This is a genomic window from Desulfobulbaceae bacterium DB1 (assembly GCA_001914235.1).
In the GTDB taxonomy this organism is placed as follows: Bacteria; Desulfobacterota; Desulfobulbia; order Desulfobulbales; family SURF-16; genus DB1.
On the sequence record MQUF01000014.1, the window covers coordinates 1 to 57,671 of the forward strand.

General features: G+C 53.0%; 51 protein-coding genes, 2 tRNA genes and 2 pseudogenes (1 of these 55 running past the window's edge). 33 read left to right on the forward strand and 22 right to left on the reverse strand.

Annotated elements, in window-relative coordinates:
- Positions 1–124: 124 nt before the first annotated feature.
- The 5 genes and pseudogenes from BM485_11705 to BM485_11725 form a co-directional block, all read right to left on the reverse strand.
- Positions 125–571 (reverse strand): annotated as a pseudogene (locus BM485_11705) (IS91 family transposase).
- A gap of 97 nt (positions 572–668) precedes the next feature.
- Entirely contained in the window at positions 669–1,334 is a 666-nt protein-coding gene (locus tag BM485_11710) for a 16S rRNA (guanine(527)-N(7))-methyltransferase RsmG (protein OKY74514.1), read from the reverse strand.
- A 5-nt stretch (positions 1,335–1,339) separates the two neighbouring features.
- Complete coding sequence (locus BM485_11715; GenBank protein ID OKY74515.1) at positions 1,340–2,653, reverse strand: histidinol dehydrogenase; 1,314 nt, start codon at positions 2,651–2,653, stop codon at positions 1,340–1,342.
- 76 nt (positions 2,654–2,729) lie between these two features.
- Complete coding sequence (locus tag BM485_11720; protein OKY74516.1) at positions 2,730–4,451, reverse strand: amino acid ABC transporter substrate-binding protein; 1,722 nt, start codon at positions 4,449–4,451, stop codon at positions 2,730–2,732.
- Between the two features lies 1 nt (position 4,452).
- Complete coding sequence (locus tag BM485_11725; GenBank protein OKY74517.1) at positions 4,453–6,090, reverse strand: NAD+ synthase; 1,638 nt, start codon at positions 6,088–6,090, stop codon at positions 4,453–4,455.
- 346 nt (positions 6,091–6,436) lie between these two features.
- On the opposite strand from BM485_11725, the gene BM485_11730 reads away from it, so the two are divergent.
- From BM485_11730 to BM485_11755, 6 genes are all read left to right on the forward strand, one after another.
- Complete coding sequence (locus BM485_11730) at positions 6,437–7,702, forward strand: IS110 family transposase (GenBank protein ID OKY74518.1); 1,266 nt, start codon at positions 6,437–6,439, stop codon at positions 7,700–7,702.
- 247 nt (positions 7,703–7,949) lie between these two features.
- Positions 7,950–9,272 (forward strand): phosphate starvation-inducible protein PhoH, encoded by a 1,323-nt coding sequence (locus BM485_11735; protein OKY74519.1) that lies wholly within the window; start codon positions 7,950–7,952, stop codon positions 9,270–9,272.
- Positions 9,273–9,302: 30 nt separating this feature from the next.
- Entirely contained in the window at positions 9,303–10,367 is a 1,065-nt protein-coding gene (locus tag BM485_11740) for a radical SAM/SPASM domain-containing protein (protein OKY74520.1), read from the forward strand.
- Between the two features lie 165 nt (positions 10,368–10,532).
- Positions 10,533–11,561, forward strand: coding sequence for a uroporphyrinogen decarboxylase (locus BM485_11745; GenBank protein ID OKY74521.1), 1,029 nt, complete (start codon positions 10,533–10,535; stop codon positions 11,559–11,561).
- Positions 11,562–11,579: 18 nt separating this feature from the next.
- Entirely contained in the window at positions 11,580–12,140 is a 561-nt protein-coding gene (locus BM485_11750; GenBank protein ID OKY74522.1) for a hypothetical protein, read from the forward strand.
- Positions 12,137–13,126 carry a ferrochelatase gene (locus tag BM485_11755; GenBank protein OKY74523.1) on the forward strand — a complete coding sequence of 330 codons (990 nt, stop codon included), beginning with the start codon at positions 12,137–12,139 and terminating at the stop codon, positions 13,124–13,126. Before BM485_11750 ends, BM485_11755 begins: the two co-directional genes overlap by 4 nt.
- Before the next feature lie 69 nt (positions 13,127–13,195).
- Here the strand turns inward: BM485_11755 and BM485_11760 are convergent, their stop codons facing one another.
- The 12 genes and pseudogenes from BM485_11760 to BM485_11815 form a co-directional block, all read right to left on the reverse strand.
- Entirely contained in the window at positions 13,196–14,029 is an 834-nt protein-coding gene (locus tag BM485_11760) for a GntR family transcriptional regulator (GenBank protein OKY74524.1), read from the reverse strand.
- Positions 14,008–14,571 carry a GNAT family N-acetyltransferase gene (locus tag BM485_11765; GenBank protein OKY74785.1) on the reverse strand — a complete coding sequence of 188 codons (564 nt, stop codon included), beginning with the start codon at positions 14,569–14,571 and terminating at the stop codon, positions 14,008–14,010. The genes BM485_11760 and BM485_11765 overlap by 22 nt, the downstream gene beginning before the upstream one ends.
- 67 nt (positions 14,572–14,638) lie before the next feature.
- Positions 14,639–15,976, reverse strand: coding sequence for a hypothetical protein (locus tag BM485_11770; GenBank protein OKY74525.1), 1,338 nt, complete (start codon positions 15,974–15,976; stop codon positions 14,639–14,641).
- A gap of 156 nt (positions 15,977–16,132) precedes the next feature.
- Positions 16,133–16,327, reverse strand: a complete 195-nt coding sequence (locus BM485_11775) for a hypothetical protein (GenBank protein OKY74526.1) — start codon at positions 16,325–16,327, stop codon at positions 16,133–16,135.
- Between the two features lie 8 nt (positions 16,328–16,335).
- Positions 16,336–17,832: a DNA methyltransferase gene (locus BM485_11780; protein ID OKY74527.1), complete on the reverse strand. Its 1,497-nt coding sequence runs from the start codon at positions 17,830–17,832 to the stop codon at positions 16,336–16,338.
- A gap of 55 nt (positions 17,833–17,887) precedes the next feature.
- Complete coding sequence (locus tag BM485_11785) at positions 17,888–19,315, reverse strand: ATPase (protein OKY74528.1); 1,428 nt, start codon at positions 19,313–19,315, stop codon at positions 17,888–17,890.
- A 236-nt stretch (positions 19,316–19,551) separates the two neighbouring features.
- Complete coding sequence (locus BM485_11790; GenBank protein OKY74529.1) at positions 19,552–21,012, reverse strand: hypothetical protein; 1,461 nt, start codon at positions 21,010–21,012, stop codon at positions 19,552–19,554.
- A gap of 2 nt (positions 21,013–21,014) precedes the next feature.
- Positions 21,015–21,314, reverse strand: coding sequence for a hypothetical protein (locus BM485_11795; GenBank protein ID OKY74530.1), 300 nt, complete (start codon positions 21,312–21,314; stop codon positions 21,015–21,017).
- 230 nt (positions 21,315–21,544) lie between these two features.
- Positions 21,545–22,219, reverse strand: coding sequence for a cell filamentation protein Fic (locus tag BM485_11800; protein ID OKY74531.1), 675 nt, complete (start codon positions 22,217–22,219; stop codon positions 21,545–21,547).
- Positions 22,220–22,382: 163 nt separating this feature from the next.
- Positions 22,383–22,679: pseudogene (locus tag BM485_11805) on the reverse strand (hypothetical protein).
- Position 22,680: 1 nt separating this feature from the next.
- Positions 22,681–25,479 carry a type III restriction endonuclease subunit R gene (locus BM485_11810; GenBank protein ID OKY74532.1) on the reverse strand — a complete coding sequence of 933 codons (2,799 nt, stop codon included), beginning with the start codon at positions 25,477–25,479 and terminating at the stop codon, positions 22,681–22,683.
- 43 nt (positions 25,480–25,522) lie between these two features.
- Positions 25,523–25,918 (reverse strand): HNH endonuclease, encoded by a 396-nt coding sequence (locus tag BM485_11815; GenBank protein ID OKY74533.1) that lies wholly within the window; start codon positions 25,916–25,918, stop codon positions 25,523–25,525.
- Between the two features lie 188 nt (positions 25,919–26,106).
- Between BM485_11815 and BM485_11820 the strand changes: the two genes are divergently transcribed.
- Positions 26,107–27,252, forward strand: coding sequence for a hypothetical protein (locus BM485_11820; GenBank protein OKY74534.1), 1,146 nt, complete (start codon positions 26,107–26,109; stop codon positions 27,250–27,252).
- Between the two features lie 31 nt (positions 27,253–27,283).
- On the opposite strand, the gene BM485_11825 is transcribed toward BM485_11820, so the two are convergent.
- The 5 genes from BM485_11825 to BM485_11845 are packed head-to-tail and all read right to left on the reverse strand — an operon-like array spanning position 27,284 to position 32,790.
- The gene (locus tag BM485_11825) at positions 27,284–28,396 is read right to left on the reverse strand and encodes a rod shape-determining protein RodA (protein OKY74535.1); all 1,113 of its coding nucleotides are present in this window, start codon (positions 28,394–28,396) and stop codon (positions 27,284–27,286) included.
- A 37-nt stretch (positions 28,397–28,433) separates the two neighbouring features.
- Positions 28,434–30,320 (reverse strand): penicillin-binding protein 2, encoded by a 1,887-nt coding sequence (locus BM485_11830; GenBank protein ID OKY74536.1) that lies wholly within the window; start codon positions 30,318–30,320, stop codon positions 28,434–28,436.
- Between the two features lie 24 nt (positions 30,321–30,344).
- Positions 30,345–30,881 carry a rod shape-determining protein MreD gene (locus BM485_11835; GenBank protein ID OKY74537.1) on the reverse strand — a complete coding sequence of 179 codons (537 nt, stop codon included), beginning with the start codon at positions 30,879–30,881 and terminating at the stop codon, positions 30,345–30,347.
- Positions 30,882–30,884: 3 nt separating this feature from the next.
- Entirely contained in the window at positions 30,885–31,745 is an 861-nt protein-coding gene (locus BM485_11840) for a rod shape-determining protein MreC (GenBank protein ID OKY74538.1), read from the reverse strand.
- Positions 31,746–31,752: 7 nt separating this feature from the next.
- Complete coding sequence (locus BM485_11845) at positions 31,753–32,790, reverse strand: rod shape-determining protein (protein OKY74539.1); 1,038 nt, start codon at positions 32,788–32,790, stop codon at positions 31,753–31,755.
- A 434-nt stretch (positions 32,791–33,224) separates the two neighbouring features.
- Between BM485_11845 and BM485_11850 the strand changes: the two genes are divergently transcribed.
- From BM485_11850 to BM485_11975, 26 genes are all read left to right on the forward strand, one after another.
- Positions 33,225–33,300 (forward strand) — tRNA-Ala (locus tag BM485_11850).
- Positions 33,301–33,513: 213 nt separating this feature from the next.
- Positions 33,514–33,705, forward strand: a complete 192-nt coding sequence (locus BM485_11855; protein OKY74540.1) for a hypothetical protein — start codon at positions 33,514–33,516, stop codon at positions 33,703–33,705.
- Positions 33,702–35,165, forward strand: coding sequence for a UDP-N-acetylmuramate:L-alanyl-gamma-D-glutamyl-meso-diaminopimelate ligase (locus BM485_11860; protein OKY74541.1), 1,464 nt, complete (start codon positions 33,702–33,704; stop codon positions 35,163–35,165). The genes BM485_11855 and BM485_11860 overlap by 4 nt, the downstream gene beginning before the upstream one ends.
- A gap of 379 nt (positions 35,166–35,544) precedes the next feature.
- Positions 35,545–35,943 (forward strand): NADH dehydrogenase, encoded by a 399-nt coding sequence (locus BM485_11865; protein OKY74542.1) that lies wholly within the window; start codon positions 35,545–35,547, stop codon positions 35,941–35,943.
- Positions 35,916–36,449: an NADH-quinone oxidoreductase subunit B gene (locus BM485_11870; GenBank protein OKY74543.1), complete on the forward strand. Its 534-nt coding sequence runs from the start codon at positions 35,916–35,918 to the stop codon at positions 36,447–36,449. Before BM485_11865 ends, BM485_11870 begins: the two co-directional genes overlap by 28 nt.
- Positions 36,450–36,530: 81 nt before the next feature.
- Positions 36,531–37,091, forward strand: a complete 561-nt coding sequence (locus tag BM485_11875; protein ID OKY74544.1) for a hypothetical protein — start codon at positions 36,531–36,533, stop codon at positions 37,089–37,091.
- Positions 37,088–38,206, forward strand: a complete 1,119-nt coding sequence (locus BM485_11880) for an NADH dehydrogenase (GenBank protein OKY74545.1) — start codon at positions 37,088–37,090, stop codon at positions 38,204–38,206. The genes BM485_11875 and BM485_11880 overlap by 4 nt, the downstream gene beginning before the upstream one ends.
- A gap of 12 nt (positions 38,207–38,218) precedes the next feature.
- A complete protein-coding gene (locus tag BM485_11885) occupies positions 38,219–39,202 on the forward strand; it encodes an NADH-quinone oxidoreductase subunit H (protein ID OKY74546.1) in 984 nt (327 codons plus the stop codon).
- Positions 39,203–39,204: 2 nt separating this feature from the next.
- Complete coding sequence (locus tag BM485_11890) at positions 39,205–39,792, forward strand: hypothetical protein (protein ID OKY74547.1); 588 nt, start codon at positions 39,205–39,207, stop codon at positions 39,790–39,792.
- Complete coding sequence (locus BM485_11895; protein ID OKY74548.1) at positions 39,792–40,325, forward strand: hypothetical protein; 534 nt, start codon at positions 39,792–39,794, stop codon at positions 40,323–40,325. The genes BM485_11890 and BM485_11895 overlap by 1 nt, the downstream gene beginning before the upstream one ends.
- Positions 40,325–40,645, forward strand: coding sequence for an NADH-quinone oxidoreductase subunit K (locus BM485_11900; GenBank protein OKY74549.1), 321 nt, complete (start codon positions 40,325–40,327; stop codon positions 40,643–40,645). The genes BM485_11895 and BM485_11900 overlap by 1 nt, the downstream gene beginning before the upstream one ends.
- A gap of 14 nt (positions 40,646–40,659) precedes the next feature.
- Complete coding sequence (locus BM485_11905; GenBank protein OKY74550.1) at positions 40,660–42,159, forward strand: cation:proton antiporter; 1,500 nt, start codon at positions 40,660–40,662, stop codon at positions 42,157–42,159.
- Complete coding sequence (locus tag BM485_11910) at positions 42,156–42,407, forward strand: hypothetical protein (GenBank protein OKY74551.1); 252 nt, start codon at positions 42,156–42,158, stop codon at positions 42,405–42,407. Before BM485_11905 ends, BM485_11910 begins: the two co-directional genes overlap by 4 nt.
- Positions 42,400–44,178 carry a Na(+)/H(+) antiporter subunit D gene (locus tag BM485_11915; protein OKY74552.1) on the forward strand — a complete coding sequence of 593 codons (1,779 nt, stop codon included), beginning with the start codon at positions 42,400–42,402 and terminating at the stop codon, positions 44,176–44,178. The genes BM485_11910 and BM485_11915 overlap by 8 nt, the downstream gene beginning before the upstream one ends.
- 65 nt (positions 44,179–44,243) lie before the next feature.
- On the forward strand, positions 44,244–45,749 hold the full coding sequence (locus BM485_11920) for an NADH-quinone oxidoreductase subunit M (GenBank protein OKY74553.1): 1,506 nt from the start codon (positions 44,244–44,246) through the stop codon (positions 45,747–45,749).
- A gap of 76 nt (positions 45,750–45,825) precedes the next feature.
- On the forward strand, positions 45,826–47,241 hold the full coding sequence (locus BM485_11925) for an NADH-quinone oxidoreductase subunit N (protein OKY74554.1): 1,416 nt from the start codon (positions 45,826–45,828) through the stop codon (positions 47,239–47,241).
- 228 nt (positions 47,242–47,469) lie between these two features.
- A tRNA-Gly gene (locus BM485_11930) sits at positions 47,470–47,545 on the forward strand.
- Positions 47,546–47,999: 454 nt separating this feature from the next.
- Positions 48,000–48,464 (forward strand): hypothetical protein, encoded by a 465-nt coding sequence (locus BM485_11935; GenBank protein ID OKY74555.1) that lies wholly within the window; start codon positions 48,000–48,002, stop codon positions 48,462–48,464.
- A gap of 142 nt (positions 48,465–48,606) precedes the next feature.
- The gene (locus tag BM485_11940; protein ID OKY74556.1) at positions 48,607–49,872 is read left to right on the forward strand and encodes a transcription termination/antitermination protein NusA; all 1,266 of its coding nucleotides are present in this window, start codon (positions 48,607–48,609) and stop codon (positions 49,870–49,872) included.
- A gap of 103 nt (positions 49,873–49,975) precedes the next feature.
- Entirely contained in the window at positions 49,976–50,224 is a 249-nt protein-coding gene (locus BM485_11945) for a hypothetical protein (protein ID OKY74557.1), read from the forward strand.
- 44 nt (positions 50,225–50,268) lie between these two features.
- Entirely contained in the window at positions 50,269–53,142 is a 2,874-nt protein-coding gene (locus BM485_11950) for a translation initiation factor IF-2 (GenBank protein OKY74558.1), read from the forward strand.
- A gap of 20 nt (positions 53,143–53,162) precedes the next feature.
- The gene (locus tag BM485_11955; protein ID OKY74559.1) at positions 53,163–53,573 is read left to right on the forward strand and encodes a ribosome-binding factor A; all 411 of its coding nucleotides are present in this window, start codon (positions 53,163–53,165) and stop codon (positions 53,571–53,573) included.
- The gene (locus BM485_11960) at positions 53,554–54,528 is read left to right on the forward strand and encodes a phosphoesterase (protein OKY74560.1); all 975 of its coding nucleotides are present in this window, start codon (positions 53,554–53,556) and stop codon (positions 54,526–54,528) included. The genes BM485_11955 and BM485_11960 overlap by 20 nt, the downstream gene beginning before the upstream one ends.
- Positions 54,529–54,531: 3 nt before the next feature.
- The gene (locus tag BM485_11965; protein ID OKY74561.1) at positions 54,532–55,254 is read left to right on the forward strand and encodes a tRNA pseudouridine(55) synthase TruB; all 723 of its coding nucleotides are present in this window, start codon (positions 54,532–54,534) and stop codon (positions 55,252–55,254) included.
- 62 nt (positions 55,255–55,316) lie between these two features.
- Positions 55,317–55,580, forward strand: a complete 264-nt coding sequence (locus tag BM485_11970; GenBank protein OKY74562.1) for a 30S ribosomal protein S15 — start codon at positions 55,317–55,319, stop codon at positions 55,578–55,580.
- A gap of 361 nt (positions 55,581–55,941) precedes the next feature.
- A protein-coding gene (locus BM485_11975; GenBank protein ID OKY74563.1) for a polyribonucleotide nucleotidyltransferase crosses the window boundary here: on the forward strand, positions 55,942–57,671 show its 5' portion. 364 nt of this gene lie beyond the right edge of the window; the window shows 1,730 of its 2,094 coding nt (coding positions 1–1,730); its start codon is at positions 55,942–55,944; its stop codon lies off the right edge, out of view.

Below are 57,671 nucleotides of genomic sequence, written 5' to 3' on the forward strand. Positions count from 1 at the left end.
ATCATGCTGCTTTACGCTGATTTCCGGCGTTTTTCGGGCGCAGGAGTCCCGTCCCGGTGCAATCCGGCTTGTGTCCTCGGCAAGTTCACGGCTTTCGTTTACATACCCGATGCCTCCGGCTCGTCTATTGCCGTAACGGAGCGGCCATGGCCGGTGGCCGGGCGATCATTGTCGCGGCGATCACCATGGCGGCCCCGCAGGCCGGGCAGATGATAGCCGGCCGTTGCTTCAGGTTGCGGACAAGGGCGCGCCATGGCGCGACCCGCAGCACCAGCTGCAGGAAGCGGAGCAGCTTTTTGCTGCATGCATGGAGAAAACCATACGACCTTGCCCGTCGAAACCCTCGGGGCAGCACATGGAGCATAAGCAGGTAGAGGAAGTACTCGCCCTTGACGGTTCGGGTCCGGTCTTCTCCGCTTTTGGCATGGCGATACCGGAAGGTGACCATGCCGTCCCGGCAGTGCAGGATGTCTTTTTCCCGGATAACACCCCGGTACAGATAACGGCCAAGATAGATAAGGGCCTTCTCGCCGTTGCCCGCGTCCTTGCAGTCAACCAGGCCAAATTCCGGGGACACCATACTTATTTATTCCTTCCGCGTCCTCTCCATGGCGAGCTGCTGTCCGTACAGGTGAAACGCGGATAGCTTCATGGCGGGTCATGGCTGGTTATGGCTGGTGGAGTCCGTTTTTCCGGAAGACCAGCAGATTGCGGGCGGCGCCGCTGAAGGGCAAGGTCAAGGATTGGTGTTTTTCGAGCACGAAAGGTGAGGCGGGAGAAACGGTTCGCCACTGGGCGATTTCTTCATCCGCCTTTGGCCCTTTCATGCAGATGACGGTGCCGCCCGGTGGGCACCAATCGGTAACCAGATCAAGAAACTCGCTGACGGTGGACAGCGCCCGGCTGGTGATCAGCGGGTATCGGCATTCCCCTTTGTTGGTTTTTTCCAGGCGGTGGTCCAGGATCTCCACCCCGGTCAGGCCGAGCTGCCTGACGATGTGGCGCAGAAACGTCACTCGTTTTTCTCGTGGTTCAACCAGGGTCAGGGCCAGGGGCTCAACGGCGCATTTCAGTGCAAGCCCCGGAAAGCCTGCCCCGGTGCCCACATCAAGCAGGGAGGGGTTTTCGTCCGTGTCCAGGAAGGGCAGCAGGGTGAGGGAGTCGAGGAAATGGCTTTCAATGAGTTCCTTGTCCGGAGCGGCCGCCACCAGGTTCATTTTCCTGTTCCACTTGCACAGTTCCTGAAAGTAGAGAGCAAGCCGGTCCATGGCCTTTTTCTCTAACTTGATACCAAGTTCGCCGCATCCCTCCTGTAAAAAATCTCTGCTGTCCATTCGGCTTATTTTTCCCGCTCGAGCCGCACTGAAACCGAGCGGGCATGGGCGGTGAGCCCTTCCAGGTTAGCCAGGTTCATTATGTGCGGGGCGTCGGCCAGAAAGGCGTTGCGGGAACAGGAGATGATGCTGCTTTTCTTCAGGAAGGTTTCCACGCCCAGCGCCGACGAGATGCGCGCCGTGCCCATGGTGGGCAGCACGTGGTTGGGTCCGGCCACATAGTCGCCGCATGCTTCCGGCGAATAGTCGCCGAGAAAGATGGCGCCGGCATGCTGGATTCTCGGCAGCCAGCCGAAGGAGTCGGTCACCATCAGTTCCAGGTGTTCAATGGCGATTCTGTTGGCCATGACCATGGCCTCATCGAGGGAATTGCAGATCAGAATCGTGCCCCGTTCGGTCAGCGACCTGCGGGCGATATCCTCACGGCTCAGCAGCTTGAGCTGGCGTTCCAGTTCCACCACGGTCCGGGCGGCGATCTCGGCGCTGGTGGTGATGAGAATGGCCAGGGCCTGGGGGTCGTGTTCCGCCTGGGCCAGCATGTCGGCGGCGATAAAGGCCGGTTTGGCGGTGTGATCCGCCACGATCAGCACCTCGCTGGGGCCGGCGATCATGTCGATGCCGACCCGGCCGGCGACCTGGCGTTTGGCTTCCGCCACATACTGATTGCCCGGGCCGACAATAACGTCGACCGCGGGGATGGTCTCGGTGCCGTAGGCCAGGGCACCGATGGCCCAGGCACTGCCCGCCTTGTAAATTTCCCGGATGCCGATTTCCTGCGCCGCCACCAGCAGGGCCGGATTGACCATGCCTTCCGCATTGGGCGGGGTGACCATGACCCGCTGCGTTACCCCGGCTATGGCTGCCGGGATGCCGTTCATCAGCACGGAGGAAACCAGCGGGGTCTTGCCCCCCTGGCCGCCGGGAACATAGAGCCCGGCCGCTTCCACCGGCCGTACCAGGCGTCCGGTGATGGTGCCGTCGTCGCGGGTCATGATCCAGGATTGCTCCATCTCCCGCTGGTGAAAGTCGTGAATCCTTTCCTTGGCCAAACGGATGCTGGCCATGAGCTGATCATCCACATAATGATAGGCATCGGACAGTTCGGCTTCTTGTACCTGCAGCTGATCAACGGTCATGTTCGGCGCGTCGAATCGGCGGGTGTAGTCAAGCAGCGCCTTGTCGCCTCCTTCATGAATTGCCTGCAGGATATCGCTCACCGCCTGGCGGCAGGAGGTATCCGCCAGCTGGAAACGGTAGGCCAGCCGGGCCAGGCGCTCTTTTCCTTCCTTGGAGTTCGTGGTGTGGGGGGTAATGATCATTTTTGTTCCTCAAATAAATGCTTCACATTGAAGAATTCAGGAGTCCGAATCCGGACTCGCGTGATTTCCATACAATCTATTCTTCTTTAAATACCGGGCAGTTGGTTTGCAATGAATAATTTTTATACGCCGGATCGCTGTATTGCTTATGGCACTCGAGGCACACCCCTATACGCAGGATGCGGGCCAGTTCCTCCTTATTGAAGGGTCGCAGGTCGGCTCTGGAGGATTTCTGCAGCGGTGTGCCGTCGATTGCGACAAAGGCGTCGAGCGGTGGCGTCTTGCCCGCTTCGGTGACCAGCCCCTGATCGGTGGGGCTGAAACGCCATTGGCCGTTTTCCTTCCAGACCGTGCCTTCGCCCAGCCCCATCACCTTGGTGGACAGATGGCATTCCGCGCAGCCCCTGCCCTTGACTTGGGTGGTATGGGGGTTGATGGCGGCCATGGTGAGGCTGTTGAACCGGCCGGCCGGGTCTCCCTTTTCATCGATCAGGCTGACGATGTCCTGGCAGCCGGGGGTGACGATGACCACTTCATCATCCCAGACGGCCAGCATGGGCCGTTCGTAACGGAGATAGGAACGGCCCTCGATCCACCAGCCCGGGGTTTGCGTCAGGGTGAGTTTGTCAAGATCGGTTTCACCCTTGTCCTGTTTGACATGGCAGCCGTAGCATTGCGGCACCCAGCCGGAATGGCAGGCCTCGCAGCCCACCCGTTTATGGCCGGCAAAATCGCACACCCCGGCCTTGGGGGGATGGAGGGGGTGTTTCTTGTCCGTGAGCTTGGCGGTCATCAGCCAGCCTTCATCGCCATGGCTGATGTTGGTCAGTTTGTCGCCTTTTTTGGTGAGTCCGACTTCCGTTGGTTCTCCGTTCGTGCCGGTTGGAACATGACAGGTTTTGCAAGTGATTTCAAGCTGGTTTTCGTAGTGGGCATAGCTGGTGCCGTCACCCATGATTTCGTTTCTGGTGTGGCAGTCAATGCAGGCCATGCCCTTCTGGTGATGGATGTCGGCCGGAAGGGAGAGATAGAATCTGTCGCCGGGCAATGTTTTTTCCGACATGCCGCCGTCCGTATAGGGAGTGCCGTAGTTCTCGGATTCATACACACCGGTATAGGAGATGCCGATGCGGCCGCTGCGGTTGTGACAGCGGACACAGTTGGCCACCGGCACCTTTTTGACGATCAGCGGATGCACCTTCTTGGCGGCCTCAGGGCTCAAGTTTTCATCCTTGATAAAATGGCAGGCGGTGCAGCCGCCGCCCTTTTCCCCGAAAAATCCGGGAAGATCATTTTTCTGCTTCCAGAGATGACAGGTGCCGCACAATTTGCGGTAATAATCAAGGGCAAGGGAGGTTTCGCCGCTTTCCAGCAGTTTTTCCACCGAATAATCGCCGTTTTGATCCGGCGCCTCGCCCCAGTAGTAGAGCAGGGTGGCGAGAATGCCGCGATTGGTGGCCATCAGGGAGTTTTTCACCTTTTTCACGTCAGGCGCATGGCAGCCTTCAATGCCGCAGGTTTTTTCCACCACCCGGAGGTCGCCCGGGTTCTTGACAATGCCCTGATGGGCCTTGTCCTTGTCAATGGCCAGGGTATCGCCGAGATGGCAGGGGGAACAGCCCACCACCAGCCGGTCATGGGCCGGATCCAGTTTTTCCGTTTTGTGGCAGCTCAGGCACATCTCCACGTGGCCCGCGCTGGTCTGGTAAAGGCGGTCGGGCCTGTTGGTCAGGTTTTCCCGGACAACCAGGAAAAGGACGCAGAGCAGGATGAAAAGCAGGGCAAGGCGAGGCGACATCTTATTCCTTGAAATTCTGGGCCACCGGATAGCGGCGGCCGAAGCCGAAGGCCTTGGAGGTGATTTTCAGCCCCATGGCGGCCTGATGGCGTTTGTATTCATTGCGCTTGATGCGGCGTACGGTATCCGCAACGATTGAACGGGCAAAGCCCTGGGCGGCGATTTCCTCAATGGAGCGATGCTCCTCCAGATAGGCCTTGAGGATGGGGTCGAGCACCTCGTAGGGGGGCAGGTCGTCCTGGTCTGTCTGGTTCGGCGCCAGTTCCGCGCTGGGTGCGCGGCTGATGGTGCGCGGCGGAATGATTTCCCGCTCGCGATTGACGAAACGGGACAGCTCATACACCAGCTGCTTGGGCACATCGGCAAGCAGCGACAGGGCGCCTGCCATGTCGCCGTACAGGGTGCAGTAGCCCACCGCCATCTCCGATTTGTTGCCGGTGGAAAGCAGCAGGGCGCCGAACTTGTTGGCCATGGCCATCAGCAGGGTGCCCCGGATACGGGCCTGGATGTTCTGTTCGGTCACGTCTTCGGCGCGTCCGGCAAAAAGAGGGGAAAGGCTGCGGCGCAAAGAATCAAACGGATCGGTTATGGGGATGATTTCAAAACGGATGCCGAGGTTCAGCGCCAGCTGTTGTGCATCCTCGATGCTTGCCTCGGAGGTATAGGGCGAGGGCAGCGCCACCCCCATGACGTTTTCGCGGCCCAGGGCCTCGGTTGCAACGGCGCAGGTCAGGGCTGAATCGATGCCGCCGCTTAAGCCGAGCAGCACCCGGCTGAAGCCGCATTTTCTGATGTAATCCCGGCACCCCATGGCCAGGGCCTGAAAGACCAGGGCTGTCTCGTCGGGCAGCGCAGGCTCCGTACCGCTTGTAATCGCCTCACTGTCAATGATGAGCAGCTCTTCCTGAAACGCCGCCGCCTGGCGGCAGAGCCGGCCGTTTTCGTCCAGCACCAGGCTTGCGCCGTCAAAAAGAACCGAATCCTGGCCGCCCACCTGGTTGACATAAAGCAACGGCACGCGGTGTTTGCGGCAGAGCCGGGAAAAAAGGGAAAGCCTCAGCTGCTGCTTGCCCATGGTGAAGGGCGAAGCGGCGATGTTGATCAGCAGATCCATGCCCGCATTTTTAAGATCCGCCACCGGGTTTACCTGATAAAGCGGGTGGGGGAAACCGTCCTCGTCGTTGAAAATGTCCTCGCAGATGGTGAGGCCGAGGCGCAGGCCTTTATAGAAAAAGGGGATGCCGGCCGCGCCTGGTTCAAAATAGCGGGATTCGTCAAAAACATCATAGGTGGGCAGCAGTCTTTTGTGCGCGACGAAAAGAAGGCGGCCGTCCTCGAAAAGCAGGGCGCTGTTGTGCAGCGGTTTTCCGGTTGCCCCGGTGTGGCGGGTGATGGCGCCGCAGATCACCCCGATGCCGTGGGTTTGGCCAATGAGACGCTCAAGTGCCTGATCCTGCCTGGCAAGAAAGGCCTCGTGTTCCAGATAGTCCTGGGGCGGATAGCCGCTGACCGCCAGTTCAGGCAGAACGGCGAGTGCGCAGCCGGCACGCTGGGCCTGCGTGATATACTGGAGGATCCGGGCGGTGTTGGCCTCGAAATCTCCGATAACGGGATTTGCTTGGATCATGGCGATTTTCATGGCTGCTATTTATAGCATAATACGCAGGTGCCTGCCGCATCATTTTTTTACCGCCAAGCCACGTGGCGATGAGTTCGGCGGCAGGCCCGTCCAAGAAGGGTGAGGGCGCGCATGCGCATCGGCGTTTTCAGTTGCCGGATAATTCATGCCTTCCATCACTCCGATGCAGCCCAGCGGCAAGTTTTGCTTGCGGAATCAGGCGGTTTCGTACTAATCTTGATGAACGTATATCCAACCCACTAACCCCCATCCCCGTGGACGGGAACAACGAAGCATGAAACTTTGAGAAAAATAGGCCATAGTTATTCCCTAAATTTTCCATCACGAAAACAAAAGGAGGATAACCATGGCCAGGAAGGGAAAAGATACCAGATTACTATCAGTCATACACCCAATTTGTTGTGGACTTGATGTTCACAAAGGGAAAATTTCAGCCTGCTTGATCACAATGGACCAAACAGGCAAAGAAGCATACGAAATACGCGAGTATGGCACATTCACCGATGAACTTATCGAGTTACGGGAGTGGTTGATAGATAGCCACTGTCCCATTGTTGCCATGGAAAGCACAGGAGTATACTGGCGTCCGGTTCATAATATAATTGAAGGGTACCTGGAAGTCATTCTTGTCAATGCTCGTCATGTAAAAAATGTACCAGGCCGCAAGACCGACATTGAAGATAGCCGCTGGCTTGCTGGTTTACTCAGGGTAGGACTTGTCCGTGGCAGCTTTATTCCCGAGAAGTCAGTTCGCCATTGGCGGGAATTGGGTCGGAGCAGGAAGAAATACAGTCAAAGTCTCGGAGACCACAAAAGACGTGTTCATAAGGTTTTCGAGACGGCCAATATCAAGATCGACAGTGTTGTATCAGATCTTTTTGGAGTAACGGGTCGGAATCTGATAGAGCTTCTCTGTGCCGCGGAATCACCAATCGGCCTTGAGCAAATAGAACAATGCACCAAGGGCAGTTTGAAGTCGAAAGTAAAAGAGTTGTATCGAAGCATACAGGGCTTTTTTGAAGATCACCATCGTTTCTTGCTGATGAGTTTGATGAGGATGATCACAATCATCGAGACGGAAATAGCCATCATCACAGAACGGATGCAGGCAATGATGTCCAGCCATGATGACATAATCAGCCGTCTTGATGTTGTTCCGGGGATAAATGAAGTTTCTGCTCAATATGTCCTCGGTGAACTTGGACCAACCCTGCAAGAGTTTTCCTCCTCAGGGGCACTGGCGTCCTGGTCAGGATTATGCCCGGGGAACAATGAAAGTGCAGGCAAAAGGCGTAGCGGGAAGTCGCCTGTTCGCAAGCATGTTTTCAAGACTGTCATGGTGGAGATAGCCTGGGCGGCGGTAAAAACAAAAGGGACGTATTACCGAGACAAATATTACCGGATTCGAGCCCGATTAGGTCCACGAAAAGCCATTGTGGCAATAGCCCATCGGATACTGAAGGCCATTTACGCAATTATCAAGAATGGTGAGGAATATAAAGAGCTTGGAGAGGATTATCTTTCCAGGAAGAATGCCGAGAACAAGATAACCATATTGAAAAGAAAGGCAAAAGAATTGGGTTATGAACTGGTGCCCATTGCGGCATCATAAGGGTAATAAGACCTGCGAAGAAATAAATTACGTCAGCAGAGGTCGATTGTTAACTGAAGCCATTGAGCGCGGCACTAACATGACCGACAGCCATCTGTACAACGAATTGTCAGTCCGTATTACGGAACTACGAATATAAAAATTATCTGCCAGAGGCTGATTCTGACACAATTAAAAAAAAAAGGACTTTGTTGCCCCCCAAACTGAGAGTTTCATATAAATACTTAGACCAGACGAGAACCGTTCAATGCGAAAATATTTTGTCCTTGATACCAACGTGTTGCTGCACAACGCCGACTCAATCAGCTCTTTCACCGACAATTATGTCGTGTTGCCCATGTCGGTTATCGAGGAACTCGACAAGTTCAAATCCCGCAGCGACGAACTTGGCCGCAATGCCCGCAAGGTCATCAGGGAACTGGACCATCTTCGCGTCCGCGGCAAACTGGCCGAAGGCGTGGAAATGGAAAACGGCGGCATTTTGAAGATATACCCCGAGGGCGCGGAAATTTCCTGCTGCCCCGGACTGGACATGAAGGTGCCGGACAACCGAATCCTGGCGGTGGCCTATACCATCTTCAAGAAAGGGGGAAAGGTCATTTTTGTTTCCAAGGATATCAATGCCCGCTTGAAGGCGGATGCATTGGGTCTTGAGGTCATGGACTTTGAAAAGCAGAAGGTCAATTTTGACGAGCTTTTTTCCGGTTACCGCGAGCTGCAGGTGCCCGCTGATATTATCAATGTCTTTTATGACAAGCGCGAGGTGGAAACCGAGGGGCTTGATCTCGTGGCCAATGAGTTCATTCTGCTGCAGGACGAGGCGGATCCCAAGCATACCGCCTTGGCCAGGGCAATCAATGCAACCAGGCTGGTTCGGCTGAATCCTCAATATGACACTGCCTGGCAGATTCGTTCCCGCAGCAAGGAACAGCGCATGTGTCTGGAACTTTTGCTCGATCCGAGTGTCCAGATTGTAACGCTTGTCGGCCAGGCGGGAACCGGCAAGACCCTGCTGGCCCTGGCTGCCGCACTTGAAGAGGTGCTGATCAACAAGCGTTATGAAAAGATCCTCGTTTCCCGGCCGATCATTCCCCTGGGCAAGGATCTGGGTTACATGCCGGGGGATAAGGACGAGAAGCTTGCCCACTGGATGCAGCCTATTTTTGACAATCTCACTTTTCTCATGGGTGTGGGGCAGGGGCCGAAAAACAAGGAAAATGACGACTCTTCCCGGCAGAAGATGGAAAAACTGCTGAAAGATCATGTGGTGGAACTGGAGGCGCTGACCTATATCCGCGGCCGCTCCATTTCCGGCCAGTTCGTCATTGTCGATGAGGCCCAGAATCTGACTCCCCATGAGGTCAAGACCATTGTCAGCCGGGCGGGTGAGGGGACGAAGATGGTGCTGACCGGCGATCCGTACCAGATCGACAACCCGTATCTTGATTCCAGCAGTAACGGCTTGACCTACACGGTGGAGCGGTTGAAAGAACTGCCGATTCACGGCCATATCACCCTGCGCAAAAGTGAGCGAAGTCAGCTGGCCGGGGTGGCGGCCGATTATCTGTAAGCCGTTACATAAAAAACAAAGGACGGAAATATGAAATTTGAACCAAAGTGGATTGCCTGGGAAATCACCCGACGCTGTAATTTGAAATGTGTCCATTGCCGGTCGTCGTCACAGCTCGAGGTGATGGGCCATCCGGATTTTTCTTTTGAAGAGGCCACCCGGTTGCTTGACGATATCGCTTCCTATGCCAATCCGGTGATGGTGCTTTCCGGAGGGGAACCGCTGTTGCGCCGCGATGTCTTTGAAATCGCCGAATACGGCACCGGCAAAGGCCTGCGCATGTGTCTCGCCACCAACGGCACCCTGGTGACCGAGGAGATCTGCGGTAAAATCAAGAAGGCCGGCATCAAGATGGTTTCCCTCAGCCTCGATGGTGCCAGTCCCGAGGTGCATGACAATTTCCGCAACCAGGAAGGGGCCTTTGCCGGAACGCTCAATGCCGCCGCCCTTTTTAAAAAACATGATATCTCCTTTCTCATCAACTCGTCCTTCACCAAGCGCAATCAGCAGGAGATTCCGAAGATCTACAAGCTGGCCAAGGAACTGGGCGCCACCGCCTGGTACATGTTCATGATCGTGCCCACCGGCCGGGGCGAGGATATCATGGAAGAGCTGGTTTCCATGGAGGATTATGAAAACGTCCTTGAGTGGCATTATGACATGGAAAGGGAGGAAGACGATATCCTCGTGCGTCCCACCTGTGCGCCCAGTTACTATCGCATCGTCCTGCAGAAGAAAAAGGAAACCGGCGATGATTTCCAGCGGCGCAGCCTGAAGTTTTCCACCGGCGGCTCCAAGGGCTGTCTGGCCGGACAGCTCATCTGTCTGATCGACGTGGACGGCAATGTGCTGCCTTGCAGTTATTTCCCCAAAAGCGCCGGCAATATCCGGGAGCAGACCTTCAAGGACATCTGGGAAAACTCGAAACTGTTTCATGACATGCGCGATTTCAAGTCATACAAGGGCCGTTGCGGTGCCTGCGAGTACGTCAATGTCTGCGGCGGCTGCCGTGCCAGGGCCTACGCCATGCACGGCGATTATATGGCGGAAGAGCCTTTCTGCTCGTATGTCCCGGCGAAACTGAAAAAAAATTGATAGTGAATCAACCATCCACCAAACAATGACGGACTCGTAAAAAACGAGAAATTTACCACGGAGCACACAGAGATAACTCCATGTAATAAAAAAATATTTCTCTGTGATCTCTGTGGTAAAAAAAATGATTTTTTACGAAACCGTCAACAATGTAAGGAAGAACGAATGAACACGAATTTTCTCAAGGCATGCAGAGGAGAAGAGGTCAGCCACACCCCCATCTGGATTATGCGGCAGGCGGGTCGTTATCTGCCCGATTATCACAAGGTGCGGGGCAAGGTGAGCTTTCTTGAGCTGTGCAAAACACCTGAACTGGCCGCCGAGGTCACCCTGCAGCCGGTTGATATCCTGGGCGTGGACGCAGCAATCCTCTTTTCCGATATTCTCGTCACCCTGGATGCCATGGGCATGCCGCTTGAGTTCAGGGAAAAGCAGGGGCCGGTGCTGCCCAAACCCATCCGCAGTAAAAAAGACGTGGATAAACTCATTGTCCCTGATCCGGATGAAAAACTGGGCTATGTCATGGACACCATCCGGATTCTGCGCAAGGAACTGGCCCAGAAGGTGCCGCTGATCGGTTTTTGCGGCGCGCCGTTTACCCTGGCGACCTATATGGTGGAGGGCGGTTCGTCGAAAAGCTTTTTTTATACGAAAAAAATGATGTATTCAGCGCCGGAACTGTATAAGGCCATGGTGGATAAAGTGACGGAATCCATTATCACCTATCTGCAGGCCCAGGTGAAGGCCGGGGCCCAGGCCCTGCAGGTGTTTGATTCCTGGGCCGGGGCCCTGGCGCCCTGCGATTTCGAGGAATTCGCCCTGCCCTATGTGCAGCGGATCATCACCGCCCTCAAGCCTGCCGGGGTGCCGATCATCTATTTTGCCAACAACGGCGCCACGCTGCTTGCCATGAGCAAAACCAGCGGCGCGGACGTCATTGGTCTTGACTGGCGGGTGGATATCGCCGATGCGGTCAAGGTTTTCGGCCCGGATATCGCGGTGCAGGGCAACCTGGATCCCTGCGCCCTGCTGCTGCCCGAGGACAAGCTGGAAAAACGGATTGCCCGTATCCTGGAAGGTGGCAAAGGGGCCAAGGGTCATATCTTCAATCTCGGCCACGGCATCCTTCCCGAGACGCCGCCGGAAAAGGCCAAGTTCGTCGTTGATGCCGTTCACCGGCTGTCGGCGCGATGAAAAGGAAGTCGCGACACCATGATTCCCAAGATTGAAACCTGTCTGCGGATGATGGATGAGTATGGAATGCTCGAAAATATCAAGGAGCATTCCAAGGTCGTTACCCGGGTGGCGGAGCTGATCGCAACCGGGTTTGTCAAACGGGGCGAGCCCATCAATATCGATCTGGTGGTGACCGCCTCGTTGCTGCATGATATCGCGAAAACCCAGTGTCTGGACAGCCGATGTGATCATGCCCGGGTGGGCGGCGAAATCTGCCGCAGTCACGGCTTTGACCTGATAGCCGATATTGTTGCCGAGCATGTTCTGATCAACAGCAACGGCAGCAGCCCGATTACCGAAAAAGAGATCGTTTATTATGCCGACAAGCGGGTTAATCATGACCAGGTTGTCAGTCTCCATGACCGGCTTGATTACATTCTTGAGCGCTATGGTCGGAATGATGCTCGCCGGCATGAGTCGATCATAAAGAATTTCCACAAGTGCAGGCAGTTGGAAAAAAGGATTTTCGCCTATCTGGACTTTTTGCCGGATGAGGTTCCTGTCCTTCTGCGCGCACAGAGCGGATGGGTCGTATGAAAAAAGAAAATACGGCGGCTGAAACCGTCGGCGTTATTCTGCTCAATCTGGGCGGGCCGGAGCGGCTTGCCGATGTCCGGCCTTTTCTTTATAACCTTTTTTCCGACCGCAAGATTATCCGCCTCGGTCCCTGGTTCATGCAGAAGCCCATTGCCTGGATGATAGCCAGGCGCCGGGCGCCGAAAAGCAGCAAGGCCTATGAACTGATCGGCGGCGGTTCCCCCCTGGCCGCCTTAACTCGACAGCAGGGGGCCGCCCTGGAAAAAGAACTCGGTGCTCACGGCCGTTTCAAGGTGGTCATGGCCATGCGCTACTGGCAGCCCTTTGCCAAGGAAGTTTTAGGCGACCTGGCCGCCAGGGGCATCACCCGCATTGTCGCCCTGACCCTCTATCCCCACTATTCCAAGGCCACCACCGGCTCGTCCCTTGAAGACCTGTATCTGGCGGCATCGGCCTTGCGAACGCCCTTTGACCTTGCGGAAATTGCCGAATGGCCCGACCAGCCCGACTATATCCGCAGCCTGGCCGGCACCATCACCGCGGGCCTGAAAAAATTTCAGGGGGTCGATGTCCAGCTTGTCTACAGCGCCCACAGCCTGCCGGTTTCCTTCATCGAAGAGGGGGATCCCTACCTTGATCATTTATGCAAAACCATCAGCGCGGTGGAAGCCTTGACCGGAGTAAGGGGCAAGCTCTGTTTTCAAAGCCGGAGCGGGCCGGTTGAATGGCTCGGCCCGTCAACGCCGGACACCCTGCATGAACTTGCCGCCCAGGGTTGCAAAAGGGTGTTGATGGTTCCCATCAGTTTTGTTTCCGACCATGTGGAAACCCTCTATGAAATCGATATCCAGTATCGTGAACTGGCGGAAGAAATGGGCATCGAGCTGCAGCGCACCGAGTCGCTTAATGTCATGCCGGGCTTCATCGCCGGTCTGACAAACCTGGTGCTGGGGGCGGTCCGGGAAAAGAAGTGGCTGTCTGACTAAAAAAAGACTCCGGCAGGCGCGTGTCCCGCGCTTGCCGCTTGATTTGCGCTCAGCGCGCATCTTTTCCCCTCACCCGGCAAGGCGGATATCATTGGTGTCGATGATGATGAGCCTTTTTTTGTACAGGGCGCCGATCGCCTTTTTGAAGTTTTTTTTGCTCACCCCGAACAGGGCATAGATATCTTCCGGCGGACTTTTATCGCTGACGGCGATTCTGCCGCCATGGGCCTGCAATGTCGCGAGGACGGCCTGGGCAATGTCGTCGACAGCCCGGCCGCCCGTTTTTTGCAGGCTCAGGTCGATTTTGAGGTCTTCCCGTATTTTTTTGATAAAGCCTTTCACCCGCCGACCGACGGCAAGCCGCTGAAACACCTCGTTTTTATAGATCATCCCTCCATGGCACTGGTTGACAATCGCCTTGTATCCCAGATCGGTTTGCTCGGCGATGAGCAGGTCCACCTCCTGCCCCTCGGTATACTCCGGGGGCTGCAGATCGAGGAATTTGTCAATTTTGGCGGAGGCAATGATACGATTGGTTTTTTCATCCAAAAAGAGATGGACAATACAGGATTTGCCTTCCTGCATCCTCTGCCGTTGTTCACTTTTCGGCACAAACAGATCTTTTTCCAGCCCCCAATCAAGAAAGGCGCCCGAGGAGGTGATTGTCTTCACCCGTAATGGGGCAAACTCTCCGACCGTTGCATGCGGTTTGCGGGTGGTTGCCCGCAGGTGATCCTCCTGGTCGGTATAAACAAAGACCTCAATCTCATCGCCGGCTTGGCATTTTTCCGGGACCTCCCGTGTCGGCAGGAGAATATCTCCTGATTCCCCGCCGTCAAGGAGCGCGCCGTCGTTCCGGGTTCTTTTTATCGTCAGTTTATTTATCTTGCCGATCCGTGCCATTTTTTCCCCTGTTGTTTTTTTCGTGGTGAGCGTGACCTTCTTCCCTTGTCGCGCCGATCCTGCGTCCAGCCGGCAAACTCCGGTTCGTACCCCACGGTGAACGGGCTGGTCGTGTTGTTGCGGAGGCTGAGGAAATGGGCATTATTTTTGTCAAAGGGACAAACCGGCATGGCGCATGGTTCAAATCCGAACCTCTGGTAAAAGCCGGGGTCACCCAGGACAAAGATGGTGCTTTCCCTGATCTCATCCTGCCGCAAGGCAAAGCGGAGCAATTCCGAGCCGACCCCCTGCTTTTGAAACTCGGGCTTGACCGCCAGCGGCGCCAGATGCAACCCGCAAACCGCGGAGCCGTTATAGGCCCGCGAAAAAGTAATCGAGGCGATGACTGTATTGGTATGAATGCACACCCACTCATGCAGCGCCTTGTTGTTTTTGTGGAGATTTTCAACGAGCTGTGCTTCATGAATGCTGTCGGGGAAGGCCTGCCGCAGCAGGGCCGTGACCTTGGCATGATTTTCAGTCGTGAGTTTGCGTATTTTCATTTTTTTTCTTTTCCTTATTTCGCCAAGCTGCCCCTGAAATTCACCGTCATGCGGCAGGCGCGGAAGATCAAGCTGAGCAGCGGATCCGTTCGACGAGGCGTTTGAGGCGACCATGGGCGGCATGAAGCTCGGCAAGGTCGACAAAGGCCTTGGTCTTTTCGGCTTTGGCCGGATCAAAACCGCCGTGCAGGGGATGACGGCCGAGCAGCGCGGTGACAAAGGCGCGTTCCAGGCGATCACCCGGTTCATCCGACTGCTCCATCTCGGGCAGCTCATACCAGGCACGAAAGGCGGGCTCTTGCATGGCCTGCCGCGCCTCCTGCCGGAGGTCAAGGGTTGCGGCAAAGCCGTGGCGGAAGAGATCGGTTATGCACCAGATATCGAGCAGGGCGGCCGCTTTGACCGCGGCATCCGCGCCCTCGGGCGGGAGGTTTTCCTGCTGTGTTGACAGTGATTCCAGGCCCAGGGAAATGGTGTCCCGCACCCGTTCGGCAATATCCATGATCTGTTTGATATCATGTGTTTTTTCACCATAGGCGATGATCGCGCTGTTGATGGCCCAGACGATTTCCTGTTCCAGGCGGGAAAGGAAATCCTTGTCCACAATCAGGGCCAGGGCCTGCTGTAACAGGGTGGTTTCGATCAAAGGGGAGGCATAGACGGAGGGAACCCGGGTGATGGCATTGTCCAGCGCTTCCTTGGTTCGGGGCAACGGCTGGTGCGTGGGTGGCCGGGAAAAGAGGACGGATGCCTCGTCCGGTGCGACAAAGCCGATATCCTCCATGCGGCAGTTGCGGAAGCGCAAGGCCTCTTCCTCGATCTGCGTTTCCAGATCCACCCGAATCTGGCTGAGGAGTTCGTGGGCCGCGGTTGAATCGTGCTGGTACAGGGCATCCAGCAAGGTAAACGGATGGGTTTTCAGCGATATTTCCGATTTTAATTCCAACAGATAGAAGCCGTCCGGAGTCATGGCGCGGGTCGTCTCGTTTTCCTCGTCCTCCGGCGGAACCTGATCGGTATCAGGATCATACACCGTGACGGTCTTGGTCAGGAAGAGCAGCTGTAAGACGTAGTTCAGGGAGAAAAAAGCCGTGGCCAGCTTTCCGGGTCCGGCCAGCGCAAAGGCGGACAGCCATTCATCCAGGCTGTCAACGGCAAAGTCGTAACGGTTCCAGCAGTCGAGATCGATACATGCCTCCAATTGTTCCTGGTTGAGCTGGAGGAGGATGGGCAGGGCCTGATCCAGGCCGATCTCCCGGACAATATAGTAGGCTTCCAGGGGTTCGAGGCCGGCGACCTCGGCGGGCAGGTCGCTTGCGGCCAGAAGCCGCTCGCCCCTGCGGGCCAGGGCGCGGGTCAGATCAGCGCGAAACGGGGTTAATTCGACGATTTTGTTGTCTGTCATATTCTCTGTCAGTTGGAGGTGATCGAAGTTTCTTGCCGCAAAGGGCAATTTTTAAAGCAATTCTTTACTTGTTCCGCAACCGGAGTCAAGGGCGCCAGCATATACTTGATCCTCTCTATATAATGCAATAATGCACACCTGTCCCTTCTATGTTTTTCAACCTTCAATCTTTTTGACGCGACCGACTGCGCCGCTTTCCAGTCGAACCTTAATGCCGTGGGGGTGGGTTGGGGATTTTGTCAGGATATCTTTGACGATTCCTTCCGTTAGTTTCCCGGATCGCTGATCCTGTTTCAAGACGATGAAAACGCGAAAGCCTGCTTTTATATCGTTTCTGTTCATGCCGTTCATGATTGACTTTATCCCTCGGTCTCTTGGTGAACCAGATCTTCAGCGATTTCCCGGAACTGCTCCAAGGCGGCTTCGAGGTCTTCGATGATCTCGGCGGCAATGATGCCGGGATCGGGCAGATTATCGGAATCCTCCAGGGATTCGTCCTTGAGCCAGAAGATGTCGAGGCTTGCCTTGTCGCGGTTGATGATTTCATCGTAATCATATGACCGCCAGCGGCCGGCTTGATTGTCTCCTGACCAGGTGGGGTTGCGGTCCCGGCGGTTGGCAGGGTTGTAGTTTTCGACAAACTCGTCCAGATCGCTTCGTTTCAAGGGGTTGGTCTTAAGGGTGAAGTGGATGTTGGTGCGGAGATCATAGATCCAGAGTTTTCTGGTCCACGGGGTTTCCGAGGCCGGTTTCTTATCAAAGAAGAGGACGTTGGCCTTGACCCCTTGAGCGTAGAACAGGCCGGTGGGCAAACGCAGCAGGGTGTGGACGTCACAATCGTGCAGGAGTTTGCGGCGCACGGTTTCCCCGGCCCCGCCTTCGAAGAGGACATTATCCGGCACCACGATGCCGCAGCGGCCATGCTGTTTGAGCAGGGTTTTGACATGCTGGACGAAGTTGAGCTGTTTGTTGGAGGTGGTGGCCCAGAAATCCTCACGCTCAACAATATCCACCTCCTTGGAGGCCTTGCCGTCTTCGCCGACAATGGTGGTGCTGCTCTTTTTGCCGAAGGGGGGATTGGTCAGGACGATCTCAAAGCGGTCGCCGGGATCGGCGGCCAGGGAATCGGCCACGGTGAGCGGCAGTTTGCCGCCGTTATTGCCGATGCCGTGCAGCATCAGGTTCATGGCGCAGAGCCGGGCGGTATTCTGAACCAGCTCCCAGCCGGAAAAGGTCGTGTCCTTAAGCGCCCGCTTCTCCTCCTTGGTCATATTGGGGTTATGGGCGATGATGTATTCATGGGCGGCCAGCAGAAAGCCGCCGGTGCCGCAGGCCGGGTCGCAAATGGTCTCACCCGGTTTGGGCCGGACCACATCAACCATGGCCTGGATCAGCGGGCGCGGGGTGAAATACTGGCCGGCCCCGGACTTGGTATCCTGGGCGTTTTTTTCCAGCAAGCCCTCGTAGGCATCGCCCTTGACATCGGCGCTCATCATTGACCAGTTTTCCTTGCCGATCAGATCGACCAGCAAACGGCGCAGTTTGGCCGGGTCCTGAAACTTGTTCTGGGATTTATTGAAGATCAGCCCCAGTAAGCCTTTTTCCTTCCCTAATTGATCCAGGGTATGGCGGTAATGATCAAACAGCTCATCGCCGTCTTTCTTGATCAGGCTGGGCCAGTCGTACCCTGCCGGCACCGCACTCGGCTTGTTATACGGGGCGTGGGTCCGCTCATCCGACATCTTGAGAAACAGCAGATAGGTCAACTGCTCGACGTAATCACCATAACTCATCCCATCATCCCGCAGGACGTTACAGTAGTTCCAGAGTTTTTGGACGATATTTGCTGGGGTCATTTCTAAAGCCTTTTTGCGGCACAGATTTACATAGAGATCCCCTCATCCATTGCAGTTACTTGCGCCGGTCGAGGGTGTTTTTTGCCACGGTAAAACAGTGAATACTGCTGGGGGTAAACTCGACTTGCACATCCGCGATATCCTTGATGCCGGAGCGTGAAAGTGTTGTCACCAGGGGGATTCTTTGAAGTTCATGTTTCTTAACAAATCCCAACAGCCCCTTAATCTCCCGATGATCATCAAAAGCCCGGTCGGACCATTTCACCTCAACGGCAAAGCGTGGTCTTTGCTGGGCGTCAAGGCTTACCGAGTCCACTTCACCGCTTCTCCACCGCGCATAATATAACGAGTCCACAAAAGCTGCATTATGCAGCCACTGGCTGAATACGGCGGTTTCAACCAGCTGCCCCATGGCTTCATGATGTTCATCAACGGGTCCGAACAGGGCCGCACGCATGGTTGGGTTGGTAAGATAGACTTTGAAGGTCATCATCCTTCTGAAGTGGGCCGCATCCTGATCAATCCTGCGAATCCTGCGGATGAGAAAGGCTGCCTCAAGGTATTCGAGATACTTGACGAGGGTATTTTTTGCCACATGAGAAGTCTTGGAAAGATCATCAAGACTCAATTCCTGCCCGGTGTTATAGGCAAGTGTATTAAAGAGGCTGTTCAACTCCTGAATATCCGTAATTCCATACAGGATAGGCAAATCACGCAAGAGGACTTTGTCGATAATATCACTTTTAATGTAACGCCTTGGATCTTGCCGGACAGCTTCTGAAAAGACGGCCTCAGGGTAGCCGCCAAAGTTCAGGTAGTCGACAAAAGCCTTATTGAGACCTTGGATGTCCTCGGTCTCATACCGTGGAGTATTCCCGCTGCCAACAACTTCCCGGATCAATATTTTCTCCAGGCCGATGAAGCGCAAGTATTCAGCAAAGGTGAGAGGAGGAAGAACATATTCGGTAAACCTTCCGGCCCCGGATTCCGCACTCTTGGTTTTCAGTGCTGCCGCCGCCGAACCCGTGGCCACAAAACTGATGCCGCGAAAGGTATCGACCAATGACTTCAGGTGGACTTCCCAGCCTTTGAGATATTGGATTTCATCGAAAAACACATATAAGCGGGTGCCGTCCGGACGAGTAAACAACCGTTGGAATCTGGTAACCAAACTCTCCAGGGACAACCCGGTATAGATTGGCGTCTCCATGGAAACATAGAGGATGTCCCGACCTTTTATTCCGCCATTATCAAGCAGATCCTGGATTGCGTGGTAGACCATAATCGTCTTGCCGACCCGGCGCGGCCCAAGCAAAACCACGGCCCGATTCACCCCGGTCTGCCCCACAAGAGACGAGAAATCCGGCAGATAGGCCCGGCGCGGGAACGCTTGATAGTCGGGTTCGATCCCGGCCCCTGCCTGCCACCATGGGTTATCGAGCCGTAAACGATATTCTATTTCTTTTTCAGATACTTGCAGCATACGAACCCTATAAGGGCAAAACAATGAACAAAGAGTTGTCAAATAAGATCAAAACATTAACCTTGCTAGACAATTAGCAAAAAAAACTTTACAAATCAAGACATTACGATTGCATGAAACAAATAGTTTTTACAGATTGCGCTCTTGACCCGCTCATCCGACATCTTGAGAAACAGCAGATAGGTCAACTGTCAGGCCCTTTCCGAGGCCGAGAGGATCTAATAGCTTTGCCTCGTTCATACTTTTTCCTTCTTATCTGTGTTGCGCAGTATAAGCTGGCCGGAAAAGGCCTTGCTCAGAATTGATTGGCGCAGACGTTCAGCCCGTTTGAGGTTGGCCTCGACCTGGGCCTCGATTTCGCGGGTCAGGGAGAGGCGGCGGTCGACTTCGGCGACGATGCGGTGTTGTTCGGCGAGGGGCGGGAGTGGAATCACGATTTGTCTCAATCCTGCTAGTGGAACAGTTTTTTGGGCTGTTCCTGTTGCTATCGCAGTTGCTTGCCTAAATACGTAATTCGAAGCCATCGCAAAAGTGAGATAGTCCATCGGAGAATTTTCATGCGGGCGTAGTATAGCCATGTGGCGCTGAATACTAAAGCGTTTTTCGGTTGTGACCCGAACAGGAATGCCATAGCTCCCCACCAAAGTATATAACAGGTCTCCTTGTTTCGGTTGGCGATTGGGATCAAGAGATTGGTAATAGTCTTCCGCTACATGGCGCGTATTAGAAAAATCAATTTTGCCGCTACGAACATTACCAATTACAATAAATGGAATTCCTTGATCAGTTTGCGGCGGCGGTTGGTGATCGCCGTCAGTAAGGTGTGCAATTAGTTGCTCGACAGTCGCCCACACCCATCCCTCCGGCAATTCAGGCAGGTCGCTGGTGTCGGGCGGGGCAGGTTCCTTGTATTTTCCTTTGCCTTGCCACTGGCTGCGACGGGTTTCGAGGATGCGTTGCAGAAGGTGCTCCCCGGTTTCAAGGTCGCGGCCTTGGCGGCGGGCGGCCGCTCCCGGCGTCCTGCCTTCCGCGGCACTGGCGCGTCCCTGTGCGGCGAGTTCGGCTTCGGTTTCAACCAGGCGTCCTTCGACAGCGGCTTTGAGTACGGCGGCTTTGTAGCGTTTGAGGTTGGCCTTGACGCGCTTGAGATTGGTAACGGCTTCATCAAGCCGGGAGAATTGTTTTTCGATTTCCGCAACGATGCGTTTTTGTTGTTCAGGCGGAGGCAGAGGAATTTCGCACTCTTTCAAATAGGGAGTTGTAACACGCCGTTGACCAACAGCACCGGTCATGTATCGTTCTGCTTCGCCACGAAAATTTTTACTAGAAACGTAGTAATAGATGTATCTGGCGTCGATACCTTCTCGGGGACGTAATACATGAAACTCTGTTGAACCAAAACCGAGATCATTTTTTAGTTTAGGCACGATAGCCATTTTCCCGTTTTCCATACACGGCGTAATTTTAGCAAACAGAACATCTCCTTCTTGGAATGGAGTGAAACCTTTTTTAACTTCTCCGAATAAGCGTTCTCCACTTACATCTATTGATCCATCTGCCGCCCCAACAGCTGGCATCGGGACAAACGAGACATTTAGGGCATCGGAAATACCAGCTTTGTTGATGCGAGGATTCACATCAGCGATGTCTTCTATTGTTGAAACTGTCCAGCCGACAGGAAGTTGTTTGTTATCCACTCTCACGCCGCCAAAGCCTCATTCAACTCTCCAATCATCGCATTCAACTCCTCACCAAAAAGCTGATACACCTTACCCAATCCACCTTCCTGGGCAAAAGGCGCATATCCGAAATCGGTCGCTCCAGGCGTCCATGCCTCCCGCGACACGAATACGTCCTGGATGTCGTCCGTCTCAATACCGAGATTGGCGGTAATATGCTCGCGGATCATATCGGAGACCCATGGAAAACACATACGAAAATCCATATGATGTTTTTGGACAGAGAAAACATCATATGGGATATTTTGTTTCATCTTCATGCTATCTCTTCATCATATGCAAAAAACAACTCACTTTGCGGGCAAATCAAAGAGGGATTTTTCGTCTAATCCGTGATATATTTAAACCATGCAAACGAAAAGCTTGAAAGAAACCAATCCTTATCTGAAAGCCCCGGTAACCCGGGAAAAAGGTTTGTGGTCCAGCGTGTCGTCATCATCGGCGATCGAAGGCGTCCATGTCACCAGAGAGAAGGTCACCGGCACGACGGTTACTTCTCCTCGTAAGCCTGAAGAGTCCGGTCAATCACCGCGCTGAAAAATTCTCCCATGGGTTGATAATCCCTATCCATTCCCTTGCGTACAGCCGCAAAATACTCCTCTTTTCTTTCCCCCTCGAACTCACTGAAATCCAAGGGCGGCAATCCCGCCTGCAGGGCCATAAGCATTGCCAGAAGCCGGGACAGTCTGCCGTTTCCTTCGCGGAACGGGTGGATCAATAATAATTCGGTGTGCACAATTGCCAGGGCCTGGATCTGCTCCTCTCGATCTGCAAAGGTGCAGGGCGTAAATCGGCGCAACTCATTTTTCTCGAAATCCGCCATCAGTTGCGGGATGACTCTGGGCAAGGCAAAAGTAAACCCGCCTTTGCTGATGGTTACCTGCCGATATTTCCCAGCCCACTCATAGACCGGACCAAGCCAGTTGCGATGCATATTGCAGATGTCGCCAGCGGTGAATTGATGATCCTGATCGAAGATCTCGGTCATTTGTTCCGTGACCCGGTAGAGTTCTCTTGTTTCTAACTCTTCAATCTCCTGCTTGTCTTTTATATGGAGAAGATTTTTGAGAACAAGTCCCCCGGATCCTGCCTCATATTGATCCTCAATGAAGCCGTCGGTTTTATATCGTCCGGACTTTTTCATGCTAGGCCGCCAAGGCCTCATTTAACTCTTCAATAATTACATCCGAATCCTCGCCAAAGAATTGATGCTCCCGGCTCAAACCACCTTCCGGGGTGGAAGGTGCATAATCAAAATCGGTCGATCCCATCATCCCTGTCAACCGTGACACGAATACGTTCTGGATGTCGTCCGTCTCAATATCGATTGAATTGACCCGGTAGCCGACGGAGATTATGGCATCCAGATTATAATGGGTTAACGTTCGCCGAACCTGCCTTTTTCCCTCTTTTTGAACTGCCGAGAAATCCTCGGTAGTTGCTTTTTTCTCAAGTTCCTCATCCGCAAAAATATTTTTCAGATGGAGGCTGATATTGTCCGAGGAGGTGTCAAAGAGTTCTGCCATCTGCCTCTGGGTAAGCCAGACGGTGTCGCGGTCGAGCCGCACCTCAACGGTTCTCTCTTCTGCCTCATAGATAATTATTTCAACATGCTCATTTTGCATATCAAGCCGCCAAAGCCTCATTCAATTCTTCAATTATCACATTCAACTCCTCGCCAAAAAGTTGGTGTACCTTTCCCAGCCCGCCTTGCTGGGCAAATGGCGCATAGTCGAAATCGTCGGTTTCAATGCCGAGATTGGCGGCGATATGGTCGCGGATCATGATCAGCCAGTTACGCTGTTCGTCGGTAAATTTCCTGCCGCTTGCCTCCTGCTGGGCGAGCCAGGCCTTGAAGTTGGCCTCAACCTTTTCCGGAAACGGTACCAGCTCATTCTCCTGATGCATGGCAAAGCGGACCAGGGAAACAAGATCAGTCAAAATATGCGGGGCATTGGCCCCCTTGACCCTGGCCTTTTCCAGAGCCGCATAAGCATCCCAGAGATTATCAACCCGGAAATGGTGCGGCGGCTTTTCGATCCGAGCGGCCAGCTCCTTGATATCCGCAAAACGCAAGCGGCTCTTGTAGGGCCTGCTGTAGAGAACCTGCAGGGCGGTGATCTCGTCGCGGTTGTCGGCCAGAAACTGCTCGAAGGATTGGACCATGGACTTGACCTTTTCCAGGGCCTCGACGGAAAACGCGGCGGAGATCACCTGATCTTCACTGATGTTATCAATGATCTGCTCGTTCTTTCGCTTGACCTCGACCAGGAAGTTGCGGAGCGCCGGATTATGCAGCGGCCTGGTGGCCTCGACAATCAGTTTGACCCCGGCCTGTTTGATCTGCTCTTCGCTGGGCTCGGTGCCGCCGTTATCCTGCCTGGCCCTGTCAATCTGATTGTCGGGCTTGATGGCGGTGACCAGACCCGCGGTCAACTGTTCGATGGTCTTACCATTGGAAAGAAGGGTCACCTGGCGGTCATCCGCAGGGGTTATCTGGCGGCCGATGCGGGCCATGCGGGCGGCAAGGGACGAGATCACATCCGGCTCGGTATTGCCAAGCGCGATCGCCTGCAGGAGTTTTTCGAAACTGACCGTGGGCTTTCTCTCCATGGGCCGGGAATCGGTCTTGTCCATCTCGCAGACGCCGACGCAATCGACAATGATGAAATGGTCCTTGACCCTGGCATCCGGGGTGACCGATTGTAAGTCGCTCTGGTTGATGATCCGGACGCCGCGGCCCTTCATCTGCTCGAAGAAGGAGCGGGAGCGGACGGCCCGCATGAACATGACGATTTCCAGCGGCTTGATGTCGGTGCCGGTGGCGATCATGTCAACGGTAACGGCGATGCGGGGATTGAAGCTGTTGCGGAAGGAGGCGATCAGCTGTTCCGGCGTGCCGCCGGAGGTTCTGTAGGTGATCTTCTGGGCGAAATCGTTGCCCTTGCCAAACTCCTCGCGGATGATCTTGACGATATCCTCGGCGTGGCTGTCGTCTTTCGCGAAGATCAGGGTCTTGGGCACATATTCGCGGCCCGGAAAGATCTCGGTCAGCACCTTGTCGCGAAAGGTTTGGACAATGGTGCGGATTTGGTCGACGGCCACCACATCGCGGTCGAGCTTGTTGGGATCGTACTCGAAATCTTCATCGAGCTTTTCCCAGCGGGTGGTGCGGGTCTCGCGGTCGCGTTTGTCGATATAGTAGCCGGACTCAACCTTGGAGCCTGCTTCGGTGATCCTGGTCTTGATTCGGTAGACATCGTAATTGACGTTGACGCCATCGGCCACGGCCCGTTCGTGATCGTATTCCATCACCAGGTTGCGGTTGAAGAAGCCGAAGGTCTGCTTGGACGGGGTAGCGGTGAGGCCGATGAGAAAAGCGTCGAAATACTCCAGCACCTGCCGCCAGAGGTTGTAGATGGAGCGATGGCATTCATCGGTGATGATGAAATCAAAGGTTTCGATGGGGATATCGGGGTTGTATTCCAGGGGTGGGATTTCCTTGAACAGACTGTCCAGCCCGTGAGGCGATTGGTCCTCGGCCTCTTCGGGGAGCTCTTGGCCCCGGAGCATGGAGTAAAGCCGCTGGATGGTGCAAATGCAGACCTTTGCGGTGGTATCGATGGTGTTGGAGGTGAGGCGCTGGACGATGAACTCCTCGCTGAACTTGTAATTGTTGTAGGGTGAGACGTATTGCTGGAACTCTTTTAAGGTCTGCTTGCCCAGGTTGCCGCGATCGACCAGAAAGAGGACGCGCTTGGCCCCGGCGAACTTGATGAGCCGGTAGATAATGGAAATGGCGGTGAAGGTCTTGCCGCTGCCGGTGGCCATCTGGATCAGCGACCGGGGGCAGTCGCGGGCCAGGGATTTTTCGAGATTTTTGACCGCCTGGATCTGGGCGGGCCAGAAACCGTCTTCGATGAGAGGCGGCATGGTGCGGAGGCGGCCCCGCAGGGTGGAATGCCGGCTGAGATATCCGGAAGTTGCTTCGGCGGTTTGGCTGGGGATTTTCTCTGCTTCCTCGAAAAGATACTCCGGCTTATGAAAGGCGAAGACCTGGCGGGAGCGGGGGGCGGGATCAAGGTTATTGGTAAATCTGGTCTCGTCGCCGGTGGATTCGTAACAAAAGGGCAGCGGTTTGGCCCAGGCAGGGAGGCCGTCGGGCAGGCCGTGGGCGTATTTGTCGGACTGGATCTCAACCCCGGTTAGCGTAGTGCCGGTCTTTTTGGCCTCGATGACGCCTGCGGCCTTGGCGTCCACATAGAGAAGATAATCGGCAAAGCCATGTCCGCTTTTCAGGGGAAATTCACGGATAGCCACGCCCTTGGCGGCAAAGATGTTGGTGTCCTTGACATCCTGAACCAGCCAACCGGCCTGGGTAAGCAGTTGATCTATTTTTTCGCGGGCGTGAATTTCGCAGGTCATGAGTTTTCATTTATCTCATATCATGGTTGCAGCAAGATATTTTTCATTTTTTATCTTTTGTTTTTCCCGCAAGCAAGCTCTGCAGATTGGCAAAGGGGTTGTGGGTGACGGATGATGGCCGCTCACCCGGAATGGTCGGACCATCCTGCCACTCGGATTCCAGGAAGCGAGAATGCTCATTGTCGTGGCAATAGAGGCAGAGCAGCTCCCAGTTGCTGCCGTCCGGGGGGTTGTTGTCGTGGTTGTGGTCCTTGTGGTGGACGGTGAGATCCTTGAGCTTTTTGCCGGAAAATTCCCTGCCGCACTTGGCGCATACCCAGGGAAAAATTTTTAATGCCTGTTCCCGGTAGGTTTTCTGCCGGAGTTCCAGGTCGCGCAGGGCGTCGGTTATTGCCCGGCCCTTGGCGTTTGTTGCGGATAACGCCTGTTTGGTCGTCATGTGTCGATCTCCATTGAAACCAGCATGAAAGAAAGAGCCATAAATGTCAATATTGTTGACGTATTGGTCGCCACGGCCGGAAACGAAAAAAAGAGATTTCCTGTTTGAGCTCGATCTGATGAATGGTATGATTCACAGGGAAGCGATTTTTTGTCTGCCCGCACAATTCATCCTCCGGAGTCCAATTGATGAAGCCGCTTATCGACACCCAGGAATTTCTTTCTCTTTCGTCTTTTCTAAATTACCAGCTCGCCGGCGAACCTGTCAACTGGCGGGGTATTCTTAACCTGATGGGGGGGGAGGCCCTGGAGCAGGACGAGATGTCGGAGGGTTTCCTTCTGGAGGCGCTCGAGTATCTCGGCGACGCTTACGGGAAACAGAAACGCCGCCTTGGCCCTCTTGCCATTCTTCATCCGATCCGTGCTTCAACCCTACTGGCCAGGGCCTGTGACCAGCCCAGCACCCTCAATCTGCTCTGCGCCCTTTTTCATGACAAAGAGGAGGATCTCACCTCGGAAAAATACAGCCCGGAAATCTGGAGCCGCCTTGATGCCAAGTTTCATCATCTGCTGGAAAAAATAGATGCCGGGGCGAACTGGTTTCTCAACGAGCGGATCGCCTTTCTGGCCAAGCCGCAAGGGCAGAATTATACCGCATATCTGGGCCGGTTGCTGGAGAAGGCAAAAGAGTCTCCGGAACTGGCCATGGTGAAGCTGGCTGACAGGCTGGACAACACCCTTGATCTGCGGGTTGATCTGCAGGATTCCGCCGACCGCCCCCACTGTTTCCAGGTCATCTTTGATATTCTTTTTGTCAATTCCTACAAGGGGCGGCACCCCGGCAGGCCTCATCCGGCGACCGGCAGGATAAACGGCGCCATGCGGCTCTATCAGCTTTATAAAAACTCGGTTTTTCTTTCCATGCTGCGCAGTGAAAAGGTGCCTCTGTCTGACGGCGCGCGCAAGCTGTTCTACTCGCTGGCCGTTGCCGGCATTCGTGAGGCGCAGACCATTCTGCTGCATATTTTTTCCTATCACGTAAAGGAGCCGAGTGCGCAGCGGTCTATTCTGTTCGAGGCCATGGAGTATTCCCACAGCGGAGGATTCGAGGCGATCAGGGAAGAAGGGCCCAATGAACTGGACGGCCTGTTTCGCAAATATTTTGTTTATGACGATTCGGAAAGCAAAAAAAGGTGCCAGGCTGATCTGTATGAAAACAAAAGGCTGATGGCGCTGGTCGCCGTATCTTTTCTCATTATCTTTGCTAATTTCATCAACAGTGACGACTATGTGATTCAAGGCATCTCCGCCGCCGGCATCATCCCGCAGAAATGAGGGGCCGTTCTTCCGGCATGCCGGTGCGGATTTATCCGGGGAGCTGGTAGCGGCGCATGCGGACACTGATCAGGATGCCGATGCCGGCCATGGTGGTCAACAGCGAGGAGCCTCCATAGCTGAAAAGGGGCAGGGGCATTCCCACCACCGGGAGCATGCCCATGACCATGGCGAGGTTGATGAAGGCCTGCCAGAAGATGAGCGAGACGACGCCGATGCAGAGCAGGGTGCCGAATTTATCCCGGGAGGAGACGGCGCTGTTTAATCCCCAGAGAATCAGGAAAAAGTAGGCGGACAGGAAGATGACCGAGCCGACAAAGCCGAACTCTTCCGCCCAGATGGAAAAGGCGAAGTCGGTGTGGCGTTCGGGCAGAAAGTCGAGATGTCCCTGGGTGCCGGCGAGAAAGCCCTTGCCGAAGGTAAGCCCGCTGCCCACGGCGATTTTTGACTGAAGGATGTGATAGCCGCTGCTGAGCGGATCGGCTTCAGGGTTGAGAAACGTTTCAATGCGCTGTTTCTGGTAGGGCTTCAGGACGAATTTCCAGGCAAAGGGAATCAGGGAGGCGCACACTCCCAGCAGGATGCTCAAGGTCTGCCATTTCAGTTTGACAAAGAGGGTGAGGGAAACAAAAATGAAACCCAGCATCAGCGCCGTGCCGAGGTCCGGCTGCTTGAGAATCAGCAGAAAGGGGACAAGGGTCAGCGTAATGGGTGCGATCAGTTCTCGCAGGGTGAAGCCCTTGTCCGTATCCATGCGCGAGTAATAACTTGCCAGGGTGATGACCAGCATGAGCTTGGCGGGTTCCGACGGCTGCAGGTTGAAGAAACCGAGATCTATCCAGCGCTGGGCGCCCATCTGGGTCTTGCCGAGAACCAAGGCATACAGTAGCACCAGGCAGGTGACGCCGTAAATGGTATAATTCCAGGACATGAGGTGGCGGTAGTCGATACTGATAATGGCCAGAATCAGCCCCATTCCCATGATGAAATAATAGAGCTGTTTCAAATAAACCGGGGTGCCCGTGGGTTTCCCCGGATAAACGGCGCTGTAAAGGTTCATCAGGCACATGCCGGCGATAAGCGTCAGCCAGAGCAGGATGACCCAGTCGAAATGCTGGAGAAGTCTGCGGTCAAAACGTAACATGGTCTCTCGGTCTCTCTCCTTGCGGGAAGGATGACGGTCAATTTTCCAGTTCTGCTGGAGCCTCTTCCTCTGCCGCGATTATTTCCTTGAAATATTCTTCCAGCACTTTTTTGGCAATGGGTCCGGCGGCTGATCCGCCATGGCCCCCATGCTCGACAAGAACCGTGACGGCGATTTCCGGTTTGTCGGCCGGGGCAAAACAGGTAAACCAGGCATGGTCCCGGTACTTTCGGGGCATGGCGTCTTCCGTCATGCTCTTGAATTTTGCCATGCGGACAACCTGGGCGGTGCCGGTCTTGCCGCCGACAAGTATTTTGTCGAGTTTTGCGCTGCCGCCGGTGCCGTGGCGGTCGTTGACCGTTGAGATCATGCCTTGCATGATCAACGCAAGGGATGACTTCGTTCCGAGTACCTCGCCCAGCAATTCCGGTTCCACGTCTTTTAGGGTGGTGCCGTCCGGATTTTTTATCGTTTCAAGCAGCAGGGGCCTGTAGAGCTTGCCGCCATTGACGACCGCCGCGGTCATGCGGCAGATTTGCAAGGGGGTGGCAAGATTGAACCCTTGGCCGATGGCAACGGACAGGGTTTCGCCATCCTGCCAGCGCTCCTTTTTTTTCTCTTTTTTCCAGGCGGACGTGGGGACAAGCCCCGGCTTTTCGTGTTCCAGCACGATTCCCGTGGTCCGGCCGAGGCCGAGGGATTGAGCATAGGCAGCCAGCCGGTCAACGCCGAGTTTCATGCCCACCTGGTAGAAATAGACATCGCAGGACTCGGCGATGGCCCGGTTGAGGCTGACCGCGCCGTGACCGCTATTTTTCCAGCAGCCGTAGCGTCGGTTGTAAACATGAAGTCCTCCGTTGCAGTAAAAAACAGTATCCGGGGTGATAATTTTTTCCGTCAATCCGCCCAGGGCGGTGATAAGTTTGTAGGTCGAACCGGGCGGATACTGGCCCTGAATGGTTTTGTCGATCAGGGGGCGAAGAGGGTCATTAAGGTGTTTTTGCCAGTTTTTGCTGGAAATGCCGCCTATGAATTCGGCCAGCTGCAAGGGTGGGGAACTGGCGAGGGCCAGCAGTTTGCCGGTATGCACCTCCATGACCACCACTGCTCCGCCGAAACCATCGAGGGCCTTTTCCGCGGTTTGCTGCAGATCGATATCGATGGTCAACTGCAGGTCGTTGCCGGGCAGAGGGTCCTGGTGCTGCAGTTCCTGCTGCTCAAAGCCAAGCACGTCAACTTCCAGATACCGATGTCCCTTTTCGCCGTGCAGATCTTTTTCGAAAAGCTTTTCGATACCCATTTTCCCCACCGGATCACCGCCGCGATACTCGGCATATTCCGGGAGTTCCATTTCTTTCTTGCTGATCTGGCCGATGTAGCCGATCATGTGCGAGGCCATGTTGGCGTAGAGATAGTCACGACTCGGGACTGCGTCGATGCGCACGCCGGGCAGGTCAAAATGATGATTTTCGATGTACACCAAGGTTTTCCAGTCAATATCCTCTTTGATCAGGATGGGCATGTACCGGGGCTGGTCCGCAGCTTCGCGGACGCGGTCAAGCAGTGCGGAAATATCTTCATTTAAGATCTGGGCAAGCTGCTTGATCACCTCGTCGGGATTCGGCGCATCTTCCTTGGTCCACAGGAGATTGAAATAGGGCCGGTTGGTGATGATGACGCGACCATGGCGGTCCAGGATATTGCCGCGGGGAGCCTGTATCTGCTGAATCCTGATGCGGTTGTTTTCCGCCAGTTTGACATATTCGTCTCCCTTCTTTATCTGCAGAAACCAGAGTCGGGCGACAAGCACGGCAATGAAGACAATAACGACGGCCGTGGCGACATCAACCCGTTTTTTCAGGACAAGGAGTTCTTCCTCGTCGATTTTGTTAATTCTTTCAAGCGGTCTGCGTATTCGCGGCATGATGTTACGTCAAGAAGAGTCCGGTTATTCCCGGAAGGTGTTTTTTGATTTCGGACGTTGAAAAAAGATAACCGCCCGCCTGGGGGTGAGCCAAGAGTCCAGCGCGTCGAACAGGGCAAAAAGGGGCGGCATGAAAAGGGAAATCATAAGCATCTGCAGCAGAATTTTTATCCAGTTCCAGGAAAGTTCGTTTTCCGGAGCGAGAAAGGTGGCGAAAGTAAAAAGCACGGTGTTGACCAGCAGATAACAAGAAAGCACCAGGGGAAACCGATGGGCTGTTTCATGAATTGCAAGTTTTCTCGCCACTGCTTTCAGGAGAGCAAAAAGCAACAAATAGGTTACGGGATAAATGCCGAGGAAGATCCCGGAAAAAATATCCATGATCAGGCCGAGGAGCAGGAGAAGGACCGCACCCCGGTAAATATCGAATCGCAACGCAACAAAGACGATGAGTACGAAAAGCGGATCAGGGCGGCCCATCCAGTCAGGCAGGGACGGCAGCAGCGACGTCTGCAGAATGAGGAGCAGAACCGCAATGAGAAAGTAGGATAGGACTGCCATGACTTAATGGTATTGACTATTGAGATCCCGACCGGCAAGGGAATTTTCGTGCATGATGATCAAAAGGAATTCCAGCTGGGAAAAATCAACCGCCGGCTCAATGTCGATTTTCTGAAACATGCCGCGTTTGCTTTTGGTCACCTGGGAAACGGTACCCACCGGCAAGCCTTTCGGGAAAATGTCGCCGAGGCCGGAGGTGACGATGATATCTCCCTTTTCCACGTCCGCGTTTTTTAAAACATAAAGAAGATTGAAGCCGTTGCCGCCGTTGCCTTTCAGGATTCCCTGCACCCTGTTTTTCTGGACAAGAACATCGATCGCGCTGTTCGGGTCATTGGCAAGAAGGACTTTTGCATAATTCGGCGACGACTCAAGAATCTGGCCGACAACTCCTTCCACTGTTACCACGGGCATTCCCTTTTCAACTCCCTCGCTGCTTCCCCGGTCAATAATAATTGTGCGGAACCAGAGGGAGGGATCCCTGCCTATTATCTGGGCGGTGAGGGTAGGCGGGGGAAGCGTTTCCTTCATCTGCAGCAGTTTGCTTAAGCGGACATTGGTAGCCACCGCTTCGCGATGCTTGATGTTCATGGCCTTGTATTTCTCAAGCTCGGTAATGAGCTTCTCGTTTTCATCACGGACATCAAGCAGTGCGATGTAGTTGGACCAGACTCCGGCAATGCCGTCGGCAATGGTCGTCACGACATACTGGCCTTTGCCGATAAGGTCCAGCCCCAGCCGCTGCGGGGCATTTAACTCTTGCCGGCCGACGGTTGAAACGATGAGGATGAGGATGAAAGTCAGGATGGAACCGAAGAGAAGGTAGAGCTTAAGCTGCTTCGATGTTTTCTTTTTTTTTCTCATTAGGGTATCAGTTTACCATCACCTCTTTGAGAACATCGATGTTTTCCAGCGCCTTGCCGGAACCGAGCACCACGGACGAAAGCGGGTCGTCGGCGATGATGATCGGCAGCCCTGTTTCCTGCTTCAGGCGTTTGTCGAGATTGCGGAGCAACGCGCCTCCGCCGGTCAGCACGATTCCCTGGTCGACGATGTCGGCCGACAGCTCCGGCGGAGTCAGTTCCAGGGCCATTTTCACCGTCTCAATAATGGCATCGACCTGCTCGGCAATGGCCAGATTGATTTCGCCGGAATCGATTGTCAGTGTTTTGGGAACGCCGGAAACCAGATCCCGGCCCTTGATATCCATGGTTTCATAGGGCGGTTCCGGCATGACGTCGGCAATGGTGGTTTTGATCACCTCGGCGGAATGCTCGCCGATGGCCAGGTTGTGTTTGCGCTTGATGTGCTGGAGAATGGCATCATCCATCTTGTCGCCGGCTACCCGGACGGATTTGGCGTATACGATACCGGCCAGGGAGATGACGGCGACCTCGGTGGTGCCGCCGCCGATATCGACAATCATATTGGCTGTCGGTTCGGTGATGGGCAGCCCCGCACCGATGGCCGCGGCCATCGGTTCTTCAATAAGATAGACCTCGCGCGCGCCGGCGGATTCGGCGGATTCGCGCACCGCTCTTTTTTCGACTTGGGTTATGCCGGAGGGGACGCTGATAATGATGCGCGGATGGACCAGGGTCCTGCGATTGTGAACCTTGTTGATGAAATAACGGAGCATGGCTTCGGTGACTTCAAAGTCGGCGATGACGCCATCCTTGATCGGACGGATGGCAACTATGTTGCCGGGGGTTCGGCCGAGCATCATTTTCGCCTCTTTTCCCACCGCCAGAACCTTGTTGCTGCGATGGTCCTTGCGGACGGCGACAACGGAAGGTTCGCGCAGGACGATCCCTTTTCCCTTGACATAAACAAGAGTGTTGGCGGTTCCAAGGTCAATGGCCAGGTCATTGGACAGCCAGCCGAATAATGAGTCAAAAGGAGAAAACATTAATGTGCTCCCAAGGGGGTTGAATTTCAGAAATTTTCATGAGACAATCTGCCGCCGTTCCATGGAATGTCTTGTGATTAATGGAACCAATACGTGGCGGTCTTAAAAATAAAGTTTGCTTGTCCGCAACGTACGGCCTATCGGAGGTGCAAGATTCCGTGCAATGGCCGGCTCGGAATCAGGCGGAATCCACTGTCTTCTCATCGGGGGGAAGTTTGTCGAATCCATCAATCATGTCGCAAAACCAATCAATATAAGCGATTGCTTATCCTTAAAACATTGAATTTTAGCAAAAAAAAATATTGTTAGCAAGAGAAATGCCCCCGTTTGCTCAATTAGTTTATTGGCACTATGTGGTAGTTGGGTGTCGCGGAAAAAATACTTGACAGCCACTGTTGTGAACGATTATATGGGAGCACAAATTTCAGTGGAGTGGGGCTATAGCTCAGCTGGGAGAGCGCTTGAATGGCATTCAAGAGGTCAGCGGTTCGATCCCGCTTAGCTCCACCAATCTTTATTTCATGCCAAGCTCCGGTTTCCCGGGGTGTCAAATCCGAATTTCGGGTAGGGTTTTTATCTCACATCGCCAGGATATGATCTTTCATTCGGGGAGGGCTTTTTAAAAGTTTTTCCTTATAGTGAAGATAAAGCCTCTGCCGGTACTCAAGAATTGGCCTTCTTTCCGCCGCAGAGGCTTTTTTTTCTTTTTATCGGAGTTTGTTCATGTCTTCGAGCCAGAATCCCGCCGACAGCACTGTAAAAAATCTCAATAAGCAGGTAACCGATGAAGCGATTCTCAAGGTGACCAAGGAGATAATCGTCAAATTTATTGAGGTTGGCCGGCTTTCTCCAGCCAATTTTGATGAGACGTTTGAGCAGGTCCATCAGACAGTTCTGCGAGCCGTCCGGTCATGACGCACGGCCGGCAAACCGCTGAACTTTTACCCGAGCTTAATTATTTCCCGGAAAGTACCTCTCGTATCCACCTGATGGGTATCTGCGGCACCGGCATGGCCGCCGTGGCTGGCATGCTCAAAAGCCGGGGATACACCGTCACCGGCTCGGACAGCCATGTCTATCCGCCCATGAGTGATTTTCTGGCGCAGTGCGGCATTCCGATCATGGAGGGCTATCGCCCGGAAAATCTTGAGTCGCGACCTGATCTGGTGGTTGTCGGCAATGTGATTACCCGCAAAAATCCTGAAGCCCTTGAACTCGCCCGCCTTTCCATTCCTTATCTTTCCTTCCCGCAACTCTTGGGCCATCGTTTTCTGGCTGACAAAAAATCTCTTGTGGTGGCGGGGACTCACGGCAAGACGACAACCTCATCACTTCTCGCTACCATGCTGCATGGCGCGGGGCTTGATCCCGGTTTCATGATCGGCGGCATTGTCCAGGCCTTTGGTAAAAATTTCAAGGTGGGCGACGGTCTCTATTTTGTTGTCGAAGGGGACGAATACGATACCGCCTTTTTCGATAAGGGGCCGAAGTTTCTTCATTATCAGCCGCATATTGCCATCATTACCAGTATTGAATTCGATCATGCCGACATTTATGCGGATCTTGAAGCGGTTAAAGAGTCTTTTCGCCGGCTTGTGGCTATCATGCCGCCGGACGGCTGTTTGATTGCCTGTCTTGATGATCCTGTCGTGCGCGAAATCGTCGCTGCCGCTCCCTGCCGCGTATCTGGTTATGGTGAGGGGGATGGAAATGAATGGCGGCTCGTTCATGTGCAATGCTCACGGCAGGGAACCTCCTTTTCCGTTTTGCGGAAAGGGGAGTCGTTCGGTTCTTTTGTCACCTCCATGCCCGGCCGGCATAATTGCCTCAATGCCCTTGCGGTGATTGCCGTGCTTGATTCCCTGGGGCTTTCCCCTGCTGTTATCCGGCGGGAATTACAGGCATTTACCGGGGTCAGGAGACGTCAGGAAGTCAGAGGGGTCGTGTCCGGTGTGACGGTGATCGATGATTTTGCCCATCATCCCACCGCGGTGCGGGAGACCCTTGCCGCGTTGCGGTCGGTTTACGCCGGCCAGCGGTTGCTTGCTGTTTTTGAACCACGGACCAACTCGAGTCGACGGCGGGTGTTTCAGCAGGATTATGTCGGGGCCTTTGATGCGGCGGACCTGGTGCTGGTCAAGGAACCCGATGCCCTGGCCGCCGTTCCCGAAGGGCAACGTTTTTCCGCCCGGGAGTTGGTTGATGATCTGCGGAGTCGGGGGGTGGACAGTCATTATTTCCCCGGCACCGATCATATACTTCTTCATCTTGCCGCCAATCTCCGTGCCGGCGATGTTGTGGCCATTTTGTCAAACGGTGGTTTCGACAACATTCACGAACGTCTCCTGCTGCAGCTCGAATCCTCTCGTACGTAAAGCACCACTCCTATCCCCGTATCTCTACGGATTTTTCAATGCCTGCCACCACAATGTCGTTTTGTGCAAAAGCACGAAACGTGCACGCATTCTTTACGTTTATTTGAAATAATTATGAACTGTTGCATGATGTGAAGCAATGCGTGGCGTGGAGTGTGTGCTAATTCGGAAATGTGTGAATAGTCATTCATTTTTTGCTTGACATAGGCTGGTCTATGGGATAAAAACGGCTGGAAGTATGCAACAATTATGTTGTGTGCGACCAAAAGAGTCGGCCTGTGACGGCCAAATCCACCAAATTTTAGGTGTAGGGCGCATGATCCCTGCATTTGCGATTCGCCCGGTAGTATTCATAAGGGGCGAACAAAGGAGCCGCATCGTGGAACAGCAATCTCTCTTGGATCTTCTTTATATTGCCGCTTTTACACTTTGCGGTCTCGGTTTCGGCTTCGGCCCCCTCCTCATTGTTTATTTCTTTGCACCCCGTGGAACCCGGCAAATCGTCAACAAGACAAGAATTCCTATTGAGTGCGGCATGTTGACCATCGGTCCAGCCTGGATTCGTTATGGAATTCTTTATTATCTTTATGCCTTGATGTTTCTGGCCTTTGATGTTGATGTGCTGTTTCTTTTCCCGGTGGCCGCTGTTTATAACGATTTCCCTGGTATGCGGGGTTTTGTCGAGATAGTTTTATTTGTCGGAATTCTTTCACTGGCGATTGTTTATGCATGGAATAAGGGAGTGTTCAAGTGGGAACGGAAAGTATACCAACAGTAGAGAGTGCTATCCCCTCGGCATTGGTGCAGTTTCATCAATTGGATAAACTGCGTATGTTGGCCAGGGCGAACTCATTGTGGCCCATGACCTTCGGCTTGGCCTGCTGCGCCATCGAAATGCTGTCAAGCGGTTGCGCTCGTTTCGACCTGTCGCGTTTTGGGGCGGAGGTTTTTCGCCCGTCGCCGCGTCAAAGTGATGTAATGATCGTTGCCGGTACAATCAATAAAAAGATGATGCCCGCCGTTAAAATCCTCTATGACCAGATGCCTGAACCAAAGTGGGTTATCGCTATGGGAAACTGTGCGATTTCCGGTGGTCCATTTGTCTATCCGGGCCAATATAATGTAGTTGAAGGAGCGGACACCTTTCTGCCGGTTGATGTCTATATTCCCGGATGTCCCCCTCGTCCAGAGGCCCTGATTGAGGGATTGCTGGAACTTGAGGAAAAAATTACCGGTAATCGGCGTTGGCCGCGGGTGAAACCGGAAACTATGGTCAAAGGTTAAGCCAAGCCGGCATTTACCACTCTCAAATCCGGTAATGTATTTTCCTGCCGATTTTTGTGAGTCCACCTTCATGGTAACGTTATGGATCGAGCTAAAATAAAAAGAGAACTGGAAAATTTGGCTGCTGAAGGTCTCCCTGCCGAGCCACCTCGGGAAGAGGCACCGGTTGAAGTTCAAGCTGAAGGAGAAGGTGAGGAAAAGGCCAAGGCCAAAGCCAAGAATGACGAGGCTGCCCCGCGGAAAAATGGTCTGATCGAGACGGAATATGCAAAAAGGGGCGCCCATCTTGATGTGCAGATCAACCCGGATCAGGTTGTCAGAGCTGCTGAAATACTTGATGGTGAAGGAATGACCCTGGAAATGGTGACCGGCGTTGACTGGCTCAAGGATGGTCAGCTTGAGGTCATCTATGATTACTCCTATTCCGGTGGGCAGTTGTTCCGAGTTGTGGTGAGGGCCAGGGTTGACCGGAACAATGCTGAAATTCCGACTGTCTGCCATATCTATGGCGGCGCGAACTGGCATGAAAGGGAGACATGGGAAATGCTGGGCATCAATTTTGTCGGTCATCCGCAGCTTGAACACTTCCTGCTGCCGGAGGATGCTGATTTCTATCCATTACGTAAGGATTTCAAGCCATGAGTTCATTAGCCCAAAGCCATTTGCGTGAGACCTTTGAGCTGAATATAGGTCCCCAACATCCTGCAACCCACGGTGTTCTTCGAATCAAGGTCGTCATGGATGGCGAATACATCGACCGGGCGGAACCAATCCTCGGCTATATTCACCGCATGCATGAGAAGATGGGTGAAAATAGAACATGGAACCAGTTCTGGCCAAATATGGGTCGTCTCGATTATCTGTCCGCCATGGCATACAATCATTGCTATGCTGGTCTTATGGAGCGGGCTGCGGGGATTGAAGTGCCTGAGCGGGCTGAGTACATTCGCGTCATTACAGCGGAATTAAACCGGATACAAAGCCATCTCTTGGGTTTTGGCGCCTATATCATGGATCTTGGCGGATTTACCCCTCTGATGTACGCCATGGATGAGCGCGAGCAGATCCTCGATCTGCTGGAGTCGGTCACCGGCTCCCGGCTCACCTACTGTTATTTCCGCTTCGGCGGAGTTTATAACGATATAGATGACGACTTCATCGCCGGAACACGCGCCTTTCTCAAGCGGTTTCGTCCGCAGATACCCATGTATCATAAGCTGGTTACCGGCAACGTCATCTTGATGGATCGGCTGATCGGAGTTGGCCCCATTTCAGCTGAAATGTGCCGGAAATTCGGAGCGACCGGACCGGTTCTGCGTGGCTCAGGCGTAAATTACGATATTCGCAGAAATGAACCGTACAGCGTCTATCCTGAATTGGATTTTGATATCCCGGTGTATAAAGAATGTGATTCAATGGCCCGCTACATGGTGAGAATGGATGAGATGTTGGAGTCCTGCCGGATCATAGAACAGGCCTTGAATAAACTGCCGGAAGGACCGGTAATGGCTGAGAAAGTACCCAAGGCGCTGAAACCTCCCGTCGGCGATTTTCATTACGCGGTCGAAGCCGCCCGCGGTACATTTTCAATGAGGACAGTCAGTGACGGCACCAATACATCGTACCGTATGAGACTGAGGTCTCCAACCTATTCAAATGTCAGTCTGTTCGAGGAGGCAAGCCGCGGTATGCTGCTGTCCGACGCCCTGGCGTTTTTGGGAAGTCTTGATCCCGTTATACCCGAGATGGACCGGTAAGGAGCGAGCACGATGGATGAACTAATTCGATTACTTAGTTACATGATAGGCATCGCGGCCTTTCTTGGTCTGAATCTTGCCTATCTTGGCTGGGTTGAGAGAAAGGGCGCCGGTCATTTTCAACGGCGTACCGGACCGAAAGATGTTGGGCCGTATGGTTTGCTGCAGCCGCTTGCCGACGGTCTTAAACTGATGTCAAAGCAGCTGATTATTCCGGCCAATGCAGACAAACCGCTCTACATGTGTGCGCCGATCCTCATCATGGTGCCCGCGGTTCTCTTGTTTGTGGCGATTCCTTTTGGCGAACATCTGGTACCTCGGGAATTTAATTTCGGACTGTTGATGATGTTTGCCTTTGCCTCGGTGGGTGGTTTATCCATCCTCATCGGCGGCTGGGGTTCCGGTAATAAATATTCACTTATTGCCGGAGCCAGGGCTGTTTCACAGAATGTCGCCTATGAAATACCGATGTTGATCACGGCTATCAACATAGTCCTTATCACCGGATCCATGGATCTGAATGAAATTGTCCGTCAGCAGGGTGGTTATATCTGGAACTGGAATATATTCCGGCTGGATAAATCCATTCTCATGCCTGTTTCCTTTCTGGTTTTCTTTATCTGTTCCCTGGCTGAAACGAATCGTACCCCGTTTGACATGGGAGAGTGCGAAGGCGAACTGGTTGCCGGGTATCATACTGAGTACGGCGGTATGGGCTTCGGTCTTTTCATGATGGCTGAATATGCCAACCTTGTTATCGGCTGCAGCTTGACCACCATCCTCTTTCTCGGGGGCTGGCAGTCGCCCATCGGCATTTGGCCCGGTCCGCACTGGTTTCTTCTCAAGATGTATTTTCTTGTATGGTGTTTTGTCTGGATCCGCTGGACCTATCCCCGCACCACATTCTGGGGACTCCTTAATCTTTCCTGGAAATACCTCATACCGTTTTCCTTGGTTAACTTGCTTCTAACAGCCTTATTTATAAAGGTATTTTGATTATGTCCGGATACTTTAAAGATATCATCACAGGATTGAAGAGTCTGGCCGTCGGGTTGCAGATTACCAATAAAGAGTTTCTGACCAAACCCATCACTCTGCAGTATCCCCATGAGTCAGTAAAGATGACGCCCCGTTACCGGGGTCATATTGAACTGGTCAAGGATCCGGAGACCGGACTGAACCGTTGTATATCCTGCGGCATGTGCGAAAAGGGTTGCCCATCCGGCTGTATCACCGTCAAATCAGAAAAACGCCCCGGAGTCAAGGGCAAGGTTCTGACAGCCTATATCCTTAACTTCACCACCTGCAGTCTCTGCGGTCAATGTGTGGAAAACTGCAAGCCGGGTGCCATTGGCTTTTCCAATGAGTACAATCTGGCCAGCACCAGGCGTGAAGATTACATTTTCGACCTGTTGCAAAGGCTTCATCCTGAAGGTGTTCCTGAACCAGAGGTTGATCCTGAATTATTAAAGAAAGAACTCGAGAAGCAAGAAGCTGCAAAGCAAGCAGCTGCGGCAAAGAAAGAACCCGCCAAAAAAACACCTGCTGCGGAAGGCGGGGAATCAAAAGCAGAGGGAAAAAGCTGATGAATCCTTCACTGTTATCACCCGAAGGTTTAGCCGGAGTTATTTTCCTGATCCTAATTTGCGTCACTGTGATCGGGGCGATAATTGCAACGTGTACAAAAAGATTGATCAGAAGCGTCAGTGGACTTGCCGTTTGCTTCTTGGGCGTTGCCGGGCTCTATTATTTCCTGAACAGCCCTTTTGTCGCCATGATGGAGCTCCTTATTTATGTTGGCGCGGTTTGTGTCACTATTGCTTTTGCCATCATGCTTGCCGAGCCGGATGAGGCTAGGTTGGCAAGAAAGTTAAGCGGATTAAGCGGCGGATTAGCTACGGTCTGCGGTGGTGGTTTTGCATTCGCCCTTGGTTATGCCGCAGTGAACGCACAGTGGATGGCGCCCGCCACAAAGGTAAACGACGGATCTTTAAAGGCAATAGGTTATAGCCTGCTGACCAATTACAGCATGGTTTTTGAGCTTATTTCAATCGTATTGCTTGTGGCCATTGTCGGTTCCCTTGCCTTGGCTAGAAGCGGAAGAAGAGGCAATGCATAATGTTAACACTCAGTACGCAGCTTAACACCTATCTCATTATCGGCGCCATCCTCTTCGGGTTCGGCATATTCGGTCTGGTTAGAAGGCCGAGTCTTATCGGCATGCTTATTGCGGTTGAGCTTGTTTTGAGCGGCGCATCCATTAATTTCATGGCCTTCAACCATTTTCTCGCACCTGATCCCACGGTCGGGCAGATTATCACCCTTTTCATCATGGCCATTGCCGCGGCCGAAGCTGCCATTGCGCTCAGTATTGTGCTGGCGGTTTATAGAAACTATAAATCCATTGAAACTGAAGATCTGGTTGAACTGAACGGATAATATCGAGGATTGCCATGGAAACCGTTAACGCTGTCACAGGCGATATTGTCACCACGAGTAAGTTGGTTTGGGCGCTGATTGTACCTCTGCTGGGTTCATTTCTTGTGTCCCTGTCCGGCAAGAAACCGAATCTTCGGGAAACTTGGTCGGTCGTTTCCGCTGTCATACTGTTTACTCTGGTTACCACCCTGATTTCTCCGGTGCTTTCCGGGAAGGTTCTGTATTATCAGCTTTTTAAAATCTTGCCCGGGATTACGGTGACATTGCGGGCGGACGCTTTGTCCATGATCTTTGCCCTGGTCGCGTCATCCTTGTGGATTGCCGCTGCTTTCTATTCCATGGGCTATATGCGCGGGCTGCATGAGCATGCGCAGACTCGTTTCAACACCTGTTTTGCCATCGCCATCTTCGGGGCAATCGGAGTTGCCTTTTCCGACAACCTCTTTACCATGTATCTTTTTTACGAGATCGTCAGTGTCTGCACCTATCCGCTGGTCGCGCATCATCAGGACGACGAGGCATACGAGGGCGCCAAGAAATATATCGTATATCTGACCACCACCGCCAAGGGATTTCTTTTGCCCTCCCTTGCGCTTATTTATGTCCTGACCGGATCCCTGGATTTCCCCCATAACATCAATACCGGTATTATTCCGGCTGATACAAATTCAGCCCTGGTCATCATGCTTTTTATTTTCTGCCTCTTCGGCTTTGCTAAAAACGGCGTCATGCCTTTTCATCATTGGCTTCCCGGTGCCATGGTCGCACCGACACCGGTCAGTGCGCTGCTTCATGCCGTGGCGGTTGTCAAGGTCGGTGTTTTCTGCACCGCCAGGGTCATGCTTTATGTTTTCGGCGTCGATCTGATGGGCGCCTTGAACCTCGGAATACCCACCGCTTATTTTGTCGGTTTCACCATTGTCATGGCTTCCGTCATCGCCCTGACCAAGGACAATCTCAAGGCGCGGCTCGCCTATTCAACCGTCAGCCAGCTTTCCTATATTATCCTGGGCGTTTGCCTCCTCACTCCACACGGCATCCAGGGCGGACTTGTTCACATTGCCAATCATGCCTTTTCCAAAATCACACTCTTCTTCTGTGCAGGTGCCATCTATGTCGCCACCCACAAGAAAAACATTTCCGAAATGAGTGGGCTGGGCAGGACCATGCCGTTTACCTTCGCCGCTTTTGCCATTGCCTCGCTCAGCATGATCGGTGCGCCGCCGGTGGCCGGATTTGTCACGAAATGGGAGCTGCTTGTTGGAACCATAGAGTCGGGGTCACTGGGCATCCTGCTGGTGCTGCTGGCCAGTACACTGCTCAACGTCGGTTATTTCGCGCCCGTGGCCTATAAGGCGTTTTTCGGAAAGCGTCCGGAGGGAGAACCTTATGTGGGTGTGCAGGAAGCTCCCCTCGCCATGGTTATTCCACTCTGCACGGCATCGGTTATATCTGTCATACTCGGCATTTATCCGGATTTTTTCATGAACTTCGTTAAAGTGGTGATAGGATGATAACCTCGTTGATTCAATTTTTTCGCGATCGGTTAAAGACGACTATTCTTGCCTGTCTCGTCTTGATCGGTCTTATCGCTCTCTGGGGATCATTCATGGTTGATACCAGCCATGCCCACACCGACATGGAGAAGCTGCCCTTTTTCTGGACTTTTTTCGGGTTGCTCGGCGGTGCCGTGCTTATTCTCCTCTCCCGGTTTATTGGAAGTTTAGGAATAATGACCCGTGAGGATTATTACGATGAATAATTTCTGGATGCACCCATCACTTATCCTTATCCTGGGCGGACTGCTCATCCCGTGCATGCGCGGTGTTGCGCGCAAGGCGTTTCTGCTTATCGTGCCGACCATCACCTTTGTAACCGTGCTTTTCATGGACAAAGGAGTCTATGGGGTAGTTCAGTTTCTCGATTGGCACCTCACCTTTGCCAGGGTAGATGCTTTAAGCCAGATTTTTGCCTATATCATGTCGCTGATGTGTATTATCGGCACCCTCTTTGCCTTGAACGTTGAAGAGGATGGTCAGCTTATCGCCGCCTGGTACTATGTCGCAGGCTCACTCGGAGTCATCCTCTGCGGCGATTACGTCGTGCTCTTTCTGTTTTGGGAACTGATGGCCTTTGCCTCGGTTTTTCTGGTCTGGTACCGCAAGGGTCCTCAGTCAACGGCCACCGGCTACCGCTATTTGCTTATTCATACCATCGGCGGCTTATTTCTCCTGGCCGGTTTTGTTCTGCGGTACCACAATACCGGAGGGGATCTGAGCTTCGGTCCATTGGGCGTTGATATGCCCAGTCTGGCAACCTATCTTATTCTTATCGGATTTATCGTCAATGCCGCTGTGCCGCCTTTTCATTCCTGGTTGCCGGATGCATACGCAGAAGCAAGTGTCGCCGGCGCCGTTTTTATGTGCGCCTTTACCACCAAAACGGCAATCTATGTTCTGGCCCGCGGATTCGCCGGTATGGACATATTGATCCCCCTGGGTGCGATCATGGCGCTGTATGGTGTTGTCTACGGCATCATCGAAAACGACAGCCGCAGGATTTTCGCCTGGGATACGGTGAGCCAGGTCGGATATATGGTAGTGGGGGTCGGAATCGGCTCCAGTCTGGCAATTAACGGCGCCTGCGCCCATGCCTTTGCTCATATTCTTTATAACGGACTGCTTTTCATGGGCACCGGATCGGTGCTTTACATGACCGGCACGTCGAAATTAACCGAACTGGGCGGACTGTATAAAAAGATGCCGCGCACCTTTATCTTTACCCTGATCGGCGGTCTTTCCATTGCCGGATTTCCGCTGTTCAGCGGCTTTGTCAGTAAATCAATGATCATTGCCGCCGGATTTTCATCTCACAATCTGTGGGCGGCTTTTGCCTTGACGCTGGCTTCGGCCGGTACCTTTCTGCTGGCCGGTCTCAAGGTTCCTTACTACATCTGGTTCGGCAAGAACAACTGTACCAGCGAACGGTGGGAAAAAGCCGCTGATCCGCCATGGAATATGCAGGCGGCAATGGCTATTGCTTCCGTGCTTTGTGCCTTTATCGGCTGCTACACCGCTTACCTATACAACATGCTGCCCTTTCAGGTCGAGTTTCATCCTTACACCGCCTACCATTTGTCGGAAACATTGCAGATCATCGGCGGTGCCGGTTTGATTTTCTTTCTCCTGAAAAGGTACATGGAGCCCACCGCCACCATCAGTCTTGATCTTGACTGGTTCTATCGCATGGGAGGTCGGGCATTCATGTGGGTTGACAGTAAAGTGTTTCAGGCCATTGATCTGGCCGTTGGTGAAATTTACCGGTATATCGGCATTTTCCCGCTGATGACCATTTCCCGGTTCTGGTCCTGGTTTGACTGGAATGCAATTGATGGCGTGGTGGACGGTACCGCCCGTTCGGTCAGAAACATCGGTGGTGTCGTCCGTCGGTTTCAGTCCGGCAATATCCAGTACAGTATATTTTTTGCTGCATCAATGGCCGCCGCTGCAGTTTTGGTCTTTGTTTTTGCCTGATCAAGGCTATGAAGCGATTTCAGGAAAATAACGAATATTAATAGAGTGAACAGAGGATAGTGGGAATGGATTTTCTAATAATGAATGAAGGGTTTCCCCTTTTAAGTGCCCTTATCTTTCTCCCTTTGGCTGGTGCGTTTATCCTGCTTTTCCTGCCGGGCGAAAATGTGCAACGGATTTGGACCATGGTGGTGACTTCCGTTACCGCGGTCATTTCCTTTCCTCTGTACAGCGGTTTCGATTCCACCACGGCAAAGTATCAATTCGGTGAGCATATCGGGTGGATACCCTCGCTCAATATCAATTATACTCTGGGGATTGACGGCATCAGCCTCCTGCTCGTGCTGCTGACAACCTTTATTATGCCGCTTTGTGTTCTCGGTTCCTGGACCTATATCCAGAAGCGGGTCAAGGAGTTCATGATATGCCTGCTGGTTATGGAAACAGCCATGCTCGGCGTTTTCATGGCCCTTGATTTCGTACTGTTTTACATTCTCTGGGAAGCAATGTTGATTCCCATGTATCTTCTGATCGGTGTCTGGGGCGGGCCGAGAAAAATTTATGCATCGATCAAATTCTTTCTCTACACACTGGCCGGCTCCGTCATGCTGCTTGTCGCTATTATCGCGCTTTATCTCAAGACCGGGAGTTTCAGTATCCCGATGATGATGGGGCAGGACTATTCATCAACCTTTCAGATCTGGGTTTTTCTGGCTTTTTTTCTGGCATTTGCCATCAAAGTGCCCATGTTTCCCTTTCATACATGGCTGCCGGCCGCCCATGTCGAGGCACCAACGGCGGGCAGCGTCATTCTGGCCAGTATTTTGTTGAAAATGGGAACCTATGGTTTCCTGCGTTTCTGTCTGCCCATTACCCCGCTTGCGACCCTAAGCCTGGGGCCCTATGTTCTGTGGATGTCGGTGGCGGCCATTCTTTATGGTGGCTTCACCGCCCTGGCTCAGTCCGACATGAAGAAATTGATTGCCTACTCCAGTGTCGGACATATGGGATTTGTCACCCTGGGGATCTTCTTCCTGAACCGACAAGGGTTGGAAGGCGCGTTGCTGCAGATGATTAATCATGGTGTGACGACGGGCGCACTCTTCCTTTGCGTGGGCATGATGTATGAACGAACCCACAGTCGGGAACTTAAGGACCATTCGGGCATTGCCCAGAATCTGCCGATCTTTGTTTCATTTTTAACGGTATTTTCCTTGTCCTCCCTGGCTTTCCCAGCCACAAACAGTTTTGTCGGTGAGTTTATGGTGCTGGCCGGCGCTTTCAGTGTCAATAAGATTATTGCCGGAGCGGCAATTCCCGGCGCCATCCTTGCCGCTGCCTACATGATGCGTTTGCTGCAATATGTCCTTTTCAAGGGACCTGGGCGGCCGGATATAGCCGATCTGAATGTAAGGGAAATCGTTACACTGACTCCATTGCTCTTTTTTGTTTTCTGGATCGGACTGGCACCGGAACCTTTTATCAGCGTCATGCATGCGAGCGTCGATTCCCTGCTGGAGCAGGTAAATCTGGCGAAATCCGCGCATGTCGCCCTGAACATGATACCGTAGCATTATTTACGGCGAGGCGGGCTGAGCCCTCTTGCTAAATAATAAGGCAAGCATAGAACATATATAAGGAATCAACATGTTGTTTGCACCAGAGTTATTACTGCTGATGGGAAGTCTGGTTCTCTTCTTTGTCACTCTCGGACAGGGGAAGGGAAAGCTGGCAAAAAACATTGCCTTGTTTTTAGCAGTGGCATCGAGTCTTTTGAGCCTGGCAACACTTCAGCTTGAGGGCAATTTGTTCTTTAACGCCTATCGCATTGATCTCTTTTCCCAGATTTTCAAGTTTGCCATGTCAATAGGCCTTGTTGCCGTTCTTATTTTCGGCAGTGACCTGAAAGGGATCAATAATTCGGTTCGGCCTGAGTATTATCTTTTCATGATACTCAGTATGCTGGGACTGGTTATGCTTGTCAGCAGCGTCGAACTGCTCACCCTGTTCATTGCCCTGGAGCTGTCATCCTACTCCCTCTACCTCATGGTGCCGATGCGCGATGATCGCGGCGGGTTGCGCATGCAAATGGAGGCGGCAATCAAATACATTCTATTTGGTGCGGTTGCCACCGCTACCATGCTTTACGGAATGAGCTTTATTTACGGACTCACCGGAACCACCTATTTCACCGAATTGATACCGAAGCTGCATGTGCTGGCATCAACGCCGACGGCGATGTTGGCCATTGCCCTTTTCATGACAGGCTTTTTTTACAAACTCGCTGTGTTTCCCTTCCATTTCTGGGTGCCTGATGTTTATCAGGGTGCGTCAAACAGCACCACGGCATTTATCGCTTCAATTCCCAAATTGGGTGCCGTTGCCCTGCTCATTCGCATCACAACCCTTGTCGCACCCAATGGCGGTGAATCAGTGGTTATGATGCTGATGATCCTTGCCGTCTGTTCCATGTTTTACGGGAACCTCTCCGCCCTGGTGCAGACCGATGTCAAACGAATGCTGGGCTTTTCCGGTATTGCCCATGCGGGCTTTGTGATGCTCGGCCTCCTCACCCTTGATGATACCGGTTTTGCCACCTCGATGTACTACATTACAGGGTATCTTTTCATGAACCTTGCCTGTTTTCTCGTCATCTGCAAGGTTTCACAAAATGGAGAAAATGTCGTCATAAATGATTTCAGCGGTCTGTACAAACGCTCTCCATTACTTGCCTTGACCCTGTTGGTCGGCATGATGGCACTGGCCGGTATACCGCCCTTTGTCGGGTTTATGGGCAAATTCATGCTGTTGACCGGGGCTCTGAAAGCAGGGCATCTGACCCTGGTCATCCTGGCGGCGCTTAATACCGCGATTGCAATTTATTATTATCTATCCGTCGTGCGGGTGGCATTCTGCAGTGCACCGGAAGAGCGTCCCGATGTTTCAGTTGATTTGATGACGCGTTTCGTCAGTATTTCTTTGATAGTTGTCATCATCGTCATGGGCGTTGCGCCGAAACAGGTTTTACAGATTGCAACCAGCGCGGTGCGAACGATTCTTTGATCTTCCGTCTTGCTGCATCATTTCCATTGGTCCGAGTTGATTGCTTTTGCCTGGCAGATCAACTCGGACGATGCCTTTTTTTTAATTCTATCCCCCCTCCTTTCCTGCTTCTTCAATTCATGAGCCATTGTATGCCCTGCCTGGCAACATTGAGCGTTACTTTGAGCTGAATGGATACTCTGCTTGACAAGATAAATAAAAAATGTATAGTGTGGTATTAACTTCAGTGCGGACGTAGCTCAGTTGGTAGAGTACAAGCTTCCCAAGCTTGGTGTCGCGGGTTCGAATCCCGTTGTCCGCTCCATGCTGATTCGAGACCTTCTGCTGAATCCGGTCTTTTGGTATATTGAGTCATGATGAACTTGTGGGTGTTTCAGGGAAGCGTGCGTCACGCACTCCGTGCCGCGGCCCTGAAATAAGCGGGGATTTCCCGGTTCCACCTGCCTGTTGCTGCTTTAATATGCTCACCTGAAGTTATTGATTAAGATGCCGAGAGATGTGCAGAAAATTTCTCGGCTGGATGGTTTGCGATCAACCATCCGCTGTAAAGTGGGCTATGCCCGCTTTTTTTGTTTTACACTTTAACTCTTGACCGCCTCGGCACAAGTCGCGATTGCGACTTTCGTCATATCAGCCGCCGCGAAATCGGGAAAGGAAATTGTCGCCGTTGTTCACGGGGATAACTATCTGCGTATCCCGTTTGTCGTGCTGATGTTTTTAGGTGCATTGAATTCAATTGGTACTATACACGCGAGAAGATGGATTCGTACAGGGATCGTATTGCGGTTGAAGTCGGCCGATTAATTGAACCGATACTCGCCGAACTTGGACTTGAGATGGTGGAGGTTCAGTACCGTCAGGAGCAAATCGGCTGGGTATTGCGGATTATCATTTTCCGGGACGGCGGCGTCAGTATTGATGACTGTGCCCGTGTCAGTCGCGAAGCAAGCCGCCTGCTTGATGTCGAAGACCTGATTGATCAGAAATACCATCTGGAGGTTTCTTCCCCTGGTCTTGACCGGCCATTGAAGACCGAGAGGGATTTTTCACGGAATTTGGGAAAAAAAGTCAAGCTGGTGGTTGATGAGCTCGGCAAGCAGGAAACGGAAATTGGAATTATCCGCTCTGTGCAAGATGGTGTTCTGGCGTTACAGACCCTTTCCGGTGAAATATCGTTTCCCCTTGCAGATATTAAAAATGCAAGGCTTGAAATAGAATTCTGACTCAGGTGAATTGGATAAGATTCTGAGATGAGCTGTTTTGGCCATAATTTCAATATGATTTGAATATAAAATTGCAGAGCTGGTGATACTTCCGGCTTTGCCCGCTGTAACAGCCTGTGGGCTGAAATTGTGGAGATGAAGAATGCTATCAGATTTAAAAAGAATTATAGATCAGATCAGCCGCGACAAAGGTATTGACAGGCAATTGCTTGTTGAGGCCCTTGAAGAGGCTGTTCTTTCAGCCGCAAAAAAACGGTATGGTGCGCGGCGCGATATTGAAGTGAAGTTTAATGAGGATTTCGGCGAAGTCGAGCTGTTTCAGTTCCGCAAGGTTGTGGAGCAGGTTGAAGATGAACAAACCGAGGTCTCATTGGACGAGGCTTTACGGCTTGATCCTGAAGTGGAGCTGGGAGATGAGCTGGGCTCGAAGATGGAAAATGTTTCCGATCTTGGCCGGATTGCTGCCCAATCCGCCAAGCAGGTTATCATCCAGAAGATGAAGGATGCGGAAAAAGACGTTATTTTCGAGATGTACCGGGATCGAAAAGGAGAGATTGTCAATGGTATTGTGCAGCGATTCGAGCGGGGCAATATCATCATTAATCTCGGCCGCACCGATGCCGTGCTGCCCAAAAAAGAACAAATGCCCCGGCGTTCCTATCGGCAAGGCGATCGCATGCGTGCCTATCTGATGGATGTGCGACAGGATGTCCGCGATCAGCAGCTTATTTTAAGCCGTACCTGCAAGGAGTTCCTGATTAAACTTTTTGAGATGGAAGTCCCGGAGATTTCAGAAGGCATTGTGAAAATTATCAGTGCCTGCCGAGAACCCGGCTCCCGGGCCAAAATCGCTGTTGCTTCTTCGGAGCCTGACGTGGATCCGGTCGGCGCCTGCGTCGGCATGAAGGGATCGCGGGTGCAAAATGTTGTTCAGGAGTTGCAGGGAGAAAAAATCGACATTGTCCCCTGGAATCCTGATCCTGCCAAATATGTCTCCAATGCCCTTGCTCCGGCACAGGTCTCCATGGTTGTTGTGGATGAGGATAAGAAAACGTTGCTGGTGGTTGTGCCCGATGATCAGCTTTCTCTGGCTATCGGCCGCCAGGGGCAGAATGTTCGGCTTGCTTCTCTTTTGCTCGGATGGCGGATTGATGTGAAAAGTGAGCAGCGGTATGCGAAGATGCAGGAGGTTGGATTCCAGTCCTTGGTGAAAGTCAAAGGCCTGGGAGAAAAAACGGCGGAATCGCTTTATGATGGCGGCATTAATTCTTCACAGGAACTGGCGAAAGCCGAGGCTGAGGATATTGCAGGGCTGCTCGGTTGCAGCAAAGAAGATGCCCAGGCATTGAAGGAAGCGGCAGCTGCCCTTGTTCAGCCGGAGTCTGATTCCGACAGGAACGATGAGTAGGCAGTTGAAATGAGTCTAAGTGGGTCGTGGGCAGTCCCGGCTGGGCAAAAATATTGAGTCGTAAATTTGGGCAGCCGTGAAAGTTACAACAGCACACATTCCAATGCGAACATGTCTTGTCTGTGGGAATCAATCTGCAAAGGACTCACTGCTGCGCTTGACGGCTCGCAACGGATTTATTGTGGTTGATGAAAAACAGGTGCGCGACGGTCGAGGAAGTTACTGCTGTAAGCGGAACGAATGTATTGCCGGCCTGCGGAAGAGAATAAAAAGATTGAATAAGGCACTGCATATCGAAGGATTCTCCTTGGGTGGTGATGTGCCGGACCATGATAACTGTTGCTTTGCATAGCTGCGCAGTAAAATAGTTTGGAAGGGTGGTTTCAGGAGCATATGATGGGAAAAATTCGGGTATACGAGTTGGCCAAGGAAGCTGGTGTTGAAAGCAAGACGTTGACCGCTCAACTCATAGAAATGGGGTATAACATTCGTGCCTATAACTCATCCATTGATGAAGACATGGCTGAGGAAATTCGTCACAAACTGGGTTTTAAAAAGGTCGAGGTGCAAGAGAAACGTATAGAGCAAAAAGGCCGCACCACGATCATCCGCCGACGGACACCGGTGGCCCCGGAAAGTATCGAGGCGGAACCGGAAGAGTATCTCGAGGATGAAATCCCCGGCATTGAAAGGGCAGCGGAGCAGAAGTTCGCCGAGGAGGCATCGGAAAAGGAAGTGGTGCAAGCTGAAGCCGTTGAAGAAATGATGACGGATGAGCAAATGCCGGCAGAAGCTGTTGTCCCGCCCATTGCGGTCCGCAAAGAGGGTGACGAAGCGCCGTCGGTTGTTGAACGGCAAACGAAGGTTGCCGCGCCGGAATCGGTGCGTGAAGAAAAGACGGAGGCATTGCCGGCCGAAGATGAGGGAGTGATGGCGGAAAGTCAGGCAGTTGCCGAACCCCATGATGCAGGGCGTATTCGTCATGAACCGGAAGTGGAAGTGATTGCTGCGACAGTCCCTGTTGGAGGTGCGGTGCATGATGAGGTTGCTGCTGCCGCGCCGGAAAAAACCCCTGATGATGAAGCAGTCCAGGCGGCAACGAAGAGCGAATTGCCGCAACCTGTCAAAAGGAAAAAAGGATTGGCGAAAATTATCGGCCGCACCGAGATTCCTTTGCCTGTCGAGGAGGAAAAACCTCGGCCGAAAAAGGTGGAGAAACCTAAAAAAATCCAGGTCGCGCAGGTAACCGCTGAGGTCGAAACCCCGGCTGTTGATGATGGGGACAAAGGGAAAAAAGGAAAAAAAGGAAAACGCTTTGTGAAATTTGCTCCTGAACCCGGTGTCAGTCGGGTGAAAAAGGCGGGCAAACGCCAAGATGGAATTGATGTCGATGCTGACGAATTAGAACAATTAGGCGCCAGGATTGCCGCCGGCGTGCGTGTGATGCGCGGCCCTCGCGGTTCCAGAAAGAAAAAGCGCGAACGGGAACAGCTGCCAATCAGTGAAACAAAGGCGATCAAAAAACGAATCAAGGTGCTTGAAACGATTTCGGTTGGCGATCTTGCCCACCGAATGGGGGTCAAGTCCAACGAGATTATCGCCAAGCTCATCGGTCTCGGCATCATGGCCACGGTGAATCAGGCCCTTGATGTTGATACGGCGATGCTGGTGGCCAGCGATTTCGGCTTTGAGGTCGAGCAAGGCTTAACGGAAGAGCAATCCATTATCAATCTGGATCAGGCAGAAAGCGGTGGCGAGGCGATTCCCCGCCCCCCTGTTGTTACGGTTATGGGCCATGTCGACCACGGCAAGACCTCGATTCTCGATGCGATCCGCAACACCGATGTTGCCGCAGGTGAAGCGGGCGGCATCACCCAGCATATCGGTGCCCACTATGTGCGATCCGCGAAAGGCGATCTGGTCTTTCTCGACACACCGGGTCATGCGGCTTTCACGGAAATGCGTTCCCGCGGTGCCCAGGTAACGGACGTTGTTGTTCTGGTTGTCGCCGCGGATGACGGCGTCATGGACCAGACCAAGGAAGCAATCAACCACGCCAAGGCTGCCGGGGTGCCGATTCTCGTTGCCGTCAACAAAATCGATAAACCGGATGCGGACCCGTCCAGGGTCAAGCGTGAACTTGCGGAATTAAATCTGTCCCCGGAAGAATGGGGAGGTGACACGATTTATTGCGAAACTTCCGCCAAAAAAGGTATCGGCATCGAAGAGCTGGTGGAAAACATCCTGTTGCAGACGGAGATTCTTGAACTCAAGGCTGACCCGAAAAGAAGGGCAAAAGGCTGGGTTATCGAAGCGCAGCTCCATAAAGGGCGTGGTCCGGTGGCCACCGTCTTGATCCAGCATGGGACTCTCCGGGTCGGCGATTATTTTGTCGCCGGCATTTACAGCGGCAAGGTGCGTTCGCTCACCGACGACAAGGGACGGAAGATAAATGAGGCCGGACCCTCCATGCCGGTGGAAATCCAGGGACTCAGCGGTGTGCCGAAAGCGGGTGATGAGTTTGTCGTTGTCCCTGATGAAAAAATGGCGCGCAGTGTCAGCAATGACAGGCAGCTTAAAAGCAGGGAAAGCGAACTGGCCAGCAGCACGAAGATCTCTCTGGATAACCTGTTTGAAAGGATGCAGCAGGGAGAAACGAAAGAACTGCGAGTGGTGTTGCGGGCCGATGTTCAGGGTACTCTGGAGGCCTTCGGCAAGGCTATCGAGGAACTGAGTACCGATGAGATCAAGGTTAAGATTCTGCATTCCGGGACAGGGACCATCATTGAATCGGACGTTCTTCTGGCTGCCGCCTCGGATGCGCTGATCATTGGATTCAATGTCCGTCCCAGCGCCAAGGTTGTCGATATGGCCAAGACGGAAAATGTGGATCTGCGCTTCTATGACGTTATCTATCATGCCCTCGATGACATTCGAAAGGCCATGGTTGGTCTGTTGGAGCCGACGTTTGAGGAAAAGGTCATCGGCACGGCGGAAGTGAGGGATACATTCACCGTCCCCAAGATCGGCACCATTGCCGGTTGTTATGTGACGGTTGGCAAAATAGAAAGAAATGCGCATGTTCGCTTGTTGCGTGATGGTATTGTCGTTTATACTGGCAGAATATCGTCCCTTCGGCGGTTCAAGGATGACGCCAAGGAAGTTCAGGCCGGCTATGAATGCGGCGCGGGAATTGAGAATTACAATGATATAAAGGTCGGCGATCTGCTTGAAGCTTTCATTATGGAAAAAACCGAGGCTCAACTGTAATTGTCTTGCGGAGAACGTCTATGGTTGCAGCAAGAGAAAAATCGCGTTTCACTTTGCCTGAGGGCCTTGTTTCCGGTCCAAAAAGACGGCCCATACGGGTGGCGGATGCCATCAGAAACGAAATAGCCGTACTTTTTCTTTACAAAGTGAATGATCCGGCCTTGCGGGAAGTGACGATAATTCATGTTATCGTAAGCAAGGATTTGAAGCAGGCAAAAATTTATTACAGCTGCGCCAAGGAAAAAATCAAGCAGGTAAAAATCGGACTGGAAAGGGCGAAAGGATTTATTCGCACGCATCTGGCCGGCCAATTGCAGATGCGCCATGTGCCTGAGCTTCTGTTCTTTCAGGACAAATCCATCGATCATGATGAAAAGATGCAGAAGCTGTTTCAGGAGATAGCCGCCGAAAATGAAACAGGAACTAAGTGAGATAATTTCGGTTTTCCGGAAGGCGCGGAACATTCTGATCGCTACCCATGTTTTTCCGGATGTCGATGCGCTTGGCTCGCAGCTGGCCCTGGGCAATGTTTTGCGTTCAATGGGCAAGCAGGTTTATCTGTACAGCGAAGAGCCGGCTCATTATATTCTTGAGTTTCTCCCCGGTTCCGATCGGCTTGATGTCGGCGTGCCGCCGACAGGCGGGTTTGATTGCGGCATAGCGCTCGATTGCGGTGATGATTTTCGGCTCGGCAAGGCAAAAGACACCCTGCTGCAAGTTGATCCCTTCGTGGTCATCGATCATCACACCGGCCATAAAAATTTCGGCCACTTTCGCTGGGTTGATTCGAGAAAATCCTCCACCGGCGAGATGGTCTATGATTTGATCATGGCCATGGGTGAAAAAATTGATTATGAGACTGCCTATTGTCTCTACTCGGCCATTGTCTCGGATACGGGTTCGTTCAAGTATGCGTCGACTTCAGCCGATACGTTGCGGGTTGCCGGCGACTTGGTGGCTCGCGGGGTCAAACCTGCGGAAATATCAGGGAAAATATTTGACAATTTTACCCGCAATCGTCTCGAATTGCTGCAGGAAGTTCTTGCCTCGCTGACGCTGTATGAAGAGGACCGGCTGGCTGTTATTGCCGTAACCCGTGAACTTTATGAAAAAACGGGAACGACCGCCGCGGACACGGAGCTTTTCATCAATTACCCGCGATCCTTGGAAACGGTCAAGATTGCCGCCTTTATCAAGGAATCGAAGGATGTTGTCGGGGTGAGTTTGCGTTCCAAGGGAGAGTATGACGTGGCCGAGGTGGCGCGGAAGTTCGGCGGCGGCGGACATCGAAATGCCTCCGGGTTTAAGGTGGGCGGCAAGAGTATTGCCCGGATTCGTGAAGAGCTGCTGGCGGAACTGCATCTTCTGTTGCAGGAAGAGAAGTAGCGAATGCAGCAACAGCAGGCCGGCTTTTTTCTGCTTGATAAACCGGTGGGACCAACCTCATTTAAGATGGTGCATCTGGTGAAACGGATTCTGCGGATCAAAAAGATCGGCCACGCCGGGACCCTTGATCCTTTTGCCTCTGGTTTGCTGATCATCTGTGTCGGGCGCAACGCCACAAAACGCATCTCCTTCTTGATGGACGGCGAAAAAGAGTATAGCGCCACTTTGAAACTCGGCATTGAAACCGATACTCAGGATTTGACCGGCGAGGTTGTCGGCCGCCGTGAGGTTGCGGGAATAACCGCCGCATTGGTTGAGCGGTGTCTGCAATCGTTCGTCGGCGAGCAGTTGCAGGCGCCGCCTGCTTTTTCCGCTTTGAAATATAAGGGAAAACCCTTGTATTATTACGCGAGAAAGGGCATAAAGGTGGCAAAGGACCCGCGTACCGTTTTTATCCGCGAGATTGAAGCCCTTGGCTTGCAGGATGATCTCTTGCGTATCCGGGTTATTTGCGGAAAAGGAACCTACATCCGGACGCTGGCGGCCGATATCGGCAGGCAACTCGGCTGCGGTGCGCATCTTGTCGAGTTACGGCGGCTGCGCAGCGGGTTATATTCAGTGGATGAAGCCCTGCCCGGCGATCGACTCGTCGGTGATCGGGAAGACGGCTATCAACTTTTGTTGCAATATTTGCGTCCTGTCGATGATATTGTCGCAGGATGTTAGAACTCATGGCATTATGTAAATAAAACAAAGCTATTATTGTGTAGGAGGATATAGAAGTGACAATGCAACCAGCTCAGAAACAAGAAATTATTGAAAAGTTCGCCACCCACAAAGGCGATACCGGTTCCCCCGAGGTGCAGGTGGCGCTGCTCAGCGCGCGCATAACCTATTTGACCGAACATTTTCAGTCCCATAAAAAGGACCATCACTCCCGCCGCGGTTTGTTGAAGCTGGTCGGTCAGAGAAGAAGATTGCTTAATTACCTCAAGGGAAAAAGTGTTGATCGATACCGTAACGTGATCAAGGAACTCGGTATCAGAAAGTAGAATCCGACTTTGTGGCTGCTGGATTCGCAAAAATTCCCTTCGGGCAATGGAACGTCTTTTTTTCTGTTTGCCTGTGTGGCCTCCATTGCGGCAATGGGATTTTTGCGAATAGCGCCCATCGGCAGGTTTTTTTGTAAAATATGGAGAGGTCCAGGGTTCTCAAGGGTTCCCTGGACTTTTATTGTTTAAAACGGGTTACGAATTAGGACTGAGCATTTATTCGGGCAGAATGAATGTTCAGTCGTAGTTCGTAATCCGGCAAAGGAACGGTTTTCAGGACAAAGTGCGTGCTCCCCCGCAACGTTGCCGTTATCGGCGACAGGCGTGGAACACGGTTTGACCGGCCGTTAAAAGGTGATGTATGTATAAAAAAGTAGAAGTCGAGGTTGGCGGTCGGATCTTTACCATTGAAACAGGAAAAATGGCCAAGCAGGCCAATGGTTCGGTGGTTGTCAGCTATGGTGAAAGTGTTGTTCTGGTAACGGCGACGGCTGCCAGGGAAGGACGACCCGATATTGATTTTTTTCCGCTGACGGTGGAATACCAGGAGCGGTTTTATGCCGTGGGCCGAATCCCGGGCAGTTACTTCCGCCGGGAGATAGGCCGCCCGACGGAAAAGGAAACATTGACGTGTCGTTTTATTGACCGGCCTTTGCGTCCGCTCTTTGCCGCCGGTTATAAGAATGAAACGCAGGTTATTGCCACTGTTTTGTCCGCCGACAAGGAGAATGACCCGGACATTATGGCGATGGTGGGTGCATCAGCTGCATTGACCATTTCCAATATCCCCTTTCTGGGTCCCATTGCCGGGGTCCGGGTGGGCTATATCAACGGCGAGTATGTGCTTAATCCCAGCAAGGAGCAGTTGACCGATTCCCGTTTGGATCTGATCGTGGCCGGCAGCCGTAATGCCGTGGTCATGGTCGAGGGTGGCGCGGACAATCTTTCCGAGGATGAAGTGCTTTCCGGTATTTATTTCGGCCATGAAGGTCTGCAGCCGCTGCTTGATATACAGGAAGAGCTGCGCCGGGAAGTCGGCCGGGAGAAAATTGCCGTCACTGTGCCTGAAATCGATCAGGAGTTGCAGAAGAAGATCGCGGATATCGCCTCCGCCGGGATGGAAACGGTCATCACCACCGCGGATAAAATGAAACGCGGTGAGCTCTACCATGAACTGGAGAGCACCATCTTGGCCGAACTGGCAAAAGATGAAGCGTTCAGTGCCCAGGCCGAAGCGAAATCCCTGCTTCATGACCTGCAGAAGACGATGATGCGCAATATGATTGTTCATGACCAGAAGCGCATTGATGGTAGAAGTTTTGCTGATATCCGTCCCATCAGCAGCGAAATAGCCATTCTGCCGCGAGTCCATGGGTCGGCACTGTTCACCAGAGGTGAAACTCAGGCCCTTGTCACCTCAACGCTGGGCAGCGGAGAGGATGAACAAAAAGTTGAAACCCTTGGCGGCATGGAAAATCTGCCTTTCATGCTCCACTATAATTTCCCGCCTTTTTGTGTCGGCGAGGTCCGTTTCATGCGCGGCCCCAGCCGCAGGGATATCGGTCACGGCGCCCTGGCCACCAGGGCTATCCAGGCCATTCTCCCTGATAACGGCACTTTCCCCTATACAATCAGGATCGTTTCGGACGTGTTGGAGTCAAACGGTTCTTCCTCCATGGCCACGGTTTGCGGCGGCTGTCTTTCCCTGATGGATGCGGGCGTGCCGATTAAACAGCCTGTTTCCGGTGTTGCCATGGGCCTCATCAAGGACGGCGATAATGTTGTCGTCTTGTCTGATATCCTCGGCGATGAGGATCATCTCGGGGATATGGATTTCAAGGTGTGCGGCACGGCGGACGGCATCACCGCGCTGCAGATGGACATAAAAATTGAAGGGATTTCCAAGGAAATCATGACAAAGGCCCTTGAGCAGGCAAAAACCGGGCGGTTGCATATTCTCGGCAAAATGAGCGAGGCCATCAAGGAGCCGCGGGCAAAACTTCCCGAGCATGCGCCGAAAATCTTCACCATGCAGATCAATCCCGATAAGATCCGCGACCTGATCGGCCCGGGGGGCAAGATGATCAAGTC

Bases quoted from the DNA above. Each gene is read 5' to 3' on its own strand.
- BM485_11785 (OKY74528.1), bottom strand. From the start codon at position 19,315: ATGCTGCAAGTATCTGAAAAAGAAATAGAATATCGTTTACGGCTCGAT.
- BM485_11900 (OKY74549.1), top strand. From the start codon at position 40,325: ATGTTAACACTCAGTACGCAGCTTAACACCTATCTCATTATCGGCGCC.
- BM485_11835 (OKY74537.1), bottom strand. From the start codon at position 30,881: ATGGCAGTCCTATCCTACTTTCTCATTGCGGTTCTGCTCCTCATTCTG.
- BM485_11925 (OKY74554.1), top strand. From the start codon at position 45,826: ATGTTGTTTGCACCAGAGTTATTACTGCTGATGGGAAGTCTGGTTCTC.
- BM485_11815 (OKY74533.1), bottom strand. From the start codon at position 25,918: ATGACGACCAAACAGGCGTTATCCGCAACAAACGCCAAGGGCCGGGCA.
- BM485_11800 (OKY74531.1), bottom strand. From the start codon at position 22,219: ATGAGGCCTTGGCGGCCTAGCATGAAAAAGTCCGGACGATATAAAACC.
- BM485_11965 (OKY74561.1), top strand. From the start codon at position 54,532: ATGCAGCAACAGCAGGCCGGCTTTTTTCTGCTTGATAAACCGGTGGGA.
- BM485_11940 (OKY74556.1), top strand. From the start codon at position 48,607: ATGCTATCAGATTTAAAAAGAATTATAGATCAGATCAGCCGCGACAAA.
- BM485_11935 (OKY74555.1), top strand. From the start codon at position 48,000: ATGGATTCGTACAGGGATCGTATTGCGGTTGAAGTCGGCCGATTAATT.
- BM485_11840 (OKY74538.1), bottom strand. From the start codon at position 31,745: ATGAGAAAAAAAAAGAAAACATCGAAGCAGCTTAAGCTCTACCTTCTC.
- BM485_11750 (OKY74522.1), top strand. From the start codon at position 11,580: ATGATTCCCAAGATTGAAACCTGTCTGCGGATGATGGATGAGTATGGA.
- BM485_11745 (OKY74521.1), top strand. From the start codon at position 10,533: ATGAACACGAATTTTCTCAAGGCATGCAGAGGAGAAGAGGTCAGCCAC.
- BM485_11715 (OKY74515.1), bottom strand. From the start codon at position 2,653: ATGATCATTACCCCCCACACCACGAACTCCAAGGAAGGAAAAGAGCGC.
- BM485_11730 (OKY74518.1), top strand. From the start codon at position 6,437: ATGGCCAGGAAGGGAAAAGATACCAGATTACTATCAGTCATACACCCA.
- BM485_11770 (OKY74525.1), bottom strand. From the start codon at position 15,976: ATGACAGACAACAAAATCGTCGAATTAACCCCGTTTCGCGCTGATCTG.
- BM485_11895 (OKY74548.1), top strand. From the start codon at position 39,792: ATGAATCCTTCACTGTTATCACCCGAAGGTTTAGCCGGAGTTATTTTC.
- BM485_11830 (OKY74536.1), bottom strand. From the start codon at position 30,320: ATGCCGCGAATACGCAGACCGCTTGAAAGAATTAACAAAATCGACGAG.
- BM485_11955 (OKY74559.1), top strand. From the start codon at position 53,163: ATGGTTGCAGCAAGAGAAAAATCGCGTTTCACTTTGCCTGAGGGCCTT.
- BM485_11855 (OKY74540.1), top strand. From the start codon at position 33,514: ATGTCTTCGAGCCAGAATCCCGCCGACAGCACTGTAAAAAATCTCAAT.
- BM485_11920 (OKY74553.1), top strand. From the start codon at position 44,244: ATGGATTTTCTAATAATGAATGAAGGGTTTCCCCTTTTAAGTGCCCTT.
- BM485_11765 (OKY74785.1), bottom strand. From the start codon at position 14,571: ATGAAAATACGCAAACTCACGACTGAAAATCATGCCAAGGTCACGGCC.
- BM485_11875 (OKY74544.1), top strand. From the start codon at position 36,531: ATGGATCGAGCTAAAATAAAAAGAGAACTGGAAAATTTGGCTGCTGAA.
- BM485_11845 (OKY74539.1), bottom strand. From the start codon at position 32,790: ATGTTTTCTCCTTTTGACTCATTATTCGGCTGGCTGTCCAATGACCTG.
- BM485_11945 (OKY74557.1), top strand. From the start codon at position 49,976: ATGCGAACATGTCTTGTCTGTGGGAATCAATCTGCAAAGGACTCACTG.
- BM485_11775 (OKY74526.1), bottom strand. From the start codon at position 16,327: ATGAACGGCATGAACAGAAACGATATAAAAGCAGGCTTTCGCGTTTTC.
- BM485_11755 (OKY74523.1), top strand. From the start codon at position 12,137: ATGAAAAAAGAAAATACGGCGGCTGAAACCGTCGGCGTTATTCTGCTC.
- BM485_11885 (OKY74546.1), top strand. From the start codon at position 38,219: ATGGATGAACTAATTCGATTACTTAGTTACATGATAGGCATCGCGGCC.
- BM485_11860 (OKY74541.1), top strand. From the start codon at position 33,702: ATGACGCACGGCCGGCAAACCGCTGAACTTTTACCCGAGCTTAATTAT.
- BM485_11950 (OKY74558.1), top strand. From the start codon at position 50,269: ATGGGAAAAATTCGGGTATACGAGTTGGCCAAGGAAGCTGGTGTTGAA.
- BM485_11725 (OKY74517.1), bottom strand. From the start codon at position 6,090: ATGAAAATCGCCATGATCCAAGCAAATCCCGTTATCGGAGATTTCGAG.
- BM485_11905 (OKY74550.1), top strand. From the start codon at position 40,660: ATGGAAACCGTTAACGCTGTCACAGGCGATATTGTCACCACGAGTAAG.
- BM485_11880 (OKY74545.1), top strand. From the start codon at position 37,088: ATGAGTTCATTAGCCCAAAGCCATTTGCGTGAGACCTTTGAGCTGAAT.
- BM485_11910 (OKY74551.1), top strand. From the start codon at position 42,156: ATGATAACCTCGTTGATTCAATTTTTTCGCGATCGGTTAAAGACGACT.
- BM485_11820 (OKY74534.1), top strand. From the start codon at position 26,107: ATGAAGCCGCTTATCGACACCCAGGAATTTCTTTCTCTTTCGTCTTTT.
- BM485_11710 (OKY74514.1), bottom strand. From the start codon at position 1,334: ATGGACAGCAGAGATTTTTTACAGGAGGGATGCGGCGAACTTGGTATC.
- BM485_11780 (OKY74527.1), bottom strand. From the start codon at position 17,832: ATGACCCCAGCAAATATCGTCCAAAAACTCTGGAACTACTGTAACGTC.
- BM485_11760 (OKY74524.1), bottom strand. From the start codon at position 14,029: ATGGCACGGATCGGCAAGATAAATAAACTGACGATAAAAAGAACCCGG.
- BM485_11825 (OKY74535.1), bottom strand. From the start codon at position 28,396: ATGTTACGTTTTGACCGCAGACTTCTCCAGCATTTCGACTGGGTCATC.
- BM485_11970 (OKY74562.1), top strand. From the start codon at position 55,317: ATGCAACCAGCTCAGAAACAAGAAATTATTGAAAAGTTCGCCACCCAC.
- BM485_11810 (OKY74532.1), bottom strand. From the start codon at position 25,479: ATGACCTGCGAAATTCACGCCCGCGAAAAAATAGATCAACTGCTTACC.
- BM485_11720 (OKY74516.1), bottom strand. From the start codon at position 4,451: ATGTCGCCTCGCCTTGCCCTGCTTTTCATCCTGCTCTGCGTCCTTTTC.
- BM485_11740 (OKY74520.1), top strand. From the start codon at position 9,303: ATGAAATTTGAACCAAAGTGGATTGCCTGGGAAATCACCCGACGCTGT.
- BM485_11795 (OKY74530.1), bottom strand. From the start codon at position 21,314: ATGAAGATGAAACAAAATATCCCATATGATGTTTTCTCTGTCCAAAAA.
- BM485_11735 (OKY74519.1), top strand. From the start codon at position 7,950: ATGCGAAAATATTTTGTCCTTGATACCAACGTGTTGCTGCACAACGCC.
- BM485_11960 (OKY74560.1), top strand. From the start codon at position 53,554: ATGAAACAGGAACTAAGTGAGATAATTTCGGTTTTCCGGAAGGCGCGG.
- BM485_11915 (OKY74552.1), top strand. From the start codon at position 42,400: ATGAATAATTTCTGGATGCACCCATCACTTATCCTTATCCTGGGCGGA.
- BM485_11890 (OKY74547.1), top strand. From the start codon at position 39,205: ATGTCCGGATACTTTAAAGATATCATCACAGGATTGAAGAGTCTGGCC.